We start from the raw sequence: 56,880 nt of genomic DNA on the forward strand, positions 1-56,880 counted from the left end.
CTGCCGGGCCATGCTGCCCCGCATCGCGGTAAGGCTGGTATAGATGAGACGGTCCATGCTGGATCTCCCGGCAATCGGTCAGTCGCGTGGCATCAACGCATGTTGATGATGGTTTGCGAGATTTGCGACGCGCCTTCGATCGCCTTGGCGTTGGCTTGGAAGTTGCGCTGCGCACCGATCAGCATCACCAGTTCCTCGGTGATATCGACGTTCGAGCGTTCGAGCGCGCCCGAGCGGATGGCGCCCATCGGTCCGTTGGTGGCGGCATCGATGGTCGGCGGGCCGCTTTCGCCCGTCGACTGCCAATGCGCGTCGCCAACGGGGCGCAAACCTTCCATTGCGGGAAAGGTCGCCATCGCGATCTTGCCCAGAATCGTATCGCTGCCGTCGGTGAACGTCGCGGTGACAAGGCCATCGAGACCGATCGAGACATTGACGAGTTCGGCCGTCGGATCGCTCGGCGACGCCGCGGGAATGACGAAATCGAAAGCGCCGGCAAGCGTGTTGTCGGTGACATTGCCGTTGGCGTCGACCGGAAGCAGCTGCAGCTTGGCGCCGGTCGAATCGACGACCTGGTTGTCCGGACGCTTTGTGAAAGATCCGTTGCGCGTATAGGCGACCTGCTCGCGCGGCGGCTCGCCGCGAACGACGAACATGCCTTCGCCGACGATCGCCATGTCGAGCGTTTTCTCGCTCGATTCATACGAACCCTGCGTGAACTGCTGGGTGATGCCGTTGAGGCGCGTGCCCTGGCCGGCGATCATCTTGGTCGACTGGGTCGGCGACGATGCGAAAATGTCGCCGAACTGCGCCTTGCTGCGCTTGAAGCCGATCGACCCGGCGTTCGAAATATTGTTCGAGATGACCGACATGTCGGTCTGGGCGGCCTTGAGGCCCGAAAGCGACGTATAGAATGACATGGATTTATCCTTCCTGCGGGTTGGTCTGGGGTGCCGGCTGCGGGTTCGCGGCCTTTAATTCCTTGAGAAGCTCGGTCTGGGCAGCAAGCTGCTCCGAAATCTGCTGGAGTGTGACGTTGGTCTCGCTGATCCCGGCAAGGCTGGAAAATTGCGCCATCTGCGCAACCATCTCCTGGTTATCGACCGGGTTGAACGGGTCCTGCTGCGAAAGCTGCGCCGTCATCAGGCGCAGAAAGTCGCTCTGGCCCAGCATCTGCGGCTTGGTGGTCGTGGTGGTCGTGGTCGGGCTCTGCCCGGAAATGGCGCTCACGCTCATATTATTGTCCCATCCTGAGAGTTTCGTTGATCAGGCCCTTCGCGGTTTCGAGGACCTGGACATTGTTCTGATACTGGCGGGCGGTCTCGACCATCTCGACGAGCTCGGCGGCACTATCGACCGCGGCCTCCCACACATTGCCGTCGGCGTCGGCGAGCGGATTGGCCGGATCGTGGCGTTTCGACGGCGCCATTCTCGACGTCGTCACCTGGTCGACCTGGACCGTCGCGCGGCCGTGCGCATCCATCACGCTGCGGAACACCGGTTTCAGCGAGCGATAGGCACCGCCCTCGCTGCCCGACACCGTGCCCGCATTGGCGAGGTTCGACGCGGTGGTGTTCAACCGGACGAGCTGCGCCGACATCGCGCGCCCGCTGATGTCAAAGACGGAGAAGTTGCCGTTCATCGTCACTCTCCCTTGATCGCGCGCGTCAAAGTGTTGACGCGGCCAGAGAGGAAGGCGAGGCTCGACCGATAGGCGAGCGCGTTTTCGGCAAAGGCGGTCTGCTCGGTCGCCATTTCGACGGTGTTGCCGTCGAGCGAAGGCTGGACCGGGACGCGATAGCGCATCGCGCCGTCGGTCGAGCCGCCCTGCTGCGCCAGATCGAGCGCCTTGGCGAAATCGAGGTCGCGCGCCTTGTAACCCGGCGTTGCGGCATTGGCGATGTTCGACGCGAGCATCATCATGCGCTGGCTGCGCAGCTGGAGCGCGGTCGCATGCATGCCAAACAGCTTTTCGGTTGCCATCCTCTTGTCCTTCTTTCACCGCCGATTGGCCCGAACGGCCACAGCGCGGAAAAACACGCAAGGATAGATGCAATCACCGTGCCAAACTGATTTATATGTTGTTTTTCAATAATTTGATCTAGCTTCCAATAGCCCTGCCCCGGCGCCCGCCATGCGCTCGTCAAAAATCCGACGCGCGCGCCTGGTTCCGCGGATCCGTCGGCGGAAAACAGGGCTTGGCACGCATCGTGCACAATTGGTTGCAATGGATTTTGGATCGAAGGAGAGAGTCATGATCCGCAGCATGATTGTCCTTGGCGCGACATTCGCTGCCATCGGCGCAACCGCGCAGGCCCAACAGGCGACGCAGGATTGGCAGACGGTGGATATGCTGACGCAGGCGGTCGCTGGCGCAATGGGCCGCACCGCAACGCCCGTCGACCGACGCATCAAGCTCGCGCGATGCCCCGAACAGGTTGCCGTGACGGCGAGCGACGCGCAGACGCTTGCCGTGCGTTGCGCGTCGCTCGGCTGGCGCCTGCGCGTCGCGATGACCGGACCCGCTGGCTCTGCGCCGGTGTCGGCCGCCTTCGCGCGGCCGGCGCAGAGCGCCCCCGTTATCCGCCGCGGCGACAATGTCCGCGTCACCATCGACGCCGCCAATTATTCGATCAGCTACGCCGCCGTCGCGACCGAGGACGGCCGGGTCGGCGAAACCATCGCGCTGCGCGGCAGCGACGCCAAGTCGATGCTCAGCGCCATCGTCGTCGGCCCCGGAATCGCGCGCATGCCCTGACGCACACGCCGACAGTCTGGTTGCACCCCGGCCCGGCGGCCGTCGAATTTCCGACGCCGCCGGGCTTTTTTATCTTTTTTCGCCCGCCGCCTTAATCGCGGACTGCGCCAACCGTTAAAGCTCTCTGAACAAGGCCGTCACTTTTCCGACGGCATGGATGGAGGCAAAGATGGCAGGTGACGACAAACTCAACCTGCAAGTCAGCAGCATCAGCCGGATCGCCCCGGCGCGCCGGGTTGCGAACGGCAGCGAGAGCCCGTCGGTCGCGACGGCACGCGCGGTCGGCAATGCGCCGGCATCGGTGCCCGTGACGCGGCTGACCAGCCTGGCGAAGGAGCTCGGCGAGCAGGGACCGCCGGTCGATCATGCGCGCATTGCGATGCTGCGCGACGCGATCGCGAGCGGTGCCTATACCGTCGATGCCACCCTGATTGCCAATGCCGCCGTCCGCTTTCACCAAGGCAGCTCTAACTGATGCACAGCGAACTCGACGATATGCAGGCAAAGCTCGACGCGCTCACCCATGCGCTCGACGGCCACGATGCTGGCGAAATCATCGCCGCGACCGAGGCGCTCGCCACCGCCGCCATCCTCGTGCGCAGCGCGGCGGTCGTCCCGGGACAGGAGGCGCGCGCGCGCAGCCTGATCGGCAAGACGCTTGCGCAGCTCGAAGCGGCGGCGATCCGGGTCAACGTCCTGAAAAACTGGACGCGTCAGAGGATTGACAGAAATCACGAGATCCGCGGGATGACGCCTCGAGGGCCTGCGCTGACCTACTGATATACGGACCTTTTCCGAAACTTTTTACCGAATGGCACGATGATTGCTTTTGGTTCGCTGAACAGCGGAACCAGAGCCTATGAACGCCATAAACAATCCTGCCAGCGCGATGCGCGTCGCCGCCCCCGTCCTCGACGCGGTGCAGAACGCGTCGGCGCGCACCGGGATCGACTTTGACTATCTGGTCGATGTCGCGCGCGTCGAAAGCCGTTTCGATCCGACCGCAAAGGCCCCGACTTCGTCGGCGCGCGGACTGTATCAGTTCACCAAGCAGACCTGGCTCGCGACATTGCGGCGCCACGGCGCCGACCACGGCCTCGGCTGGGCGGCAGCCGCAATCGCCCCCGACGCGGCGGGACGCATGCACGTTGCCGACCCGATGCTGCGCGAACAGATATTGGGACTTCGCGACGACCCCGCCGCCGCCGCCACGATGGCGGGCGCGCTGACCGCCGACAATCGCGATCATCTGGAAAGCCGCATCGGCCGCGCCGCTGAACCGGTCGACCTTTACCTCGCGCATTTTCTCGGCAGCGGCGGCGCGGTGAACTTCCTCGCCGCGATGAACGCCGATCCCGACCAGCCGGGCGCACCGCTGATGCCCGAGGCGGCCGCGGCAAACCGATCGGTTTTTTATGCCGAAGGCGGCCGCATGCGCAGCCTGTCCGAAATCCGCGAACGCTTCCGGGCCAAACTCGAAGAGGGCGGCAAGGACGTGAACTTCAAGTCGCTGCCGACATCGCAGTGGCACGCCGCGGCGAGCAGCCGGAACGGCATTGCCGGAAACGGCAGCGGCCGCCCGCCCCTCCAGATGATGGAATTTCAACCCATGCCCAGGAGATTGTCGATGGGATTCGCCGCCGACGCCTATCGCCGCCTCGCCGCCGCTTCGGGTGAACGCGCATGACCGCCGGTCTGAACCTGCGCAGCATCGCCGCGATCGCCGGCGCGGCCGCTTTGCCGGTCGCGATGCTCGTGGTCGTCGCGCTGATGGTGATCCCCGTATCGCCGCTCGTGCTCGACATCAGCTTCGTTCTGAACATCATGATCAGCCTCGCGATCCTGATGGTCGCGTTGCAGGCCTCGAAGCCGCTCGATTTTTCGGCCTTTCCGACGGTGCTCCTGCTCGCGACGCTCTTCCGCCTCGCGCTGAACGTCGCCTCGACGCGCGTCGTGCTCGTCCGGGGGCACGAGGGTACGCACGCCGCAGGCAACGTCATCGAGGCCTTTGGCCAGGTGCTGATCGGCGGCGATTATGTCGTCGGCCTGTTCGTTTTCGTCGTCCTGTTGATCATCAACCTCGTCGTCATCACAAAGGGCGCCGGCCGCGTGTCCGAAGTGTCGGCGCGATTCACGCTCGACGCGCTCCCCGGCAAGCAGATGGCGATCGACGCCGACCTCAACGCCGGCCTGCTGACCCCTGAAGAAGCCAAGGCCCGGCGCCAGGAAGTCGCGACCGAGGCCGACTTTTACGGCTCGATGGACGGTGCATCGAAATTCGTGAAAGGCGACGCGATCGCGGGCTTGCTGATCCTGTTCGTCAATATCATCGGCGGCCTCATCCTCGGTGTTTTCACCCACGGGCTCAGCTTCTCCGAAGCGGGCGGGACCTATGTCACGCTCGCGATCGGCGACGCGCTCGTCGCCCAGATCCCGGCGCTGCTGCTGTCGATCGCCGCAGCGGCCATCGTCACGCGCGTCGCGTCGCCATTCGACCTTTCGGGCCAGATCGGCAGCCAGTTTGCCTCGCCCGCAATCTGGATGGCGGTGGGCGGCATCCTCTTCATCCTCGGCCTCGTCCCCGCGATGCCGCAAATGCTGATCCTGCCGGCAGCGGCGCTGTCCTTTACCATCGGATGGCAGATGAAACGCGCGGCAGCAGCCGCGGCGGCGGTCCCGCCGCCCGCCCCGCCGGCGCCCGACCCGCACCTGATCGAATGGTCCGACGTCAGCGACGCGAGCGCGTGTCAGCTCGAAATCGGCTACGCGCTCGTCGCGCTCGTCGACGACCGTAAGGGCGCGCCGCTGATGGGCCGCATCACCGGGATCCGCAAACAATTGTCGAAGGAACTCGGCTTCATCGTCCCGCCTGTGAAGGTGAGCGACGATCTGTCGCTCCCCGGCAACGCCTATCGCATCGCGATAGCCGGCGTGATCGTCGGCGAGGACGAGGTCTATCCCCACGAAATGCTTGCGCTCGATTCGGGCGATCTGGTCACCAAGGTCGCCGGTCGGCCGTGCAAGGATCCGACCTTCGGGCTCGATGCGCTGTGGATTCCGAAAGCGTCGCAGAACGACGCGATCGCCGCGGGCTATACCGTCGTCGACCCCGCCACGGTCGTCGCGACGCATCTCAACAACAGCGTCATCGCGTCGGCGCACGAATTGTTCGGCATCGACGACACACAGGCGTTGATCGACAATCTGAAGGCGCATTATCCGCAGCTCGCCCAGAATCTGTCGCCCGGCGGCTATACGCTGCCGCGCGTCGCGGCGCTGTGCAAGGCGCTGCTCGTCGAGCGCATCCCCTTGCGCGACTTCCGCAAGATTGCCGAGGCGATGGTCGCGCTGTCGGCGCAACAGCTCACCGATTCCGACCTTGTCGAAGCGGTGCGCCAGCGCATCGGCGCGCTGATCGTCCAGACGATCGTCCCCAGCCGGATGCCGTTGCCCGTCGTCACCTTCAGCCCCGAGATCGAGGTGCTGCTCAACCAGGCGGTGCGCGCGAACCCCGGCGCCGAATGGCCGTTCGAACATGGAATGGCGATGAAGATCGTCGAACAGATCGGCGAGGCCGTGGAGCCGTTGCTGCTCCAGACGCGCAGCTTTGCGCTCGTCGCCTCGCCCATCTGCCGGTCGGCGCTGTCGCGGCTCGTCCGCGCGACTTTCCCCGACGTCGCCGTCATCTCTTACCTCGAAATTCCCGCGAACAAGGCGACCGAGATCGTCGCGACGATCGGCGCCGAGCGTCCGCGTCTCGCGCTCGGACCGGACGCCCAAATGGAGGATCAGCCGCATGAATATTGAGCCCGCCGAGCATTTCTCCGGCGCGACCGGGACCGCCTTGCGTCCGCACGGCTATGCAGCCAATGTCGAGCGGTTGATCGAGGAATATGCGCCGCTAGTGCGCAAGATTGCGTGGCAGGTGTTTTCGCGCATTTCGCGCACCGGCGAGCTCGACGACCTCATCCAGGCAGGGCTGATCGCGCTGATCGAAGCCGACCGCCACTATGAGGAGCGCGGTTTCGCCTTCGCCACCTATGCGACGACGCGAATCCGCGGCGCGATGATCGACCAGCTTCGTCGCGAGGCCGATGTCGGACGTTCGGCGATGGTCGCGGCACGCCAGCTCAATGCGACGCGCGCGCAGCTCGAACAGCAATTGCGCCGCGCGCCCAGCCCCGCCGAAATGGCTGCGGCGCTCGACCTGTCGGCCGACGATTATTTCGCGCTCGAACGCAACGCGACGCACGGACGTTCGACCTCGCTGGACGAAATGATGGAAAGCGGCACCTTCCTGCTCGCCGACGAACGCCTCGGTGCCGCCGATGCGTGCGAGCAGAGCGACCTGCTCGACGCGCTGCGCCAATGCATCGAGCGGCTCGCGGAGCGCGAGCAGCTCGTGCTCCAGCTCTATTTCTTCGAGGAACTGAACCTGCAGGAAATCGGCCTCGCGCTTGACGTCAGCGCCGCGCGGGTATGCCAGATCAAGCGCGATGCAATGGCCAAAATTGACAGCATGATGCGCGAGATGACCGAATAGGGGTGGCCGGGACGGCGACCGACCAGCTGGCCGCCGCCCCGGCCATAGGATCAGGCCGCCAGATTGCTGCTGTTGCGCAGCGCGACGCCAATCTTTTCGAAATAGCTCGTCATGCGTTCGGTTCCGTGGTCGGTCAGCCGGACGATCGTCCGTCGCCGGTCGCGCTCGTCGGTCGAGCGGCGTACAAAGCCCATCGTCTCGAGCGAACCGATCATGCGGAGACCCGACGAGAGCGGGACGCCTGCACCGGTTGCCAGGTCGCTGGCGCTGAGGATGCGGCCATTTGAGGCGGCGAGCATCAGGTCTAGCAGCATGTCCCAGACCGGACCCGAAACCTGCGGGCTGCCGAAATGATGTCGGCGCAAACGCCGAATCTGGATGTTGAACGCCAACTGGTTCACCAGCACGGCGCGCGACGCGCCGGGGTCAGTTGCAACTCCGCCATCGCCGACCGTCGGCACGGCGGTGCCGCTCCGGCCCGCGAGTAATTCGTGGATCTCGTCGATCCGCGACCTGAGTTCGACAATTTCGTTGTTCGAGAATTGTTGCATTTTCTCATCCATCCGGGAGACGCCCGTCAGATCGCAACATCGCCTTTCCGCCTGGTCGAACCCGCCGCGTAGAGGATCAGCAGCAGGATCGGATAGGAGATATAGATGGAAAGCAGCGAATAGGGCCGCGCCAATATCTCCGAAAACATCATCTTCTGGATATGGGCAAAAATGGAAATCAATTGCCAGCCGGTAATCCAGTAAGGCCAGAATCGCTGCGTCTTCAAGGCAATGAACCAGAAGCTGAGCAGCACCAGCACGTCGATGATGAAGATATTGGTTTCTATATCCGTCCAGGTCGGAAAAGGAGCGAGGACCGAAGTGAGAATCGAAGCGATCAACGCCGTATAGGCTGCCCACCTTTCAAGGGGACCGCCGCGCTTCGCAGCGACGGCCACCGTGACGAGCAACACCGTATAATAGATCGCGATCGACCACATTGGACTTGATTGATCCAGCTTGTCAGGAAGCCTTGGCGAAGGGCACGACCGCACCATCTGCGCCATCGTCCGTCAGCGTCGCACTGGCCGGGGCCGGTTTCACGCCGGCACCGAACATCCGCGTGCCGAGGCCCACTTCCTTCTGGGTTACGGTCAGCGAGAGATGTGCATCAGTCAGAAGCTGGCGCACTTCGCCGGCAGCCGCGAGCGCATGAGCGACTTTGGCCATCGCTTCCTGGCCGACAATTGCCGACATGTTGGTTTCGCGGCGAACCGTCGGAAGCGTCGCGGCGAGTTGCGCGATGCAGATCATCGTTTCGTCGATCGCATCTTCGGCCTGGTGCAGTTCCGCAGCGATCTTTTTCGCCGCCGAAAGTCGTTCGTTGAGCATCATCTTATTCCTTGCAAGAGAATGCCACCGGTTCCCCCCCGCAGCATTCGGTTCGGACAGTCAGATCATTGCCCGGCCCAGACCGACAAGGATTGAATAGAGAGCGGAGAACGCCAAAATCGTCGCAAAGGCGATCAAGATCGGCCAGATTATCCTTTCCATCAACCCGTGCCGGTTGGCCGGCTGGGACGCGGTAGGAAATGGCGTTCCGATATCGAAAAGCCGCCGAAACGAACCGTGCCCTGCATCGGCATCGGCATCCGGGGCGTCGTCGCCTAGGTCGATCGATTGATATGTCAACGATTGATAGGGGGTAACTTGATCAAAGGCGCCGTTAAGCGCCAAGATCCGAGCTGCTTCTATTCTGTTGGAAACATTAAGTTTTTTCAATGCCTGTCGAACGCGTTCGTCGACAGTGTGCGGCGAGACCCCCATGACGCGGGCGATCTGTTTCGAATTTTTATGTTCGTAAACGTAGCGTAACGTTTCGATCTGCGCCGCCGAAAGCAGGCCGAGATAATTGTCAGGGTCGCCTTGCACGCCCCCGGCATAGAGCATCACGAATCGAAATCAAGTTGCGCAGCGCGGCGATTCGCACTGTCGCGGCCGCCGTCAAGCGCGGCTTTGTCACAAAAACCCTTATGTGCAGAAAGCGGCGAATGCGGCGTGCCATAACGAGCCAATGGAAGAGACGGCCGGCGATTATCGTGCGGGCGGCGTCAAAGCACGCGACGCTACCAGCTCCACATCGTCCCGTCTTCCAGCCGGTTCACGGGCAGATAGGCACGCCGGTATGGATGGGCAGCCGCGAGCGTTTCGTCAATGTGGACGCCGAGCCCCGGCGCGTCGCCGGGATGGAGCATGCCATCGGCAAAACGGTATCCATGCGGGAACACCGCGTCGGTGTCGTCACTGTGACGCATATATTCCTGGATACCGAAATTGGGGATCGCAAGCCCGAGGTGAAGCGCCGCCGCCATCGTCACCGGCGACAGGTCGGTCGCACCATGACAGCCGGTGCGGACGTGATAGAGGTCGGCAAGCGACGCGATCTGCCGCATATGCGTAATCCCGCCGGCGTGCAGCACGGTGGCGCGGATATAATCGATCAGTCGGTTTTCAATCAGCGCCTTGCAATCCCAGATCGACGAAAAAATCTCTCCGACCGCAAGCGGCGTCGTCGTATGCTGGCGGATCAGCCGAAAAGCCTCCTGGTCCTCGGCCGGCGTCGCATCCTCGATCCAGAAGGGGCGATAAGGCTCCAGATCCTTTCCGAGCCGCGCCGCCTCGATCGGGGTCAGCCGGTGGTGGACATCGTGAAGGAGGTGGACGTCCCAGCCCAGCGCCTCACGCGCCGCCGCAAAGAGTTCGGGGACGACGCGCAGATATTTGGCGGTCGACCAGAGATTTTCGGTCGGAAGCTCCGCATCCGCGGGCTCATAGAAATATTTGTCCTTCGACACGCCATAGGTCGAGGCCATTCCGGGAACGCCGCACTGGAGGCGGATCGCCTTATACCCCTGCCTCTGGTAATCGAGCGCCGCCGCAATCGTGTCGGCGATCGTCTCGCCATTGGCGTGACCATAAACCATGCAACCCGCGCGCGACGCGCCGCCGAGCAACTGATAGACGGGGAGGCCTGCAACCTTCCCCTTGATATCCCAAAGTGCCATATCGACAGCGGCGATCGCCGCCATCGTTACCGGCCCACGCCGCCAATAGGCGCCCTTGTAGAGATATTGCCAGATATCCTCGATCCGGTGCGCGTCGCGCCCGATGAGGCACGGCACGACATGGTCCGCCAGATAGCTCGCGACCGCAAGCTCGCGCCCGTTGAGCGTCGCGTCGCCGACGCCGGTAGTCCCGTCGTCGCATACGACCTTGAGCGTCACGAAGTTGCGCCCCGGCGATGTGACGATCACCCGGGCCGATGCGATTTTCGGCATGTCATATCCTGCAAATGGCTCGATATGCCGTCAGATAGTTTTTGCCGCGCGAATGCAACCGCCAATTGCGGCCCAGGCGCACGCCACCGTCCGCGTCAGATAATCATCGGCACTTCAAGTCGCCGCGGTCGATCGCGCGCCCCAGCAAGCCGCCACCCGCCGCGCCGATGATCGTGCCGACCGTCCTGTCGCGACCCGAATCGAGCTCGCGCCCGACCAGCGCGCCGACCGCAGCGCCGATAATCAGCCCCGTCGTGCCGTTGTCACGGCGGCAATAATAGCGGCCGTCGCTCCCCCGCCAGATCCGATCGCCGCGCGACAGCCTGCGCGGTTCGAGGTAGCGCCCTTGGCTATCATATCGAATTTGCTCTTTCGCGCGCTTTCCGTGCGCCGGCGCCCACGGCGGCGGGTCGGCGAGCGCGGCGGCAGAGGGCATCAAGAGCGCCGCGACAAAAGCCGGAATGAGAATTTTGCGCATCGTGGCTGCTCCTTTGACGCTCGCTCCGACCTGCATCCTCTGACGACAACGCTTAAAGCGACAGAAGGTTTCCGGCAGCAATTCCGAACCGCGCGCGCCAGCGATCAGGGATAAACCCGGAAAATCGCCGCTATCCCGCCCGCCGCAATTGCAAGACCATAGGCGATCTTTCGGTCGAACAGGCGGGTCCTGGATGCTTCGCCCGACCCGAACCATGTCCGCGCGATGTGCCACAGCATCCGCACGACGACAATCAAGGCGCCGACGAGCGTTGTGACCAGAAGCAGAAGCCAAGCCTGTCCAAGTGCGAACCACAGCGCGATCGCCGCATAGAGTTTCGCATCGCCGCCGCCGAACCAACCGAAGCGGAACAACATCATCCCCGCGACGAGCGCGATCGCAAAATGCGCGCCGTGCGACCAGAACGGTGCAGCGAAAGCAAAGCCCGAGAACCAAGCCGCGACGAACAAGGAGGCAATGATCGCCGGATAGACGTTCGGAATCCGGAACCGGCGCATATCGGACCAGGCAGCGAGGATCAGAACGACCGAAAACGCTGCCTTGAACGCCATATTCACGTCAATCATGTCGCTGAGAAACCTTTGCATATTGGCGCCACAGGTCGGTGTCGTAGCGCGGACGCGCAACGAGTGCCTGGGCGTACAGCGCCTCGGCAAGCGCGGCGCGTCCACTACGCTGCGCGCCACCTCCGGCGGCCTCGAGGCGGCGGCTCCACAACGCATCGTCGTCCGCGCGGCCACGGACCGGCATGACGCCCATCATGCCCTTCGCATGATCGAGGTTGAGCGCGACATCGACGCGGCCTGGTGCGACCTTGAGGATATTCGCCAACAATTCGGCCGCGCCTGCCGCGTCGTCGCTTTCGATGAGAGCGACCGCCAAATCGTTGCGAATCTCGACATCGGCTGGCGCGATCGCAACCGCCGACTGCAGCGACTGACGCGCCCGGTCCGCGCGACCGCTCGTCAGCTCGGCCTGTCCGCGGACACGCCAGTACACGCTTTGCGCGCCGCATTCCCGCTCGAGCGGGTCGAGGATCCGACTGGCACGATCCGGCGCCTCCAACTGCAAATAGGTCGATGCCCGTGCAGTGGCCACGCGGCAGGCCAAAGGTGACTCAGCGGGAATTGCGGCCAGCAGGCGAAGCGCTTCGGCGCTATAGTCTCCCTGCAACAGCAAGAGTTCGGCGCGCAGAAGCGCTGCGATGGGTTCGTCCTCTATCGCGATGTCGGACGGCAAGCGACCGAGCAGCGCCTCGGCCTCGATCAGCCGACGGCCCTGAAGCGCACGATCGGCGGCCTGAAGGAGTTCGGACTGTGCGATTGTCGACGCTGGGTCGGCAGCCATTGCGCCGCCTGCCGTCGCCAAGATCGACAGCATCGCACCGACCGCCCCCCAGAGTTTCCCTCGCGTTCGCACATCGGCCCTCAGGCGATTCCGTCGGCCCAGAAGGCTGCACGCCACAGGGCGGCAACCTCGCTCGGCGCGACGCTCTTGTTGAGGTGATCGAGATAGGCCGCGACGAGTCCGAGATACTCCTTGTTGCTCACGGCCGGCGATGGTTCTTCGCCCGCCGCGGGTTCATCGACGCGGCAAAGCGAACCGGCGGGACGCGCTGCAATAAAGACTTCGCCGACACTGATGCGAAACATCGCCATCGGCGCCCCCGCAGGTACCGCCGTTTGCGTCCGCGGTTCGCCCGAGCAAACAACCGAGACCTCGTCACGCACGGCAGCCGGTGCAAGAACGGGGCGCGGCGACAAATCGAGCCCGGCCTGCACGCGGAGCGGTCGCAGCGCTGCACCGAGCGGGCTGCTCGCCGCAAACACCGGCCGCGGGCGAACAGGGTCGGACTCGGATACGTCCCCATCGCGCGCGGCGGGGGCCTCGTCGGCCTCGACGATCGCCCGCATCGGCGCCGAAGCGACGGGCGGCGCCGTCGCCAGCAACACGCGCCGCTTTTCGGCCTGCCCCGACGATTGATAAAAGCTGGCAAGGTTGCGCTGCGTCCGCTCGTCGCCGGGACGCGCCGCAAGCGCTTCCTGAAAATACCGCTCGGCAAGGTCGCGGCGACCGATGCCGTCATAAGCGATGGCCAGTCCGTTCAGCGCGTCCGCCGCCAGTTCCGTATCCTGTTTGGCGGCTTTGAACAGCTCGATGGCGAGGCCATATTGGCGTGCTGACAGGAATGTGCGCGCACGCGCGAGCGAATCGTGCGCCGACAGATTGGCCAGAACGGGCGCGTCGCGGGTCTGCGCAACGCGCGGTTCGAACTTCGGGCCCGTGGCGCAAGCGGAAAGCGCAGCGCCAGAAATCGCAATGATGGCACCTGTCCTGAATTTGGTCATGTCAACCTCCCCCCGCAAGCGCCGGCGCGACTTCGCGAATGACGCGGATGACCGCCGGCAGCATGAGCACCCCGATCATCACCGGCAACATGCAGGCAACGAGCGGGATTGACAGCAACACCGGCAGGCGATGCGCTTTCTCCTCGGCGCGCATCCGGCGCTTCTCGCGCATTTCGGACGCATAGATGCGCAATGTCGTCGCGATACTCGATCCGAGCTTGTCCGACTGGATCAACAAGGTCGCAAATGCGCGAATTTCGTCAACTGCGGTACGGTCGGCCATATGGCGAAGCGCTTCCTCGCGTCCGGCCCCAGCACGCAGCTCGAGCGTCGTCATCGAAATCTGTTCGGCGACGAGGGGATGCGACGTCACCATCTCGCGACCGACCCGGTCGAGCGCCGCCTCGAGCCCCATTCCGGCCTCGACGCAGACGAGCATGAGGTCGAGACAGTCGGGAAACCCGTTCAGGATTTCCTGCCGCCGCCGGTCGGCCTTGGCCGTCAGGAACAGGCTGGGGACGAACAGCCCCATCGCGGCGAAGAAGGCGCCCTGCAAATAGAGGCTGAACAAGGATTTCGGCTCATCGGACATCATCTGCGGCAGCACGACCAGCGACGGGATGACGAAAATGAGCAGGATGCGAACGAGCGTATAGACTTTGGGCGCATGTGGCGAGCGATAGCCGGCGGCGATCATCTTGCGCCGCAAGCCCGGCGCGTCCGAATCGACCAGCGACAAGCCGCTCCGCTCGATCCTTGCGGCGAGCCGCGCCCACGCGCTGTCGGTCACGTCGGATGTCCGCAGGCCGTCGCCTCCTCCGGCGGCTCCCGTCAGCACCGTGTCCGATTCCAGCCGGCCGAGCACCTGCTGCCGATTGACGATCGAGCGCGCGACGATGAACACCAGCGACGAGACGACGGCAAACAGGATGACGAGGAAAGCGATCCGGAGATAAGGCGACGAGGCGAGAATTTCGGCCATTTTATACCTTCAGGTCGACCATGCGGCGGATCGAGATGAATCCGATGAGATAGAGCAGCACGAGCCCGACAAAGCCGATCGTGAAGATCGGGTCGGTCGCAACGTCGAGATAGAATCCGGGGTTCGTCAGGAAGAGCCCGACAAAGGCAAGGATCGGCAGCGCGGTCAGGATGATCGCCGTCATCCGGCCTTCGGAGCTCAATGCGCGCACCTTCATGAACATGCTCGCGCGGTCGCGAATGACCCGGCTGAGATTTTCGAGAATCTCCGCAAGATTGCCGCCGGTTTCCATCTGTACCGACACCGACACGACGAACATGTGCATGTCCGGCAGCCCCCAGCGTTCGGCCATGCGCGCCAGCGCCTCGCGAAGGTCGAGACCAAAGGCGATTTCGTCGCTGACGATGCCGAACTCGGTCCCGATCGGGTCCTCCATTTCCTCGGTCAGCAGATGCAGCGCGGAGGGAATCGGGTGGCCCGAACGCAGACCCCGCACAAAGATATCGAGCGCGATCGGAAACTGACTTTCCATACGCCGCCGCCGCGCATCGGCCATGCGCGACAAGACCATCCAGGGAATCAGGAAAGCGACCGTGATGCCAAGCGCGGCGGCAAGCTGAGCAACCCCGGCGGTGATCGGAAAGCCCGACAGTCCTGCCCCGACCAGAATGAGGAAAGCAATCGTGACCGCGCCAACCGTCATATAGGCGATGACTTGCAGCTCCGACGCCTGGACATTGGCAGCGTTGAGCGTGCGGCGCACCGACTTCAACAGTTCGGACAACCAGGGCGGCGCCCCTGCCAGCCCGCGCGGGACTTCCTTGCGGAGCGCGGACGTCACCACCTCTCGGTCCACCCCGGCCTCGATCATCTGCAGGCGGCGATTGACCGCGCGGCTCTTGCTTTGGCGTTCGACGAAGGTGCCGACAGCAAATTGGGCCACCAACACGACCAGCGCGAAAAGCGCCAGCATGGTCATGAAACGGAGGACGGTGTCGCTCATATCAATCGATCTTCCGGTCCGGACGGAACAGGTCGCTGGGCAGGTCGACACCATGCGTCGAAAGCGTTTCCAGGAATTTGGGACGGATGCCCGTCGCCTCGAAATGCCCGATGACCCGGTTGTCGGCATCGCGTCCCGACATGCGGAACTGGAAAATATCCTGCATGGTGACGACGTCGCCCTCCATGCCGGTGATCTCGGACAGGCTCAGCAGGCGGCGCCGGCCGTCGGACAGGCGGCCGATCTGGACGACGACGTTGATCGCGGACGCGATTTGCGCGCGCGCTGCACGCGCAGGCATGTCGATCCCGCTCATCCCGATCATCTGCTCGATACGCGATAGCGCATCACGCGCCGTATTGGCGTGGACCGTCGTCATCGAACCGTCGTGCCCGGTGTTCATGGCCTGCAGCATGTCGAAGGCTTCGCCGGCACGCACTTCGCCAACGATGATGCGATCGGGACGCATGCGCAGCGCATTCTTCACGAGGTCGCGCTGCGAGATTTCGCCCTTGCCTTCGATGTTCGCCGGCCGCGTTTCGAGCCGCGCGACATGCTCCTGCTGCAACTGGAGTTCGGCCGAATCCTCGATGGTCACGATGCGTTCGCGTTCGTCGATATAGGAGGAGACGGCGTTGAGCAGCGTCGTCTTGCCCGAACCGGTACCCCCCGAAATAAGTACATTCCGCCGCGCTCTTACGATGCCCGCAAGCACCTCTGCGACCGCCGACGGAACGCTTCCCAATTCGATGAGCCGTGCCATGTCGATCGGAATGCGCGCAAATTTGCGGATCGAGAGCAGCGAACCGTCGATCGCCAGCGGCGGCACGATCGCATTGACGCGCGACCCGTCGGCGAGGCGCGCGTCGACGAACGGCGACGATTCATCGATCCGCCGCCCGACCGCGCTCGCGATCTTCTGGATGATCCGAAACAGGTGCTTCTCGTCCTTGAAGCGCGTCTCGGCGCGCTCGAGCAACCCGCGGCGTTCGACGAAGACGATGTCGTGACCGTTGACAAGAATGTCGGTTATCGTTTCGTCCTGAAGCAGCGGCTCGAGCGGCCCCAGCCCCAGCAATTCGTCGAGAACGTCGCTCACCATCGCGCGGCGTTCGGTCGCGTTGAGCGCCATCTGGTGGCGGTTGAGAATATCGGAAATCACCACGCCCGCTTCGGATTCGACCTGCGCGCGCGACATTTTTTCGAGCTGCGCCAGATTGATCTCGTCGAGCAGTTCGCGGTGGATCTGCACCTTCAGCGACAAAAGGTCCGCATGCCGGTCGTCGCGCCGATCGCCTGCGGCAGCCGCCGCGTCGGACAGCGTGATGCCCGACGCGGCGTCCGCCTTTTCATTCTTCTGTTTCTGAACCTGCCACATCGCGCGATCAATCCTTGTCAAGCTCGTCGCCGATCAGTTCGGCAAGCGCGGCCAAATCGGTCGCGACCCGATTTTTCCTTGCGATGCTGCCCACCAGAACCCCCTGGTCCTGCGCCGACTGCACGACGGCATAATCGCTGTTGACGGTCGCAAGGATCGGATAGCGCAGCGCCTCGGCCGCATCCTGCACGCCGATCGTCTTGAACAACCGCTTTTCGACGCGATTGGCGACGATGCGGATACGCGAGCGGTCGATTCCCGTCTGTTCGAACAGGTTGAGCCGCCGCCGCGCCTGTCGCAGGCTGCCGACCGACAGGTCGATCACCAGCACGATCAGGTCGGCCTTGTCGATCGCCGACAGCGTCCAGTTCGCCCAATTCCCCGGCAGGTCGAGCACGACATGGTCATATTCCTCGCGCACCAGCTGAAGCACGCGGAGGAGTTGGTCGGCATCGACAGACTCGATCGGCGCGATATGCTCGGGCGCGGCAATCACCGCGACGCCTTCGCTGCCGTGCACGGCGACCGACTGGATGAGTTGCCCGTCGACGCGCCGTCCGGCGGCGAGCAGGTCCTCCATCGTCAGCGTCGCATTGGCGCCCAGATAGGACGCCGCATTGCCGAACTGGAGGTCGAGATCGACGAGGCACACCCCGTGCGGCCCGCTGCGCGCGTGCAGATAATGGGCAAGGTGCGTGGCAACGGTGGTCGCGCCGATCCCGCCGACGCTCTGCGCCACCGCAACGACGGGGGCGAGGCGGGCATTGGCCGCAGCCTCCGAGCGGGTGACTTCGGCGAGCAGATTGTTGACGACATCGCTGAATTCAGCGCGCTGCAGCGGCAGCGAGATGAGGTCGCCGACGCCCTGCCGGATCAGCGCGCGCGTCGTGGCAAGATCGGCGTCGCGCATCGCCACGACCAGCGGCAAGGTCGGCCGCCGCGCACGCAGCCCCGTCAGCCGCTGCATCGACCGCGGATCGTCGCCGCGCAGTTCGACGACAACGAGTTCGGCATCGCCGATCGCATCGAGCGGAATCGGGTCGCCGGGGTCGACATGGACAAGCGCAAAGGGAAGGTCGGGACTGTCGTTATGCGCGAGTGACGAACGCGCAAATTCCGCCTCCGAAATGAAAAGCTTGATCTTGCAGTTCAAGTTCAGGGATCCATCTGTGACTGGAGAGCCGATATATTCTTTCTTTCCCACATCCCGCTCCTGTCAGTTCGACCAGCTGCCCGCGCCGTCTTCCATCGTCAGCGAATAGCTGAAGTCGGGAAGCGCGAAGCTGCCGTTGAAGATTGCCGTTGTGAGCGGCGTGAATTGCATGCCTTGAAGCCGCACGTTGATGATCGGCGCGACGTCGGGTCCATTGGGGTCGCCCGCAAAGCCGAGCCCAGAATTGCGATATTCGACGACGACATTCGCCCCCGTGATGTCGGGCTTTATGTCGTTCATCCGCTCGACCAGCGCGTTGAAGGCGGTGGTGTTCGCCGCGGTCGAGAAATTGCACGTCCCCGCGCAGGTGCAATTTGCCGCATTGGTGCAGGTGACGCCCTGAAAGGCGCTCGTCGGCACCGGTGTTCCCGCCGGGATTTGCTCGGTGCCCGTCGCAAAGCTGTAGTTCGCGAGCCCGCTGGGGATGATCGCGGTCGCGGCGGCCCAGCGCGCGCCCGTTTGCGTCGCCTTTTCGGCGCGGTTGAATTCCCACGCAAAACGGCCGACGTCGATGATGCCGAAAAGGAACAGAATGATCAGCGGCAGCACGAGCGCAAATTCGGCCGCCGGGCCGGCGCGCGTGTCGCGGACAAGATTGCGGCGCGCGCTCATGTCCCCATCACCGCGGCGTTCGAGCTCGCGCGCACGACCGCGCCCGTCGTGTCGAACCCCAATGTCCCGAACAGCGAGGGGTAATTGACCGTCGTCGATACGGTGACGTGCATCGCGCCCGTTGCCTCGGTGGCATAGACGCCGCCCGAGGTGTAGCTGTTGGGGGCCGACGCCTGGCACGCGACGGTGACGGCGACATCGGCATCGGTCCACCCCGAAACCTTGGCGGTGCCGCCCGACAATTGCCCCGTGCGCGTCAGGTTGCGGATATTGTCGAGCGTGGTTCCGGTCGGCGCGTTGCAGCCGCTATAGGCGGTGAACGGCTGCCGCGCGGCAAAGCGCGCGCCGTCGCGCACTCCCTTCACCACCTTGTGCTCGGTCCAGAAATAGGCGCCCGCCTCGAACCCGCCGAACAGGATGACGAGGAGCAGCGGCGTGATGAGCGCCATCTCTGCCGCCGCCGCGCCGCGGGTGCATCCGAATATCGAGAAGGTCCGACGCATCGTCATGTCATTCGATCAGATATGGCGTATTGCGCTGAACGACCTGCCCTGCGGTCTGGCCCGCCGACGCGCTGCCCGTTTCGCCGATGATTTCGACATAGACGTCGGTCGCCTCGGTCACCACGGTGCTGCCGCGGCGGCGCTGGTACGACGGCTCGACAAGGAAAAGATCGACCCATTTGAGCACCGGGACGCCGCTTTCGTGCCCGTTGAGCCCCAGCCCGACGCAGTTGATGACCGCCGCCGAGATGCGGCGACGGTCGACGTTGGTGCCCCCCGGCGTAATCCCCGCGCCGCGGCAGACGGGATAGGAGAAGCCGTCCTTGCTGCCCTGCGTCGTCTGTTGCATATCCGACGTGCCGGTATTGGCGAGTTCCCAATTATAGACGTCGTAGCGCGTCGCCGTCGGGCCGAGCCCGGTCTGCGACTGCCATGTCGCGCTGTTCCAGCCATAGTTCACAAGGAAATATGCGTCGCGGTCCCACGCCTTGTTGCCGATGCGCCCGCCCCCGAGCGTGCAGCCCGCCGCCGCGCTGTCGGACAGGCTGTTGGTGAAGGCGTGGCACAGGTCGCGCGGGTGTCCCATGATGTCGGGATAGCCCGAGGTCAGGTTGGCCGGCGTCGTCGGGCGATAGGGGTTGGCCGATTCCTGCCACCCCTGGTTGCCCGAGGTGCCGCAGCCATTGCCCTTGACCAGATCCTTGCGGACATTGCGCGACGGCGAGCAGGTGCCGCCCGACGGGCAGGTCGTCGACCCGTTGGTGTCGAGGTCGAAGCGCGTGTTGAGCGCGTCCATCACCGATGCGTTGAGTCCGGGCTTGGTTTCGACGCCGTCGATCGGCAGGCAGTCGCCCGGCGGCGAATTATAGCCGAGCGCGCGCGCCAGATTCTGCGCGCCGCTGCCGAATCCCGATTCGAGGAATCCGAAATTGCCCGGCGCGGTCGCATTGCCGGTGATCAGCTTCATCCCCGCACCCTTCAGCGCACTGGCGTCGAAATCCTGGTGCGTCGGCGTTTCAAAGGGGTTGCAGAACATCACCGGCGGGACGCGGCAGATCGCCGACCCCATTCCCGCAAGCGCCGCGGCGCCGAGGTTGCCGCTGATCGCGCCCACGACCGGCGTGAGCGCATAGTTGGCGGTCCGCGCCGCGATTTCGACCTCGATGAAATTGGCGTTGCCGTCATCGGTCGCGGCGGTGGTCTTTCCAAGATCCTGCCAGAACCGGATATTCCCCACCGCGTCGCAATCGGGTTCGGCGGCGATCGTCACCGCCGTCCCGACGCCGTCGTTGGCGAGCAAGGTCATATTGGCGACGAGCGTCGTCGCGGCGGCGGAGGCGCGCATGCAGGTGCCCGTTCGTCCATCAAGCTGCGACGCACCCGCGAGCGCGGCCTGGTCGGCGGCGTTCTGAAGCTCGCTGTCCATCCCGGCGAGGCGGGCATAGTCGAAACCCAGTCCGCCGATGGCGACGAGCGCAAAGAGCGAAAGGCCGAATACCGCGGCGGTCGCGCCGCTCTGGTCGGTCAGGAAGCGATGGGGCGGGTGCCGCACCATGATATTTGAACTCCTCTTTCCTTCGCGACCCGCCTGCCCCCTAGCGCGGCGTGCCGCTGCTCTCGCCCGCCGTCGTGCGGATCGTATCGGGTTGCTTGACCTGGTCGCTGCGATAGCGGTCGACCGCGGCGGCGGCCTTGGCCGCGTCGGTGGTCGGGACCGGATCGTCATAGACCGGTTCGGGGTTGACGACCTGCGCCGCCATCGTCGAGCGCACGGCATTGCCGAGCGTCGCGTCGGTAGGGGTGCAGCCCGCCGCGAGCGCGGCGGCGGCGGTCATGGCGACGATGCGCGCATCAATATTCATAGCCGCCTCCTGCGGTCGAACTGGCCGGTGGCGCCGCCTTGGGCGGCATTTGCTGCTGCACCGGCGGGATTGCCGGGACGGCATTGTCGGTGCGGCCGAGCAGGAAGAGGTCGAGCTCGGTCGGGTCGCCGACGCGTTCGGTCGGCAGCGCGACCTGGTTCGGCTTGATCGGCTGGACGAGCCGCGGCGTGACGACGATGAGCAGCTCGGTCTCGCCGCGCTTGAAGCCCGACGAGCGGAACAGCGAGCCGATGATCGGGATCGAGCCGAGCAACGGCACCTGCCGCACGGTGGTCGAAAAATCCTGCCGGATCAGCCCCGCGATGGCAAAGCTTTCGCCGTCGCGCAGCTCGAGCACGGTCGACGCGCGCCGCGTCTGCAATCCGGGGATGACAATGTCGTTGAGCGTGATCGACGCGCTCGGGTCGATCGAGCTGACCTCGGGTTCGACGACCAGGTTGATCACCCCGTCGGCAAGGATCGTCGGCGTAAAGCCCAGGCTGACGCCGAAGGGTTTGAACTCGATGGTGATCCCCTGTCCGGTGCCGTCGGCGCCACCACCCCCGCCGCTGCTCTGCACGACGGGGATCGGAAATTCGCCGCCCGCAAGGAAGCTGGCCTTTTCGCCAGACAGCGCGACAAGCGTTGGTTCGGCCAGCGTTTTTGCCAGCCCCTTGCTTTCAAGACTGTCGAGCACGCCCAAGATGCTGACGCCACCGATATTGAAGCTGTGACGAACAATACCGAAGCTGTCGGAAATGGCCCCAAGCTCCAGGATGCCTTCCCCCGTTTCAGCGTCTGGGGTCAATCGCGCCCCGCTTCCCAACGCGCCGTCCCAGCTTCCCGACCGGTTACGGAAGAAACTGCGGACGCCGATGTCCTTGCCCGACTGGCGGTTGATTTCGGAAAAGCGCACCTCCAGCATCACCTGCTGGCTCGCGCCGATGCCCATCATGTTGACGACCTTGTCGCCCGCATAGGTGCTCGCGATCTGGACCGCATTCTGCGCGGCCGACGCGCTGCTGACGACGCCCGACAGCACGACCGCCTCGTTCGAGATGCGCGCGCTGATATTTTCGCCGGGCATCAGTTCGCCGAGCTGGCGGCGCAAGGTGACGACGTCGGGGCCGACCGCGACGTCGACGATGGTGATGACGCGCCCGCCCTTGTCATAGACGGTCAGGCTGGTCGTCCCCATTTTCTTACCGAGCACATAGATGGAACGGTCGGAGATCGGCAAAATGTCCGCAATTTCTTCGGACCCGATCATCGCGCGGCCAAAGGGGCGGTCGAGCGTCACCGTCTGGCTTTTGTTGAGCGGGACGTCGAGCTGCCCCGCATGCACCCCGCCCGTGCCATATTGGGCAAGGGCGGCGGGCGCGGCCGATAGCGCGAGCGCGGCGGCGAGCGGCGCGGCGAGGATGCGCGCGGCGCGGGTGATGTTACGAGCCATGGCGCTTGACCTCATAGGTTTGGGTTTCGGTGCCGCGGACGATTTCGACCGAGGGTCCGGTCGGACGGCGCGGCGCGGCGGGAACCGGGCCCGACGGCGCGCGCTGCATCACCGCAGGGGTTTCGGAATAAAAGCCCGGGGGCATTCCGGCGAGGCCGGGCGAGGCCGCGGCGCGGCGCGCGGGCGCCGAGCGCCAGCCGCCGCCGAGGTCGCTTTGCGTGATCGTCATATTCGCGCCGTCCTCGATACTCGTGACGTTGCGCAGCGCGAGCGAGAGTGCGCCGACGCGCTGCGCGAGCGCGAGTTTCTGCGCGCCGACGGGGTCGACCTCCAAGGTCGCAGTCTTGGCCACCGCGGGTTCGGTCTTGTTCTCGTCGGCGACCTGGTCGATCGCGATAACGCGGATCTTTTCGAGGATGATGTCGGTCATCTGGTCGTTGTTGCCCACGCCTTCGCCCGCAAGCTGGCGCGTCAGCAGCACGTCGACGATATCGCCCGGCGCGATCATCCCGCCGACGCCCGCGACATCGTCGATGCGCACCGCGGCGGCGCGCATCCCCTCGGGAAGCAAGGCAGATATGGAGGCGCGGCCGTCGTCGCCCGAAATCTTCGAAGCGAGGATCGGTTCGCCGACGGCGATCGGGCGCAACGCGACGCGCGGTCCGCGCGCATTGTCGGTGACGCCGATGCTCGTCTTGAACGCCCCCTCGGGAACCGAGGATGCTGGCCAGCCAACAAGTTTCGTGTTCTGCGGGGTCAGCGTAGTACCAAAGGCTAGGGGCTGAGAGGCAACGAGCACCTGAACAAGGTTCAGTTCCTCGGCCTGCCGCTGTTGGCGCTCTTCGATACCGCTGAAATAACTATTCACCAAAAATACAACGATCAGGCCCAGAACAACCGCAACGCTGACGATAATAGGTGTTCTATTTGATAGCATCGCCCCACCCCCCAGATTGGCCGAAGATGCCGAACGGTCCGCCAGTGAGTTCACTGGCGGACCGCCACGGTGCTTAGCAGCTGGTAGCGGTAGGCGCTGTGGCGCCTTCAATGCACTTTTCAGCTTCGGCCATAGCGCCGTTGATCGCGCCGCCGAGATTGTACGCAGCAAAGGCAATGCCGGTGCCGACGATTGCGAGAATCAGAGCATATTCGGCAGCCGAGGCGCCGCTGTCATCACGGATAAAGTCTTTCAGAAAGGTCTTCATGTCTGGACTCCTGTTAAGGCACCGCACGAGGAGCGGTGCATGTCTGCCCTCCCCCCCCATGGAGGCGGCCAGACATTCCTGCCGAAGGAGTGCAGTGGAACCGACGCGACCCGGTGATGAAAACTCCGGCTGGCGCCGGTTCAACCTGTCATTGCGGTCCCTCAGCAAGGAACGCATTGATTCAACGCCTTTTACGCCCGAGCGTCAACACAATATTAACTCGATTTAACAGTCACTTAACATTGAATTTGCGTTAACCATTTTTGCATTTCGTGCCAGATCGGCGGCTTTCGGCGCAGCATATGGTCGCGATTCGCCCCCGATTCGCAGCATCATTTCCTAAGGCTTGATTCGCTTGGTTAATTTCCGTGCGCGAAAGGGAATGGCGGCGATTAAATCCTTTGGCGACGGAAGGCGTGATCCCCGGCGAAAGCCGGGGTCCGGCTTTGGGCCGCGCCGCGTGGGCCCCGGCTTTCGCCGGGGTTCCCATATTGGGGGGCAACGAAGCATGGCGTCCGCGCGTTCGCGTCCTTTGCAAATTAGGAAATGTTAACCATATCGGCTTTACATCCGAACTCCGGCAAGGAAGGATGATCGCACGATGACCGAAGCCCTGAACCGCCTGTCGACCCGGCTCCACGACCAGAGCGTGCGCTTTGTCGCGCCGATGGAGGATCGTGTGCGGTCGCTGTTGCTTTTCTGGACGATCGTCGTCGCGCTGATCTGTTTGGCGCGCATATTGTTTCCCGTAACCCCCGCCGACAGCCTGGCATCGATGCTGGTGCTGTTCGTGCCGCACGCGCTGATCCTCGCCAGCCCCTTTTTCGCTTATTGGACCGCGAACGCGCTGTTCCCGCGCGGGGTCGACTTTGCCCAGCCCGACATCCGGCTGGCGCTGTACGGCAAGTGGCGCGCGCTCGACGCGCTGTCGGTGCGCCGCCACCCCGCCTTCGGCCCCGTCGGCATCATGGCGTCGCTGTTGCTCGGCATGCTGCTGAACGTCCCCGTGCGCACCGCCGAATTCATGGCCGCGGTGCCCGCGATGACCGGATCGGCGCCGCAGTGGGGCCAGATGATCTATATGGCCATGTCGGCCGACCTCATCCTGATGAACTTCCTCTATACCCTCTGTTTCTTCATGGCGCTGCGCGGCATGCCCTTTTTCCCGCGGCTGCTGCTGCTGACCTGGGGCATCGACCTGGTGTCGCAGCTGATGCTCGCCGACTATCTGTCGGGGGCGCCCTACCTGCCGCAGTCGGTCGCCGCAGCGATCCAGCCGCTGCTCGACAGCAATATCAAAAAGGTTTGCATCAGCGCGCTCGTCTGGCTGCCCTATCTGATCCTGTCCGAACGCGTGAACGTCACCTATCGCTGGCGCCAGTCGGCCTGAGGCCGCCGCCACGGGGATGCCCCGCCGCGCATTTTGTTGACCGCGTCGCGCGCGCGCCGGCACGCCGCCGCGCCCGGCCACCCTATCCCCCGCCTGAATTCCCCCGACTCGCTTCGAACCTGCCCCGAACAGGGACAGGCGCGCGCATCGCGGCCTCCGGGCGGCGCGCGGCGCCTGTGGCCAAGCCTCTGTAAAAATTAACTTAGGCCCGATTTTTGCGCAATCGGCGCAAATCCGCGGATTGCGCGGATTGCGAATACTAAAAATATGTTAACGCGCTTGCAGAGTCGGTTAAGTCTGTGTTTCCTTGAGCTTCTGGGAGGTGCCCGAGTCGTCGGGCCGAGGGTCGCGCTGACATTGATGGGAATTCTGCCTGTGCTGCGTGCGGCACGGGGCGCGATGGATCGAGGGAAACGAACATGGACGCATTTGACAACCCCGCTCGCGGTGCCAACGGCCTTTCGCGGACGGAGGGCGACGTCACCGGAACCGCAACGGCGAACGGGGAAGCCCGCGCCATCGCGCCGACCGCGCTGGCCGACACGGCCGCGGGCGTCACCGCAGCGGCATCGGCAATCCCGCTGGCGATCCAGGCGGTCCTTATTCCCGACGCGCGCGGGCGCATCACCTTGCCCGCCGGCGTGTCGATCGACGACATCGGCGTGTCGGGTCCCGACCTGATCATCACCCTGCCCGACGGGCGGGTGCTCGTCGTTCCCAATGGCGCGGTCGACATTCCCGCGGTCGTCGTCGGCGGCAACACCGTGCCCGCGAGCACGGTCGCGCAGCTGCTCGAGGGACTCGACGAGTTCAACCCCGAAGCGGGGCTGCGCAGCTCGGGCGGCAACTTTGCCGATCCCGAGGGCGCGATCCAGGACGCCTATGACCTCGGCGACCTGCTCCCCTATACCGAACTCGCCTTTCCGGCGCCGCGCGACGAGGAACTGATCCCCGACCGGCTGATCCCCGACGAGGATGCGACCGTCGTCATCCAGACGCCCGACCAGCCCGCCGGATCGACCGACGCGACGTCGAGCGTCGACGAAGCGGGGCTGCCCGCGCGCGGCAGCGAGCCTGCGGGCAGCAACAGCGCCGCGAACAGCGAAACGACGACGGGCACCATCGTCATCAGCGCCCCCGACGGGCTCGCTTCGGTGACGATCAACGGCACCGCCGTCACCAGCGTCGGCCAGACGATCACGACGCCGCTCGGCACGCTGACGATCACCAGCATCGCGCCCGGCGCCATCGGCTATAGCTATACGCTCGCCGACAATACCGACGCCAATGCGAACCTGACCGACGTCTTCACCGTCGTCGTCACCGATGTCGACGGCGACACCGCGAGCGCCAACCTGACGATCTCGATCATCGACGACGTCCCGACCGCGCGCGCCGACACCGACGCGGTGGCGCCGGCGACCTACACCGCCGAAACGGGCAATGTCATCTCCGGCACCGGCACCACCAGCGGCGCCGCGGGCGCCGATACGCGGGGCGCGGACGGCGCGACGCTGACCGGCGTCGTCGCGGGCACGGGTACCGCCTTTGTCGCACCCGGAACCGCCATCGCGGGGCAATATGGCACGCTGACCATCAGCGCCGACGGCAGCTATTCCTATGTCCGCGCGCCGAACACGCCCGGCGGCGTCACCGACGTCTTCACCTATCGCCTGACCGACGGCGACGGCGACACATCGACCGCGACGCTGACGATTTCGATCGGCGACAGCCCCGCGATCATCACCTTTGTCCCGACGCAGGGCGCAGGAACCGTGGTCGACGAATCGCAGCTCCCGCCGCGCGCGGACGAAAGCGAAGGGTCGGCCTTTGACGGCGACGATGAATCGACGACCGGCACGATCACCTTCACCTCGCCCGACGGGGTGCAGAGCGTGACGATCAACGGCGTCGCGGTGACGCCGGGCGCGCTGCCGCAGACGATCTTTACCGACGCGACGGGGACGCTGGTCGTCAACAGCTATGCCTATGACCCCGTTACGGGGCAGGGTTCGATCACCTATACCTACACGCTCGCCGACAATACCGCCGATCCCGACGGCACGACGGTCAGCTTCGACGTCGTCGTCACCGACCTCGATGGCGACAGCGCGCCCGCGGTGCTCAACATCGACATCGTCGATGACGTGCCGATCGCTAGAGACGATGCCGACAGCGTGACCGAAGACGGCCCGCTTGTCGCCGACGGCAATGTGCTGACGGGTGTCGGCGGCAGCGACGCCAATGCCACCGACGGCGTCGCCGACACGCAGGGCGCCGACGGCGCAACCGTCACCGCGATCGCGGGCGGCAGCGTGGGCACGGCATTTGCCACCGCCTATGGCACGCTCACCGTCAACGCCGACGGCAGCTACACCTATGTGCTGAACAATGCACTCCAGCCGGTGCAGGGCCTGTCGGCGGGCGAGACGCTCACCGAAAGCTTCCTCTACACGATCACCGACGGCGACGGCGACACCTCGACCGCGACGCTTACGATCACCATCAACGGCGCCGACGACGGCGTGACCATCACCGGGCTCGACACCGAAGGCGGCGAGCTGACGGTCGATGAGGACGACCTGCCGAACGGCTCCTCGCCCGACCCGGTAGCGCTGGCACCGAGCGGCAGCTTCTCGATCTCCACCCCCGACGGGCTGGGCAATGTCACCATCGGCGGGACGCAGGTCGTCACCAATGGCGTCTTTACCGCCGGCAGCGCGACGAGTCCCCTCGGCACGGTGAACATCACCGGCTTCACGCCCGTCATCGGCGCCGACGGATCGGTGATCGGCGGCAGCTTCACCTATGAATATGTCTTGTCGGCGAACACGCTGACGCACGGCAGCGCGGGCGAGGATTCAGTCACTGACAGCTTCGCTGTGACGGTGACCGACAGCGACGGTTCGGTCGGAACGGCCAGCCTCGACGTCAACATCGTCGACGACGTGCCGACCGCTAGAGACGATGCCGACAACGTAACCGAAGACGGCCCGCTCGTCGCCGACGGCAATCTGCTGACCGGTACGGGCGGCAGCGACGCCAACGCGACCGACGGCGTCGCCGACACGCAGGGTGCCGACGGCGCAAGCGTCACCGCGATCGCAGGCGGCAGCGTCGGCACGCCCTTCGCCACCGCCTATGGCACGCTCACCGTCAACGCCGACGGCAGCTACACCTATGCGCTCAACAATGCGCTCCAGCCCGTCCAGGGCCTGTCGGCGGGCGAGACGCTGAGCGAAAGCTTCGTCTATACGATCACCGATGGCGACGGCGACACATCGACTGCGACGCTGACGATCACGATCAACGGCGCCGACGACGGCGTCACCATCACCGGGCTCGACGGCGCGGGTGCCGAACTGGCCTTTGACGAGGACGACCTTCCGGCGCGTCCCAATGAAGCGGCGGGGTCGGACACGACGCCCGAACCGGTCACCGATGGCGGCAACTTCTCGGTATCGACGCCCGACGGCATGGGCAATGTTGTGCTCGACAGCTTCAACGGCTCGCCGATCGGGCCGCTGACGCTGGTTACCGCCGACGGCAGCTTTACGCCGCAAATGGTTGTAACGGCCTATGGCACGCTCAGCATCACGGGCTTCACACCGGTAATCGGAGCCGACGGATCGGTCATCGGCGGCAGCTTTACCTATAGCTACACGCTTTCGGACAATCGGACCGACCATGGCGCGGCCGGCGAGGACAATGTCGCCGACAGCATCGGCGTCACCGTGACCGACATCGACGGCAGCAACGCAAGCGCCACGATCGACATCCAGATCACCGACGACGTACCGACCGCGATCGACGATTTCCTGCTGCAGCCGGTCGAAAATGCGCCCGTCACCATCGACGTGCTCGCGAACGACGTCCAGGGCGCCGACAGCGTCCAGTCGGGCACTGTGGCGCTTGTCGACGGCACGCTCACGGGCAGCGGCACGCTGGTCAACAACGGCGACGGCAGCTTCACCTATACGCAGGCGCCCGGTGAAGTCGGCGAGATCAGCTTTCAATACCAGATCACCGACGGCGACGGCGACACGTCGACCGCGACGGCAACGATCATGCTTGTCGCCGATTCAACGCCGCAGATCCGCAGCGCCGACAATGTCACGGTCGACGAGGACGGGCTGCCGCTGGCGAACGCCGACGACGGCATTCCCGGCGAGGTGACCTCGACGGGCAGCACGAGCGCCAATGGCACGATCGTCGTCGATTTCGGCGGCGACGTACCTGCGGTGCTCGCGGGATCGATTGTCCTCGACGACAGTGCCGCGCTCGACACGCAACTGACGGTGGGCGGCGTCCCGGTAACCTTTGCCAAGGACGGCGCCGACCTGGTCGGCTCGGTGGGCGCGACCGAAGTGATCCGCATCGCGCTGACGACGGCGACCTCGGGTCCCGGCGCCAATGAAGTGACCTATGGTTATACGGTCACCCTGTCGGCGGCGATCGACCAGTCGGCGCCGGGCAGCGAGGATAGCGACATGCTGTCGGGGATCGGCTTCACCGTGACCGACAATGACGGATCGACCGCGAGCGGGAGTTTCGTGGTCACGATTGTCGACGATATTCCCACGCTCGCCGTGTCCGACACGCCGACGAACGCAACCGAAGGCGGCCCTGCCGTCAACGGGACCTGGACCCTCGATGCGGGGGCCGACGGCGTGACGTCGGTGACCGTGACCTTCGGGGCCGGCAGCGACACGCTGTCGCTGGCGCCCGGAAACAGCGTCGTGATCGTCCAGCCCACGGGCACGCTGACGGTCAATTCGGACGGCACCTTCAGCTTCCTCGCCGCGGGTGACCAGAATAACAACCCCAACCCGTCGGCAACCTTCACCCTGTCGGCGGTCGATCGCGACGGCGACCCGACGTCGGACAGCCTGACGATCACGATCGACGACGGCGCCGACCCGACGGGCGGCGGGACGCTGACGCTGACCGTCGACGAAGCCGCGATCGACGGCATCGGACGCACGCCGGCGAGCGATGCCGAAACCGATAGCGGCATGCTGAGCTTCAGTGCCGGATCGGATACGCTGTCGAACTTCATGTTTGACGGGACCGCAGGCCTTGTGGCCAACCTCGACGGGGCCGGTACCGACCTCTTCTGGTCGATCTCGCCCGACGGGCAGACGATCACCGGCTCGCTCACCGATGGCGGCCCGGCGGCGATCACGATCAGCCTCAGCGCGCCGGCAAGCCTTGCGCCGGGCATGACGGGCAATGCGACGGTGACCGTCACGATTGCCGACAATCTGCCGCATGCACTGGCGATGGCTGCGCAGACCCAGTCGCTCGGAACGGTGACCGTCAAAGCGACCGACACCGACGGCGACATGGCGACCGGCACGGTGACGATCAACGTCACCGACGATATTCCGACCGTTTCGGCGGTCGACGGGTCAGCCAACGCGCTGATCGTCGACGACAGCGACCTTGCGACCGACGCGTCGGCCGATTTCGGCTTCGGCCAGCCGGGCAGCCTGTTCAATGTCGCGTTCAATGCCGACGGGCCAGCCGCGACCGACTCGGTCACTTATGCGCTGGGCGTCAAGTCGCCCGGCGTGGCGTCGGGCCTTGTCGACACGGCGACCAACGAGGCCGTGGTGCTCACGCTCGAATCGGGGGCGGTCGTCGGCCGCACCAGCGGGACGAACGACATCGTGTTCGTTCTCTCGGTCGACGCCAATGGGACGGTGACGCTCGACCAGCAGCGCGCCGTCTTCCATTCGCCTGACAGCGGGCCCGACCAATCGGCTTTCCTGAGCGCAGCGGACCTTGTGACGCTGACGGCGACGGTGACCGACAGCGACGGCGACCAGGCCAGCGCCACCGCGAATATCGGCGGCGCGCTGACGTTCAAGGACGATGGCGTCAGCATCGACATCAACGTCACGGGCGAGGCGGCGGTCGTGCTGACGACGCAGGATGCCGCCACGATCGGCGCGGCCAGCGACAGCGATGTATCGACCGCCAATTTCGGCAGCGTCTTCTCCTTTGCCAATGCCGATTTCGGCGCCGACGGCCCCGGAGCGATCAGCTGGTCCTATGCGCTGACGCTGTTCGGCGCGAACGGTACCGATTCGGGGCTCGACAGCAATGGCGCGTCGATCAACCTGTTCAACGACGGCGGCACCATCGTGGGATCGACGGCGGCCAGCCTTGGCGACATCGATCCCGGCAACACGATCTTCACGATCAGCGTCAATGCCGGCGACGGCACCGTCACGCTGACGCAGTTCGCCCAGATCGATCATGAACTGCCGGGTGTCGGCAGCAATTTCGACAGCCAGATTGCGACGCTGGCCGACGAGCTGGTCCGCCTGACCGGCACGGTGACGATCACCGACAAGGATGGCGACAGCGACAGCGACAGCCAGTCGATCGACCTTGGCCACAACATCCGGTTTGCCGACGACGGGCCCGACATCGACGTCACGCTGAAGGCGGGCGCCGAACTGCGGATCGACGAAACCGACGGCGTGACCGCGGCGGGGACAGAAGTCGATCCGGTCGGCGGCAACCTCGGCAGCGCGACGATCGCGGCGACCGACCTGTTCACCGTCACGCTGGACGCCGGGGCGGATACGCCCGCAAGCTATAGCTATGCCTTCGTTCTCGGTGGCGTAAACCCCGACAGCGGTTATCGCATTTCGTCGGATGACGAGGTGATCCGTCTTTACCAGACCGCGCCGGGCACGGTCGAGGGCCGCGGCGAAACGTCAGGCGACGTCGCCTTCACCTTCACCGTTGCGGCCGACGGCACGGTCACGATGACGCAGTTTATCGCGATCGAGCACGGGGATACGGGCAGTCACGACGAAAGCTCGCCCGGAATGAACGCCGGCGCGCTTCTGCTCGAGGTCAAGGCGACCGATTTCGACGGGGATTTCGATACCGACACCGTCGACCTGGGCAGCATCATCCGCATCGAGGACGATGGTCCGTCGATCAGCAACGTAGGCGGCAGCGGCAGCGTGACGCTCGACGAAACCGGCGGACTCGACGTCAACGTGACGTCGCTGGCCGCGGTCATTACGGCAACGCTCGCGTTCGGCGCCGACGGCCCTGCGGCCGCAAACAGCACCGTCTATGGTCTCGCGCTCAGCGGGGGTGCCGCATCGGGCATTGCGACGGCGGTCGGCGATTTCCCGATCACCCTCGTCGCAACTTCGCCCACGACGATCACCGGGCGCTATACCGACGGCGGCGGCATCGAGCAGGACGCCTTCACGGTGACGATCAACACCGATGGCACGATCACCGTATCGCAGTTCGTTGCGCTCGAGCATCTGCAGGATGGCGACACGCCGCTGCACAATGATGCACTGACGCTCGACGGTCTGATCACGGCGTCGATCCGCATCACCGACAGCGACGGCGACAGCGTCGACGCGACGAAGGAAATCGGCGGCCAAATCAGCTTCCTCGACGACGGACCGTCGGTCAGCGCGACCGCGGCAGGCGCGGTGCTGGTTCAGAACGACGAAAGCGCGACGAACAGCATGGTCGCGCAACTTGACACGGGCAGCATCGCGATCGGCAACGATCCCGACGTGGCTGGCGCGGGAGCAATCAGCCGCGCGACGTCGAGCGGTGCGGTCGTCAATGCAACGCCGCTTTACGGAACCGACGGCGCCGCAGCGACGGGTGCGCTCAGCTATTCGCTGACCGTCATCAACGCCGTCTCGGGCCTGTCGGTCACCGACGGCTCGCCGATCAACCTTGTCGTCCAGGGCAATGTCATCGTCGGCCAGGTGAGCGGGGGCGCATTCGATGGCCTCGCGGCCTTCGCAATCGCGATCGATCCCGCGACGGGCGTCGTGACGGTCGAACAATATCTGTCGCTCGACCATCCCGATACCGCGAATCCCGACGACACCGTGCAGCTGGTCGCCAATTCGCTGGGCGTGGTCGTCACCGCGACCGATAGCGACGGCGACTTCGCGCTTTCGGACACCGTCGACATCTCGGCGCAGATCCGTTTCGATGACGACGGGCCGCAGGCGATGGTGAGCGCCGCGGGCCTTTCGCTCGCGCACGACGAAACGCCGGGGATCGATGGCGACGCACAGGATGTCGCCGGGCCGCTGTCGATCTTTGACGGTGTCGCGAACAAGGGCGACGACCCGGACGTGGCCGGCACGGTTATCGGCTTTGCCCGCGACGCGGGCGCGCTGTCGAGCGCCGGATCGACCACGGGGTCCGACGGCGGAACGATCAGCTTTGGCCTTTCCCTGTCATCGAGCGGGGTCGATTCGGGCCTCGACACCACCGACGGCCAGAACATCCTGCTCTACCTCGAATCCGGGATTGTCGTCGGGCGCGTCGGCGGGCCGGCTGGTGCCGCCGCCTTTGCGATCGCCGTCGAGGCGGACGGCAGCGTCAACCTGGTTCAATATCTGTCAATCAAGCATCCGACGCCGGGCGCTAGCCACGACGAATCGCTGTCGATCGTCAATGGCGCCGTGCTGGCGACCGTCACGGTCACCGACGGCGACGGCGACACGTCGAGCGCTTCGACGCCGATCGGCGGTCTGATCTCGTTCCAGGACGACGGACCCGTCTTGACGCCAACCGATGGGCCAGAAATGCTGACGCTGCTCAACCAGGCGGGTTCAGCCAGCGGTTCATTTATGGCTGCCTTTGGCGCCGATGGGTCGAGCGGTTTCAACATTACGGGACCGGTGATCAACGGCATCACCTACACCGAAACCGACGTGACGGACGGGTCAGGCAATTTCTTGCGAACCGAACTTTTGGCCGAAACGGCGGACGGCACCGACGTATTCAAGATCACCGTAAACGCCGATGGAACCTACACATTCGATCTCATCACTCCCAACGCTGCCACCGAAGAAGAAATATCTTTTGCAAAACTGGGAGCCGGCGGTCCGGGATTCCGGGAGCTTGATGACGACCCTAATACCGCGCTGAACGAAGCGGGCCGCGTCGAATTTCAGTCCAACGGCAGCGGAGTCAACGCAAGCACACCAGGCTTTGGTGTCAGTAATCAGTGGACCGATCAGGGTGAATGGTTCGAACTGGAATTCCATAACCCTGGCAATTTCGGGGTGAATGATGCTCCGCAAACGAACGCGGATCTACTCAATTCCGTGACGTTGAATGTCCAGCAGGTCGCCAGCGGGCCCGTCGATTTCACGTGGACGGCGACCCGCTACAATCCCGACGGTACAATCGCGGCAACCGAAACGGGCAATTTTACGGTATCGGCGGCTGGCGATGTCACGATAGACCCTTCGATCGAATTCAGCGTTTTGCGGATCGATAACGTCGATACAGATCCGCAAGCGCGTGTCCGCTTCTCGACCGACGTTTCGGTGTCCCGGACCGTTCTGCCGCCAGACCAGACTTATGTTTTCGACGTGGTCGGCACCGATGGCGATGCGGACACAAGCAATGTGCTGCAAATCAGCGTATTTATCGACGAACCTTCCGTCCCGCCAATCGTGCTCGATCTCGACGGAGATGGCGTCGAGTTCCTTTCCGCGTCGGCGGGTGTCAGTGTCGACTATTTTGGCGATGGTACGCCCGTTCCAACCGCCTGGGTCGGTCCCGACGACGGGCTGTTGGCGTTCGATGCGAACGGCAACGGCCGCGTCGATAACGGAAGCGAAATCGTCTTCGGTGGCAATGGCCTGACCGACCTTCAGGGTCTTGCAGCCAAATATGACAGCAACGGCGACGGACTGCTCACCAGCGCCGATGCGGGCTGGGCTGGCTTCGGCGTATGGCGCGATGCGAACAGCAACGGCGTCTCCGACGACGGCGAGTTCCAGTCGCTGGACGATGCGGGGATCGTGTCGATCAACCTGCAGTCGGACGGACAGCCTTATTCGGCGGCGGACGGCGACGTCCACGTCTTCGGCGAAACGAGCTATCAGCTCGCCGACGGCACGGTACGGACCGCGGCCGACGCGGCCTTTGCCTATGGCAAGGCGGGCGGCACCAGCACGGTCCGGACGCAGGATCGTCCGGCGTCGGCCGTTCCGTTGTCGGACGCACTGGTCGCCGCGTCCCTGGTTGCGATGGTTCATGCCGTCCAGCCCGAACGTGCCGATGCGGCCAGCATTGCAGACAGCGAGGTTGCCGGCGTGATCGGCGGATCCGGTGCCGCGCACAGCGTCGATACCGGAACGGCTCACGCGACCAAGATGATGGCCGATGACCCGCTGCTCGGTTCCGCCGAGCCGCGAGCGGACGAACCGGCAAGCCGCAACCTTGGCGGCGGCGACGACAGTAGCTCGGCGAGCAGCGTCACCGGTCACGGGGCCGATGCATCGTATCAGCATGCGGCCTCCGGTCCGGAATGGTCCGGTTCAGAAGCATTGTTCGACCACTTCGCTCCCGCGGCGAACGACGGGGCGATGTCAATGGACGGCCTGCTGTCGCTGGGCCTCGCGGCCATCGATGCGCGGATCGCAGCACGCGATGTTGCGGCCGACGACCCTGCCGCAGCGCGCGTCCTGGCCGAGGCGATCGATGGCGGCGAAAGCGTCGATCGCCTGATCGACGCAGTGACGGGCGCCGCCGCGGTTCCGGACGGACATGCAGCGCCGGTCGACCTTGCGCGGATGCTCGACGCCCATGTTGTCGGCGGCGAAATGGCGGGAATTTTCCACCCGCCTGCCGATTTCGACCTGCAACAGATCGCCGCAGCATAGCTGAGACCTCAAAAAGACCAGTGGATTGAAAAAGGGGGTACGAGGAACATGCGATATTCAACGGCAAAATGGATGGCGGGGGCGTGCGTCGCGCTCGCCCTGTCCCAACCGGGCAACCTGTTTGCCCAGTCGCTGACCGATATGTCGGTCGACCAACTGCGCGGCGAGGTGCGAACACGTTACGATGCCGCGCTCGCGACGAGCGCCGATCCGGCAGTGGTTTCGGCGAACAACAACATCCACACCTGGGCGTCGGAGGCCAAGGTGCAGTGCGGCATCGCGCTCGGTTTCCTGAAATCGAACACGCGCGACCAGGACAGCCTGCGCCGCTGCGACTTTGCCTATAACCAGATGACCCGGACGCCGCCGCCACCGCCACCGCTCGTGCCGCCGCCGCCACCGGTCAACAATTGCCCGCCCGAGGTCGCGTCGACCTTCTTCTTCGACTGGGATTCGACCGTCGCGCCGGCCGAAGCGCCGCAGTCGGTCGCGTTCATGGCCGAAAACCAGGCGCGGTGCGGCTGGTCGGCGTTCACCGTCGTCGGTCACACCGACCGGTCGGGATCGGACGCTTATAACGAAGGCCTCGCGATGCGGCGCGCGCGCGTGATTGCCGACATGATGATCGCGGCGGGAATCCCGACCGGTACCATTGCGGTGTCGGGCATGGGCGAACGCCAGCCGCGCGTCCAGACGATGGACGGTGAACGCACGCCAGAGAACCGGCGCGTCGAAGTCGAGGTCAATGGGACTGGGGAACGCTGATGACACCGAAGCACAAACTCGCCGGCCTTGCGTCGGCACTCGCCTTGGCCATCGTCGCCGCGCCGGCCTTTGCCGAACCGGTTTCGATGCAGAATGCGATGGCCGTCGCCATCGATTCGAACCCGCAGATCAACCAGGCCGAAATGAACAAGCAGGCCATCGAATTCGAGCTGGAGCAGGCCAAGGGTCTGTACCTGCCGCGCCTGACGCTCGAAATGTCGGCGGGGGTCCGGCGGCTCGAAAACGCAACGCGGCGCGCGCTCGGAATCGCGAACGAGGAGCTTTATCCGCTCGAGGCGCAGCTGCGCGCCGAACAGACGCTCATCGACTTCGGCCGGCGGCGCGGCGAAAAGCTGCGACAGGCGGCGCGCGTCGATGGCGCGGCGCTCCGCGTGCTCGAGCGGTCGGAATTTGTCGCGCTCCAGACAGCGCGCCAATATCTCGACATCCTGCTGCAACAGCGCGTCGTCGCGGCGGCCGAGGATAATCTGACCTTTCACAACAGCCTGGTATCCGACCTGTCGAGCGGCGTGACCGCGGGGTCGATCAGCGTCGCCGACCTGCAACAGGCGCAGGAACGCGCCAAGGCGGCGAGCGTCCGGGTGTCTGAGGCCAAAGAGGCGCTGACCAACGCCAAGATCGAACTGATGGCGCTGAGCGGGCTCGAGGTCGACGAGGTGCAAATGCCGCCCGCGATGCTCGAAAAGCTGCCGACCAGCCTCAGCGAAGCAGTCGGGATGACGCGCGTGCGCCATCCGAAGGTACTTGAGGCGATGGCCGACGTCGACGCCGCGAACGCCGATGCGAAAAAGGCCAAGGGCGATTTCTATCCGACGGTGGGGATCGAACTGTCCGGCCGGATCGGCGACGACATCGACGCGTTTCGCGGCGAAACCAACGACCTGTTGGCGCGCGCCGTGCTGCGCTGGGACATCTTCGACGGCGGGATCAATCGCGCCAAATATCAGGAGATGGTCCGCCGCGCGAGCGAGGCGCGCTTCCGTATGCACCAGGTGACGCGCGACGCCGAAGCCGATGTGCGACGGGCGTGGAACAGCAAGGAAACGCAGACCGCGGTGTTCCGCGATCTCAGCGACCAGAGCCGCGCAACCGATGAATTGCTGCTGTCGTACCGCGAGCAATTTTCGGTCGGACGGCGGTCGCTGCTCGACGTGCTCGACGCGCAGAACACGCGCTTCAACGTTCAGGTCCGCGCCGAAACCGCGCGCTTCTCCGAAATCTTTGCCGGCTATCAGGTGCTGGCATCGACGAACGAGTTGCTTGAGGCATTCGGACTCAGCGCCCCCGAATCGCGCCGCGTCTATGCGCGCGAGCAGGTGGGCTATGGACCGCCCGCCCCCGCCGAGCTGCAACGCCGACGCTATCCGCAGTGACCGGCGGAGGGTCGATTCTGACGTGAAGACTGGATGATGACGCAGGATCGATCCTCGTTGACGGACAATGGCAAGGTGGAAACAGGCGACCCGCTGATCGCCTGCATCCACTTTGTCGCGACGCATTTCGGGCAGAATTTCCAGCGCGCGGCGCTGTCGGCGCTGGCGCGCGACGAACGCGGGCGCCTGCCCTTCCATCAGGCAGAAGCGGCGCTCGACCTCTGTTTCATCAACAATGAACGGCTTGCCGCGCGCAAGCTGCGCCAGGTGGCGCGGCAATTGCCCGCAATCATCCGGTGCGTCGACGGCGGCAGCGCGGTCCTTCTCGACAGCCGCGAGGACCAATATCTGCTGTGGGAGCCGTCGGCCGCGGAGCCGGTGTGGACCGATGCCGATGCCGTCGAGACGCGTTATGGCGGCGAGGCGATCGCGGTCGCCGCCGATCCGACCTCGATCCGCGCCGACGAGCGGCCATGGGACGAGACGGCGAAGCGCCATTGGTTCTGGGGCGAAGTCCGCCGCATGCGCCGCGAATTCCGTCCGGTGCTCGGCGCAGCGCTGATGATCAACCTGCTCGGCCTCGCGCTGCCGCTTTTCACGATGAACGTGTATGACCGCGTGATCCCGAACAAGGCGGTCGCGAGCCTTTGGGTGCTCGCGATCGGGGCGTTGCTCGCCTTTGCGGTTGAATTCACGCTGCGCCTTGCGCGCGCGACGCTGCTCGACGACCTCGGGCGCAACCTCGACGTCAAATTGTCGGAGAAGATTTTCTCGAAGGTGCTCAACATCCCGCTCGCCGACCGGCGCGGCAGCACGGGGATGCTCGCGCGGCGTGTGTCCGAATTCGAGCTCGTGCGCGAATTTTTTGCGTCGACGACGGTGGTGCTGATCGTCGACGTCGCCTTTCTTTTCCTCTTCATCCTGATGATCGCGCTGCTCGCCGGCTGGCTCGCGCTCGTGCCGCTCGCGATCATCGTCGCCATCGGCGTCGCGGGATTCTTCCTGCAACGGCGAATGGTCGACGCGACGCTAGACAACCAGGCCGACGCGAGCATCCAGCATTCGATGCTCGTCGAAGCGATCGGCGGCGCCGAAACGGTCAAGAGCTGTGCGGCCGAGGGACAGATACTCGGACGCTGGCGCCAGATGGTCGACGCCAATGCGCGGACGCAGGCGAGCATGCGGCGGACGGGGGCAACCGCGATCAACATCGCCTCGCTCGGCCAGCAATTCTCCAGCCTCGCGCTGATCGTTGGCGGCTTTTACCTCTTCGATGCGGGCACGATTTCGATGGGCGCGATCATCGCCATCGTCATGCTCGCGGGGCGGTCGATGGCGCCGGTCGGACAGCTCGCCTTCCTGATGACGCGCGGCCGCCAGGCGTGGACCACGATGGCGAGCATCCAGCAGATGATCGAGGCCGAGGATGAGCGGCGCATGGGGAGCAGCGCGCTCGACCTGACGATCGGCGAAGGTCAGATCCATGTCGAGGATCTGGGTTTCACCTATCCCGACGCTGCGGCCCCGTCGCTCAGCGACATCAACCTGACGATCAACCCGGGCGAAAAGATTGCGGTCATCGGCCGCGTGGCGTCGGGCAAATCGACGCTCGGCCGCCTGCTGTGCGGTCTCTACCAGCCGAGCACCGGCAATATCTTCATCGACGGGCTCGACAGCCGGCAATATTCGCCAATCTACCTGCGCTCGCAACTGCGCTTCGTCGGGCAGGATTCGGTGCTGTTCAGCGGCTCGATCAAGCAGAATCTCCAACTCTGCGCGCCCGCGGCATCGGATGCCGAGTTGCTGCGCGTGCTCCAGGCGATCGGCGCCGACCGCTTCATGGGGCGCGACGAGACGGGCCTCGACCGCGTGACCGGTGAACGCGGCAACCAGCTGTCGGGCGGTCAGCGCAGCTTCCTCGCCATCGCGCGCGCGCTTGCCTCGCCGTCGCGGCTGCTGTTCCTCGACGAGCCGACAGGCAATATGGACACGCAAAGCGAGCGCCATTTCGTCAACCTGCTCGAAGCCAACGTCGGCAAGGCACAGACGGTAGTGATCGCAACCCACCGCGAATCGGTGCTGAGGATTTGCGACCGGATCATCGTGATCGAGGGCGGGCGCATCGTCGCCAACGGCCCGCGCGACGAGATATTGGCGATGACGACGCAAAGGGAGGCGGCGCAATGATCCCGCAGCTCGACATCCAGCGCGGCAGCGCGGCACGCACCCGACTGGACGACGCCGACCTGACCGCGTTCGACGCGTCCGCGCCGCGCCGCATCGGCTGGTGGCTGGCAGCGATGGCGCTGGCGGCCGCCCTGATCGTCGCCGCCGCAACAAACGACCGCATTTCGCGGGCGCTGTCCGAACTCGCGGCAGGCTGGACCGACGACCCCGAAGTGACCGCCGCAGCCGAACGCAAAGAAGCGATCGCCCGGCTGATCGCCGAAACCGAAACCGAGATTGCGGAACCCGCGCTCGAGGGCGAAAGCGCGATCGCACGCAATGCCGAACTGCCCGTTTCGACGCTCCCGATCGAAGCGGCGCGGCCCTTTTTCCTTCCGACGCTATCGGCGGTGCAAACGGGCAATGCGCAGCGCTGCCTGACGCAGGCGATCTATTATGAAGCGGCGACCGAATCGGACACGGGCAAGGCTGCCGTCGCGCAGGTCATCCTCAACCGGATGCGCCATCCCGCCTATCCGAACACGGTGTGCGGCGTCATCTATCAGGGCAGCAGCCGTCCGGGGTGCCAGTTCAGCTTTGCCTGCGACGGTTCGATGCGGCGCGCGCCCGTGCCTGCGCTCTGGCGCCGTGCGGGCGAGATCGCGCGCGCCGCGCTCGCGGGCCATGTCGAGCGCAGCGTCGGCATGGCGACCCATTATCACGCCAATTATGTCCTGCCTTACTGGGCGCCGCGGCTGACCAAGATCGATCAGATCGACACGCACATCTTCTACCGCTGGCCCGGCGGCTGGGGTCGCCCGGCTGCCTTTGCCAACGGCTATTCGGGAAGCGAATCGATCCCGGCTTTCGAGCAGCTTTATCAGGGCTTCACGCGCGACGCGGCGGACGAAGAGACCGAAGCGCTGGCGGTGGCGGGCGCTCCGCCGCGCGATCCGACCGACCGGCGCGCCGACAATGACGTCGGCGGGCGGATCGACGTTACCAAGGGCTGGACGCCGAACATTCCCGACCCGACGCAAACCAAGTCGCGCTTCGACGCGCTTACCAGCAAGCAGGGTCCGGCGTCCGTCGCGGCGGCCGCGAGCGAATAGGGGCGGCAGGCGATGCTGAATTACTGGAACCGCCTTCGCGGCAGCGAACAGATCATCGTCGGGGTGGCGGCGGGCTTCGTCCTCTTCCTGCTCTGGGCGAGCATCGCGCGCGTCGACGAGATCACGCGCGGGCAAGGGCGCGTCATCCCGACCTCGCGCGTCCAGATCATCCAGTCGGCCGAACCGTCGACGATCAAGGAAATCCTCGTGCGATCGGGGCAGACGGTGAACAAGGGGCAATTGCTCGTCCGCCTCGACAACACTTCGTCGCAATCGGAGCTCGGCCAGCTCGAAACCGAAAACGAGCGGCTCGCGCAGCGCGCGGCCCGGCTGGCCAGCGAAACCGGCGGGCCGGGCTGCACCGGCGAAACCTGCGGCGACGAGGCGCGGCTGCTCGAAGCGCGACGCTCGTCGCTCCAGAGCCAGCTCGCCGCGCTGTCGGCGGCGGTCGACCAGCGTTCGCGCGACCTCGGCGAAGCGCGGGCGACTGCCTCGTCACTCGAATCGAGCCTGCGCCTCGCGCGCGAGCAGGTCGCGATGCTCGAACCGCTCGCCGCGAAATCGGTCGTCCCGCAAACCGAGTTGCTGACCGCGCAGCGCGAGGTCGTCGACATCCAGGGCCGCCTCGCCGCGGCACGCCAGGCGATCTCGCGCTCCGAAGCCGCGGTGCGCGAGGCGCGCGCCGAAGTTGCGCGCGCGCGCTTTGACTTTCAGCAGGAGGCACTCAACGAGCGCAGCCAGCTCACGACCAAGATGGCGGTCAACGAAGAGACGATCCGCGGCGCCGAAGGCCGCCTCGCACGGTCCGAAATCCGTTCGCCGGCGCGCGGCGTCGTCAACGACCTGCTCGTCAACACCGTCGGCGGCTTCGTCAATGCCGGCGAACAGATCATGCAGATCGTCCCCCTCGGTGAGAAACTACTCGTCGAAACGCGCGTCACGCCCCGCGACATCGCCTTCATCAAGGTCGGCGATCCCGCGAATGTGAAAGTCACCGCCTATGATTTTTCGGTCTATGGCGGGCTGAAGGGCAAGGTGGTGCGCGTGTCGGCCGACAGCATTTATGACGAGGTCGAACGCGAGGCCTATTTCACCGTCGTCGTCGAAACGAGCAACGCCTTCCTCGTGTCGAACGGAAAGCGGCTACCGATCACGCCGGGGATGATGTGCGATGTCGAAATCCTGACCGGCAAAAAGTCGGTGCTGACCTATTTGCTCAAGCCGGTCTTGAAGGTCAGCGGATCGGCGCTCACCGAACGCTGATTGTTGATCGCCACGGCAAAAGTCCGGCGCGCCGCCGGGCGCGCGATCAGGTCCTGCGCGGGCTCGACGCCGCGATAGGCATGGACCCAGCGGCGATTCTCGCTGAACGACAGCACCGGGCGCACCGATTGCGCCCGATGGCCGTCGTAAAGACGGTCGGTGAGGTTATCGAGCACGAGCTTTCCCTCGGCCGTATCGACAAGCAGGAAGGCATGGTCGGCGTTCGCCGCGAGGTCGCGCAGCAGCACGAGCTTCATCCGCTTCGGATCGACCCCGGCGGCGCGCAGCATGTGCATCTTGAGGATCGCGAAATCCTCGCAATCGCCCTTGCCGCGCGCGATCGTCTGTCCGGCGGTCGCCCACAGGTCGCGCTGGCCATAGTTGCGGTCGTCGGCAACATAGGCGATCTGCGCGTTGACGAAATTGTTGACGCGTTGAAGCTTGTCGCGCTCGCCAAGCCCCGAATGCACCTGCGCCCGCGCGAGCTGCGTGTGCATCAGCGACGCCGGCGGCGCCTGTCGAACGCGATTCCACCGATCGTCGAAGCGCGTACGCTGCACGGCGATCGGCTGCGTGCCGAGTTCGGCATCGGGGTCGAGTTCGGCGGCCAATGCTCCGAAGTCGGGTGCGGTGAAGCCGGCGGCAGCCTTGACCGATCGCGCGCCGGCGGGACAGGGGAGGATGCTGTCCCCGCTTGGGGTCCGGGCATCGGCGACGTAACGGCTTGCAGGCTCGATCGGCCTTCGCGTCGCCGCGACGAACAGCGGCACGGCAGGTTGCGGCGCCGTTTTATCCATAACGCTGCCCGAACCGTCGCTCTGACTGGCGCGGATTGCATCGAGCGCACTGGGAGCGCCACCAAGGATCGACTGCGCCAGGCTCACCGACACGGCGGGGCGGCACGGCGCGCCGAGCGCCGGGACGATTCGGTCATTTTCGATCTTGGAGCTCGCATAGGCCTCGACAGGCGCCAGCGCGGCAAGCGCGACGAAGGCCGGAAGCCAGCGCGACTCGCGCATGAATGAACGGCTCGCATTCCCCATGCCGCTTCAATTGAAGGAACGGGATGAGGATAAGCTTCATGGCAATGGTTAAGGCGCCATTGGCCATGATTGACCGCGCGCGGCGCGGGGAGCGATGTCGCTATATCGAGAAATGGCGCACCCGAAGGGATTCGAACCCCTGGCCTCTGCCTTCGGAGGGCAGCGCTCTATCCAGCTGAGCTACGGGTGCCGGTAGAGCGCGGCCTCTAGCAAGCCCTGCGCGTGCCAGCAATGGCCTATCGACCGGCGCGCGCGCTTGTGCCAAGCGGGCGGGGTATGAGGACGAGGGACATATCCGAGCAGGCGTGGCCGATGGCCGCCGACCTCTATGGCGAAATGCAGCTCGAGGCGCAGCCGCCCGCGCGGCGGCGGCTGCGCGATTATCTGCCGGGCGCGCTGGTCACGGCAATCGCCGCGCTCGCGGCGGCATGGCTCGCCGATCATTATGCCGTACCGCTGGTGTTGATGGGGCTGCTCATCGGACTTGCGCTGTCCTTTCTCTCGCAGGATGCGCGGACGCACGCGGGGCTCGACCTGATGTCGCAGACCGCGCTGCGCGTCGGCATCGTGCTGCTCGGCGCGCGAATTACCGCCGAACAGCTCGCCAATCTGGGGCCGCTGCCCTTTGCGTTGCTCGTCGGCATCATGCTCGCGGTCATCCTGGTCACCGTCGCGAGTGCGCGGCTGTTCGCGCAGGACAGCCATGCCGCGCTGCTCGCCGGCGGCGCGACGGCGATCTGCGGTGCGTCGGCGGCGCTCGCGCTGTGGTCGCTCATCGGCGACCGGCGCGTCGATCAGGCGCGCTTCACGCTGACGCTGGTCGGGATCACCGTCGCGAGCGCACTCGCAATGACGCTCTATCCCGTTCTCGCCGCGCAGCTGGGACTGGATGATCGTCAGGCGGGTTTCCTGATCGGCGCGTCGATCCACGACGTTGCGCAGGCGATCGGCGGCGGCTTTTCCTATTCGGCCGAGGCGGGCGAGGTCGCGACGATCGTCAAGCTGGCGCGCGTCGCGCTGCTCGCACCGATGCTGATGCTGGTCGCGCTATGGATCGGGCGGCAGGGCGGTGCGGCGCCGACGCGGCGCATCCCGCTGCGCCTGCCGTGGTTCATCCTCGGCTTTCTGGCGCTCGTCGCGGTCAATTCGCTCGTCGCCTTGCCGCAGCCCGTCCGCGCTGGCGCAACGACGGGCGCGCAGGCGCTGCTGCTGCTCGCGATCGTCGCGACCGCGATGAAGGCGCGCCTCTATCTGCTGCTCGATCAGGGGTGGCGCAGCTTTGCGCCGATTGTCGTCGCAACGCTCACGAGCTTTCTGCTCGCGCTCGCCGCGGCGCTGACGCTCTGACGCCGTGACGTCACGTCAAACAATTGATTTATCAGCCTTTCGGTAGCGCCCAGCTGACCGTCAACTGCGTCGCACGGCGCGGAATGTCGAGCTTTGCCTCGCTGAAATTGACCTTCTCGTTCGGCGGGAGCATCCGCACCGGCGGCTTGATCGTCCAGCTGTAGACGATCGTGCCCTGGGCATCGCGCAGCTCGGCGAGGATCGGGGGCACCCGCTGTTCGCGGTCGGTCGGATTGATGATCACCCCCGATGCAGCGAAATAGATCGTGCCGTCGGCAAGTTCGCGGTGATCCTGATTGGGCGGCAGTTCGATCACGAGATCGGGCTCGTCGGTCATGCCGGGAATGCCGAGCCCCTGTGCCCAGCCCGGCAGCCCGAACCAATAAAGCGCGCCGGTCGCGCCGATCATCAAAATCGCCGCGGTCGCCGCAATCAATGTCCAGCGCTTCGCCGGATTGCGGCGCGGCCGCCGGAACGGCAGCGGCGCGTCCTCGGCCGCGGGCGGCGGCGCGGGCTGCGCGGTTTCGGCGAAGGCCGCCGGAGGCGGTGGCGGCGACGATGGCGGCGCGTCGTTCGGCGCGCCACTCGGCTCCGCAGCTTCGGTCGTTGGCGAAGCGGGTTCGGGAGATGGCGCGGCCTCGGGCGCAGGCGCAGGCGCAGGCGGCGGCGCCGCGACCGGCGCTGCGGGTTCCTGGAACCAGCTGTGGCGGCAATTGGCGCAGCGTACGGTACGGCCCGCCGGGCCGATGGCCGTGTCGGGAACGACATAGCGGGTGTGGCAGGACGGGCAGGCAAGGATCATGGCCCTTCTAAACACGCTGATTCGCGGCGTTGCAAGCGCCGCGTGGCCCAAGCCGCCGCACTCGCCGCTTGTCCTGCCGTCATAGCCGTGCAAGAGGCAGCACATGAGCGGCAGCACTCCCCGGTCCGGTGGCGCGATGGTCGAGTTCGACGGGGTTGGTCTGCGCTATGGCCCCGATGCCGAGGTGTTGCGCGACATCAGCTTCAACCTCCAGCCAGGCAGCTTCTATTTCCTCACCGGCCCTTCGGGTGCGGGCAAGACGTCGTTGCTCAAGATGCTCTATCTGGCGCAGCGGCCGAGCCGCGGCATCGTCCGGCTGTTCGGCGAGGATCTTGGGCACATGCCGCGCCATCGCCTGCCCGGTTTTCGCCGCCGGATCGGCGTCGTGTTCCAGGATTTCCGGCTGATCCCGCACCTGACCGCGCGCGACAATATCGCGCTGCCGCTGCGGGTCGCCGGGGTGAGCGAAGAGGATCTGGCGGGTCCGGTGGGCGAGATGCTGAGCTGGATCGGGCTCAGCGAGCGCGCCGACGCGCGCCCCGCGACGCTGTCGGGCGGCGAGCAGCAGCGCGTCGCGATCGCGCGCGCGGTGATCGCCCGCCCCCAACTGCTCGTCGCCGACGAGCCGACGGGGAACGTCGATCCCGACATGGCGATGCGCCTTTTGGGACTGTTCGAGGCGCTCAACCGGCTCGGCACGACGGTCGTCGTCGCGACGCACGATATTCACCTGATCAGCCGGATCGAAAATGTGCAGATGATGCGCCTCGAAAAAGGGCGGCTCGCCGACCCGACGGGCGCGCTGCGCTATCCGCCGAACCGGAGTTGAGGGCGGACGATGATCATTCCGCGCGTTCCCGTCCAGCATCGCAGCCTGCTCCCCGACCGGCGCCTGTCGGGGCCGACGCCGTGGGTCATCGCGATTCTGATGCTCCTCACCCTGCTCGCCGCAGCGGCGGGCGTGGGGCTCGCGCGTTCGGCCAATGCGATCGGCGATGCGATCGCGGACCGCGTCACCGTGCAGATCGTCACCGCCAATCCCGAAATGCGCGCGGAGCAGGCGGCGGCGCTGCTCGACCGCGCCGCCGCGCAGCCCTATGTCCGCTCGGCGCGCGCGGTTGGAAGGGATGAGCTGCTCGCAACGCTCGGCCAATGGTTCGGGAGCGCCGCAGGCGACGATCCGGTGCTCGAATCGCTGCCGCTTCCCGCACTCGTCGACATCGACTTCGCCGGGCCCGACCGTGCGGACCAGATGCGTGCGCTGCGCGCGCTGGTTGCCAAGGAGGCGCCGGGCGCACGGATTATCCCGCACGCCGAATGGCTTGGCCCCGTCGCGCGGCTCATCCGCTCGCTCGCGTGGGTGGCGGGCGCGATGGTCGTACTGATGACGCTCGCGAGTGCCGCCATCGTCATCATGACCGCGCGCGCCGCGCTCGGCACCCATTATGCGACGATCGAGATGCTCCACCTGATCGGCGCGACCGACCGCCAGATTACGCGGCTGTTCCAGCGGCGGATCGCGATCGACACCGCCTATGGCATCGCGCTTGGCACGGCGGTCGCCGCGGCGATCCTGCTGCTCATCGGCTGGCAATGGTCGGGCGTCACGGCGGGCCTCGCCGCGACGGCGTCGCTCGGAACCGCGGGCTGGGCGCTCTTGCTGGCGCTGCCGCTATTGGCTATCGCGCTCGCGGCTTTGACGGCGCGGCAGACATTGCTCGCCGCGCTCAAGAAGATATTATGATCAAGCGCCTGATTTCCTTGTTGTTCCTTGCGTGGGTACTGGGCTTTGCCTGGTTCGCGCTGCTGCCGCCGATGCCCGCAGGGCCGGAAAAGACCGACGCGATCGTCGTGCTCACCGGCGGTCCGGGACGCATCGACCGCGCGCTCGAACGGCTCGAGGCGGGCGATGCCAAGCGGCTTTTGATCAGCGGCGTCGCGCGCGAGGTCAAACCGCGCGAGCTTGCCGCAACCTACAAGCGCCCTCCGCAACTTTTCGATTGCTGCGTCGCGCTGGGTTTCGAGGCAGAGGATACGCGATCGAACGCGACCGAAGTCGCGACCTGGGTTGCGCGGCGCAACTATCGCAGCGTGCGGCTCGTCACGACCGATTGGCACATGCGCCGCGCCGAATATGAAATCGGCCGCGCAGTCGGCGACAAGGTGACGATCCTCCCCGACGCGGTGCGCAGCGAACCGAGCTTCGCGACCCTGTTCCGCGAGTATCACAAATATCTCGCAGGGCTCGTCGGCGGCCTGCTCGGATTGTGAGGCTTTTCGCGTGAGATATGCGGTCGCCCTTGTCCGGTCGATCCTCTTCTGGATCGCCTTTGTGCTGATGAGCAGCATTTCCTCGATCGGCGCCGTCGTCAGCCTGCCGATCTCGCATCGCGCCACGATCTTCTTCGTGCGCATCTGGGCAATATTCCACCGGCTGATCTGCCGCGTTCTGCTCGGCCAGAAGATCATCGTCGAAGGCGAAATGCCCGACGCGCCCGTCCTTTATGTCTTCAAGCATGAATCGGCGTTCGAGACGATCGAACAGCCGATGCTGTTTCGCCACCCGGCGGTTTTCGCCAAGGAAGAGCTGTTCTCGATCCCCGTCTGGGGCCAGGCGGCGCGTTTCTACGGATTGATCCCGGTCGACCGCGACGGCGGCGGCAAGGCGATGCGCGCGATGCTCGGCGCCGCCAAGGCCGCGCTGGCGGCGGGACGGCCGCTCTGCCTCTTTGCCGAGGGAACGCGCGTCCCGCACGGCGAGGCGCCGCCACTGCGCCCCGGTTTTGCCGGCATGTATCGCCTGCTCGGGACCGATGTGATTCCGGTAGCGGTGAACAGCGGCATCGCCTATCCGCCGCGCCGCTGGATCAAATGGCCGGGAACGATCACCTACAAGGTCGGCGAGCGCATCCCTGCCGGCCTTCCGCGCGACGAGGCCGAGGCGCGGGTACGCGCCGCGATCAATGCATTGAACCCGCCGGAGGCGTTGCTGGCGGACTGATCTAATGCTTGCGCCCGAAATCGGGCGCCGCATCGTCCTGCCCCTGCTCGATGATCGAGCGGCGAATCGCGCGCGTGCGCGTGAACCAGTCCTCGAGCCGCGCGCCGTCGCCGCGGCGGATCGCCTGCTGGAGCGCGGTCAGGTCCTCGTTGAACCGCTGCAGGGTCGCGAGCACGGCGTCCTTGTTGGCAAGGAAAACGTCGCGCCACATCACCGGGTCGCTCGCCGCGATGCGCGTGAAATCGCGAAAACCGCCAGCCGAATATTTGATGACCTCGCTCTCGGTCACTTCCTCGAGCTCGCTCGCGGTGCCGACGATCGTATAGGCGATGAGGTGCGGCAGGTGACTCGTCACCGCGAGCACCATGTCGTGGTGCGCCGCGTCCATCGTTTCGACCCTGGCGCCGAGCGCTTTCCAGAAAGCGGCCAGCGCCTCGACCTCGGTCGCGGGCGCATCGGATGCGGGCGTCAGGATGCACCAGCGTCCCTCGAACAATGTCGCAAAGCCCGCCGCCGGGCCGCTGTTTTCGGTCCCTGCCACGGGATGCGCCGGGATCACCGTCCGGCCGGGCAGCGCGCGCGCCAGCGCCTCGGCAATTCCCGCCTTCGATGATCCGACGTCCGACACGATCGCATCGGGGGCAAGGCCGGGTGCAATCGCACGCGCCGCCTCCTCCATCCGGCCGACGGGTACCGCCAGAATCACGAGATCGGCCTCGGCAACCGCCGCCACGGCATCGTCGGCGACGACATCGCACAGCTCGATCGCGCGCGCGGTGTCGCGCACGCTCGCATCGGCGTCGTGGCCCACGACGCGCACATCGGGAAGCTTCGCGCGGACCGCGCGCGCGATCGACGATCCGATCAGGCCAAGCCCGATGATCGCGAGGCTGCCGAAGCGGCGCGTCACGACGTCAATCCGCCAGCGCGGCGCGAATCGCCGCCGCGAGGCCGCGCGTCTCTTCCTCGGTCCCGATCGTCATGCGCAGCGCATTGGGCAGCCCCTGCCCCGGCAGCCAGCGCACGATATAGCCGGCATCCATCAGTCGCTGGTTCATCGTCTCGGCGGTCACCGCGCCATCGAACAGCACGAGCAGGAAATTTGTCGCCGACGGCACGACACGCAGCCCATGATTGCCCAGGCTTTCGATCTCGTCGGCGAGCCATTGGCGCCATTTGGCATTGTGCGTCCGGCTGCGCTCGACGAAATCGTCGTCGCCGAGCGCCGCGATTGCCGCCGCCTGCCCGCAGCGCGTGACGTTGAACGGCGCGCGGATCTTGTGGAGCGCGGCGATCACCGCGCCCGACGCATAGCCCCAACCGATGCGCTCGGCGGCGAGGCCGTGGATTTTCGAAAAGGTGCGCGTGACGAAAACATTGGACGCCGTTCTGGCAAGGTCGAGGCCGCCGTCATCCTCGTGGGGTTCGAGATATTCGGCATAGGCCTGGTCGAGCACGAACAGCACGTCGCCGGGCAGCCCGGCATGGAGCCGCGCCACCTCTTCGCGCGTCGCGAGCGTTCCCGTCGGATTGTTCGGGTTGGCAAGGAAGACGACGCGCGTCTTGTCGGTCACCGCGGCGAGCAGCGCGTCGACGTCGGTCGCATAGTCACGGTCGGGCGCCTCGACGGGCGTCGCGCCGACGCGGCGCGCGGCGATTTCATAGACCGCAAAACCATAGCGGACATAAAGCACCTCGTCGCCGGGGCCGGCAAAGGCGCTCGTCGCAAGGTGCAGCAGCTCGTCCGACCCGGTGCCATAAATGACGCGCGCGGGATCGAGGCCATATTTCGCCGCGATCGCCTCGCGCAGCGCGGCGGCGCCGGGGTCGGGATAGCGCGACAATTCGCCCGCCGCTTCGGCGAAGGCGGCGCGCGCCTTGTCGCCGGTTCCGAGCGGATTTTCGTTTGCCGAAAGCTTGACGAGCGGGCGTCCGTCGGCACCCGCCGACTTGCCTGGAACATAGGGAGCGATGCCGCTGATCCACGGCTTTGGCTGCAAGGTGCGCGTCGTGTCGGTCATGCGGGGCCGTTTAGCGGTTGTGGCGGTCGAGTCCAGTGCGTTGACAGCCCCCGCGCACGCGCTTAGCCCCGCGCGAACGATGGCGAGCCTGCTCCACCAGATCCAGCATCAAAGCGTGACGATCGACGCGCCGCTTCCGCTCGACAGCGGCCAGTCGCTGCCATCGGTGACGATCGCCTGGCAAAGCTATGGCGCGCTCAACGCCGACAAGTCGAACGCGCTGCTCGTCTGCCACGCGCTCACCGGCGACCAATATGTCGCGAGCGACCATCCTGCGACGGGCAAACCGGGCTGGTGGGCGCGGATGGTCGGGCCGGGCAAGCCGATCGACACCGACCGCTTTTACGTGATCTGCGCCAATGTGCTTGGCAGCTGCATGGGATCGAGCGGCCCCGCGACTCCCGACCCGGCGACCGGCGCGCCGCTCGGCATGGATTTCCCCGTCATCACCATCGGCGACATGGTGCGCGCGCAGGCGATGCTGCTCGACCATCTCGGCATCGCGCGACTTCATGCCGTCGTCGGCGGGTCGATGGGCGGGATGCAGGCGCTCGCCTGGGCGGCGCATTATCCCGAGCGGCTCGTCTCGGCGGTCGTCATCGCCAGCGCCGCGCGCCATTCGGCGCAGAATATCGCATTCCACGAGGTCGGGCGGCAGGCGATCATGGCCGACCCCGACTGGCAGGACGGCCAATATTACGGCAGCGCGCGCAGCCCGGCAAAGGGCCTCGCGGTCGCGCGCATGGCCGCGCATATCACCTATCTGTCCGAAGAAGGGCTGACCGAAAAGTTCGGCCGCCGCCTGCAGGCGCGCGACATCAAGAGCTTCGGCTTCGACGCCGATTTCCAGATCGAATCCTATCTGCGGCACCAGGGGCTCGCCTTCACCGACCGTTTCGACGCCAACGCCTATCTCTATATCACGCGCGCGATGGACTATTTCGACCTCGCCGAACCGCACGACGGCCAGCTCGCGGGCGCTTTCGCGCGGTCGAATGAGGTGCGTTTCACGCTCGTCAGCTTCGACACCGACTGGCTTTACCCCACCGCCGAATCGCGCCGCATCGTCCAGGCGCTGCAGAGCGTCGGCGCCGCTGCGAGCTTCGTCGAATTGTCGGCGCCCTTCGGCCACGACAGCTTCCTCCTCGACGTCCCCGCGCTCGACCGGCTCGTCGCCGGGGCGCTACAATCCGGTGCCGCATGACCGCAGCCTATCGCCTGTCCTTCGAACCGTCCGAGATGCAGGTGGCGTCGATCCACGCCTTTCTCGCGCAAAGCTATTGGTCGGCCGATATCCCGCTCACCGTCGTCGTACGCGCGATCGCGGGTTCGCTGTGCGTCGGCGCCTTTACCGACGATGGCGAACAGGTCGGGTTCGCGCGCGTCGTGACCGATCGCGCGACTTTTGCCTATCTGGCGGATGTCTATGTTCTCGATGCCCATCGCGGGCACGGACTTGCCTCGCAAATGGTCCAGGCACTGCACGATCATCCCGACCTGCAGGGACTGCGGCGGTGGATGCTGGCGACGCGCGACGCGCATCGGCTCTATGCCGCACTCGGCTGGACGGCGATCAAGGACAGCGCGCCGTTCATGCAGCGCCATTTCCCCGACGTCTATTGCGAGGCGCACCCATGACGCTGCGCCCCGACCTGGCGATTATCGCCGATGCCGTTCCCGCGGGCGCGCGCATCCTCGACATCGGTTGCGGCGACGGCACGCTGATGGCGGCGCTGCGCGACGACAAGCGCGTCGACGCGCGCGGGCTGGAGATTGACGCGGCGAACGTCACCACCGCGATCGCGCGCGGCCTGTCGGTCGTGCAGGGCGACGCGAACCGCGACCTTTCAGGCTATCCCGCCGATGGCTTCGACTATGCGATCCTGTCGCAGACGCTGCAGACGACCGAGCGACCCGACCGCGTCGTCGACGAGCTGCTCCGCATCGCGCCGCGCGCGTTCGTCAGCTTCCCCAATTTCGCGCACTGGCGCGTGCGGCTGTCGCTGCTGTGGAACGGGCGGATGCCCGTCACCCGGCTTTTGCCCGTCGCATGGTACGCGACGCCGAATATCCACCATGTCACGGTCCGCGACTTTCGCGAACTCGTGCGCGCAAAGGGCATAAAGGTCGATGCCGTCTGGTATCTGAACCGCGACCGCACGACCGGCGACGCCGCTGCCAGTTGGCGCGCAGAGCACGCCATCTTCCTGATTTCGCGCGGCTAATCCCGCCGCTTCAGTCCGTTTGCGAGCAGATCGTTCGCGATGCGGGCGACGTCGCAAATGTCGGCGGTTTCGTCCCACAGGCCATAGCGCATGCCCAGAAAGACGTTCATTCCGGCGATCGCCCAGGCGTGAACCTCGCCCGCGTCGGCGCGGATTTCGCCGCGCGCCGCGCCCGCCTCGAGTCGCTGGCGCATGCGCGCGACCGTCGTTTCATAATGGCGGCGATAACTGGCGTAATCGACGAATTCGGCCTCGTCGATGATGCGATAGATTTCCTTGTGCTCGCGCACGAAGCCGAGGAAGGAGAGGAGGCCGGCGCGCTCTGCCGCAATCTCGTCGGGCGCTTCCTGAACGATCGGCGTGACATGGTCGCGCAGCTGCTCGCTCATATAGCGGACGAGCGCCTGGAAGATCTCCTCTTTCGAATCGAAATAGGTGTAGAAGCTGCCGAGCGCAGTCCCGGCGCGCCGCGTGATCCCGCTGATCGACGCATCATGAAAGCCGCGTTCGCCGAACTCGACGGCCGCCGCGTCGAGCAGCTTGCGCAGCGTTCGGCGCCCGCGTTCGGTGCGCGGCGTCTTGTCGCGGTTCGCGGCTTCGGTGCCGTGCCCAGATTGCGGCTGATCCATAGCGGTCTTCCATCTCCCCCGCATCGCCCCTGACCTCCATCGTGGCATTTTCGCACCACTGGCAAGCAAAAAACGTGCTTTTCATTTTCCAAGTTGAAACTTGGTTCATGTTTCATTATTGGGTGCGGCACAGCTTGGCAAGTCCGGCTTAACAAAAACAACGGGTGGCGAGGGGTCACCCCGTCAAGGGAGAGAGATCATGCGTTCATCCGCCCGCAGCCTGCGCCGCGCCGTTCTGGCGACGAGCGCGCTTTCGATGCTCGGCTTTGCCCCCGCCGCCTTTGCGCAGGACGAAGGCGCGAGCGCCGCGTCCGACGACGACGCCATCGTCGTCACGGCCCGCCGCCGCGACGAGCGGCTGATCGACGTTCCAATTGCGGTTTCGTCAATATCCGGCGAGGCGCTGGCCAATGCAGGCGCCATCGACATCACCGATGTCGCAGCCAGCGCCCCGAACGTCACGCTCGAGGTTTCGCGCGGCACCAACAATACGCTTTCGGCCTTTATCCGCGGCGTCGGGCAGCAGGATCCGGTCGCCGGTTTCGAGGCGGGGGTTGGCCTCTATCTTGACGATGTCGTGCTCAACCGCCCGCAGGGGGCGGTGCTCGACATATATGACGTCGAACGCATCGAAGTGCTGCGCGGGCCACAGGGCACCCTCTATGGCCGCAACACCATCGGCGGGGCGGTGAAATATGTCACCAAGCGCATCGGCGATACCGCGGAGTTCAAACTGCGCGGCACCTATGGCAGCTATGACCAGGCTGACGGCGTGATCAGCGCTGCGGTGCCGTTGGGCGACGGCACCGTCCGCGTCGGCGGTGCCGTCGCGCGTCTCAGCCGCGGCGGCTTTGGCACCAATCTGACGACAGGGCGCGAGAATTATAACAAGGACGTCTGGGCGGGCCGGGGAACGGTCGAAATCGTGCCCGGCGACGACGCTTTTTTCCGCATCACCGGCGACTACACGCGCGACAAAAGCGAAACGCGCGGCGGCCATCGCCTGATCACCTCGCTGGCGACCGGCGCCCCCGTGCTCGACGATGTGTTCGACAGCCGCGGCGCCCTCGTCAGCCCGACGCAGGATGTCGAGGCCTGGGGATTCTCGGCGCTTGGCGAACTCAAACCGACCGACTGGCTGACCGTCCGCACGATCACCGGCTATCGCAAGGACGACAGCGCGACTCCGATCGACTTCGATGCCCTGCCCGCCGTCGATCTCGATGTGCCGGCCTTTTACAACAACAAGCAAATCAGTCAGGAAATTCAGCTGTTGTTCGACGTGGGGCGGTTCAACGGCTTGATCGGTGGCTATTATCTCGACGCGAGTGCGCGCACGACCTTCGACGTTCGTCTGCCGGGTACGGTCACGGCGCTCACCTTTGGCGATGTCGACACCAGGACCGGCGCAATTTTCGGCGATTTCACCTATGACATCACCGATCAGCTGAGCCTCTCGGCCGGCGGCCGCTACACGTGGGACCGTCGCACTTCGATCGTCCAGCGCAACGTCTATCTCGGATCGTCGCCCTTCTTCGGCGGCACCACGGCGCCGATCGTTCGCCAGACCGATTTCCGTGGCACGGCCGATTTCAAGAAATTTACACCGCGCGCCTCGATCGCTTTCAAGCCGACGCAGGATCACACTGTCTATGCCTCCTACTCCAAAGGGTTCAAGGGCGGCGGCTTCGATCCGCGCGGCGTCGGCACGGCCGCGCCCGATGCCAATGGCAACGGCATCGGCGGCGCCGGCGGCGACTATGAGGACATCTACAATTTCCTGTCATTCGATCCGGAAACGGTCGATAGCTACGAGCTTGGCTGGAAAGGACAATTGTTCGACCGCCGCCTGACATTCGCGCTCGCCGCCTTCTACGCCGACTATACCGACATTCAGATTCCGGGCTCGGTCGGCGCGGTCGTCGGCGGCGTCCAGACCTTTATCGGCATCACCACCAACGCGGGCAAGGCGACGTTCAAGGGCCTCGAGTTCGAAGGCAATCTTGTCGCCGCGCGCGATTTCGGCGTCGACGGCGATTCGCTCAACTTCAGCTGGGCGCTCGGATATCTCGATGCAAAGTTCGACCGGTTCATCGATTCGCGCGGTATCGACGTTGCGGATCGACGGTCCATTCAGAACACCCCCGACCTGACTGCTTCGGGCACCCTTTCGTACAGTACGCCGGTCGGCGAGGGTTCGATCAACGCGAGCACCACAATTTCCTATCGCAGTGCGAGCCAGCAGTTTGAAATCCCGACCCCCGGCCTCGATCAGCCCGGCTTTGCCTTGTGGGACGCCAATCTGGTGTGGAACATCGACGACATATTCTCGCTCGGGGTTCATGGCCGCAACCTGACGAACAAGCGGTACATCACGTCCGGATACAACTTCCTGCGTCAGAACCCCGACACCGGTCAGTTCATTCTTCTCAATGGCCAGCCGGGCATCAGCTCGACCCTGGGCGCCGAAGGTGTTCTGACCGCCTATTACGGCAATCCGCGCCAGGTCTTCGTGACCGGCACGGTCAAATTCTGACGCGTTGGACATAATGGGGGGAGGGGCGCCGCTTTGGCGCCCCTTTTCTTTGGGAGCGGTCAGCCCGCGAGCGGCGGCGCGCCCTTGTCCGCCACCATCCGTTCGCCGTCGATGACGATCGGGCTTGCGAGCCCGTCGACCGCTGCGCCCTCGGGCCGAAAGCGCATCCCGCGCGCGACCACCTGCGGGTCGGCGAAGACCGCGGCCATGTCGTTGATCGGCCCCGCGGGTATCCCCTGGGCCTCGAGCGCGAGCGCCAGCGGCTGCGCCTCCCACGTCGCGATGCGCGCGGCGAGCAGCGGGATCAACTCCCTGCGATGCTCAAGCCGCGCGGCATTGGTTGCAAAGCGCGGGTCGTCCGCGCAATCGGGCGCGCCCAACAGCACGCACAGCCGCCGGAACTGGCTGTCGTTGCCCACCGCAATCACCAGATCGCCGTCGGCGGTCGCGAACGCCTGATAGGGGACGACGTTCGCGTGGCCGTTGCCCATGCGTCGCGGCGACACGCCGCTCGTCAGATAGTTGGCAGCCTGATTGGCGAGTACCCCGACCTGGCAATCGAGCAGCGCCATGTCGATGTGCGCGCCGCCGCCCTGGGCCTCGCCCATGGCGTCACGACGCCGCAACGCCGCAAGGATCGCGACCGCCGAATACATGCCCGTGAAAATGTCGGCATAGGCGATTCCCGCCTTCTGCGGCGGGCCGTCGGGCTCGCCCGTCAGCGCCATCGCGCCGCCCATCGCCTGGATGATGAAGTCATATCCCGCGCGCCCGGCATAAGGACCGGTCTGCCCGAAACCGGTGA

General features: G+C 65.4%; 53 protein-coding genes and 1 tRNA gene (2 of these 54 only partly in view). 22 read left to right on the forward strand and 32 right to left on the reverse strand.

What is annotated here, in order from left to right; all coding sequences use genetic code 11:
* The 5 genes in view from H7692_RS08950 to H7692_RS08970 are tightly spaced (at most 35 nt apart) and all read right to left on the reverse strand, a layout consistent with a single transcriptional unit that may run on beyond the window.
* On the reverse strand, nucleotides 1–57 hold the 5' end (the start) of the coding sequence (locus H7692_RS08950) for a flagellar basal body rod protein FlgF (RefSeq protein ID WP_222136543.1). Its footprint begins 687 nt before the window's first position; 57 of the gene's 744 nt are visible here — the first part of the coding sequence; its start codon is at nucleotides 55–57; its stop codon lies beyond the left edge, outside the window.
* Between the two features lie 35 nt (nucleotides 58–92).
* Nucleotides 93–920, reverse strand: a complete 828-nt coding sequence (locus H7692_RS08955; protein ID WP_201928606.1) for a flagellar hook-basal body complex protein — start codon at nucleotides 918–920, stop codon at nucleotides 93–95.
* Between the two features lie 4 nt (nucleotides 921–924).
* The gene (locus tag H7692_RS08960) at nucleotides 925–1,236 is read right to left on the reverse strand and encodes a flagellar hook assembly protein FlgD (protein WP_201928605.1); all 312 of its coding nucleotides are present in this window, start codon (nucleotides 1,234–1,236) and stop codon (nucleotides 925–927) included.
* Nucleotide 1,237: 1 nt separating this feature from the next.
* Complete coding sequence (gene flgC / locus H7692_RS08965; RefSeq protein WP_222136545.1) at nucleotides 1,238–1,642, reverse strand: flagellar basal body rod protein FlgC; 405 nt, start codon at nucleotides 1,640–1,642, stop codon at nucleotides 1,238–1,240.
* A gap of 2 nt (nucleotides 1,643–1,644) precedes the next feature.
* The gene (locus H7692_RS08970) at nucleotides 1,645–1,983 is read right to left on the reverse strand and encodes a flagellar basal body rod protein FlgB (protein ID WP_222136547.1); all 339 of its coding nucleotides are present in this window, start codon (nucleotides 1,981–1,983) and stop codon (nucleotides 1,645–1,647) included.
* Nucleotides 1,984–2,254: 271 nt separating this feature from the next.
* Here H7692_RS08970 and H7692_RS08975 point away from each other — a divergent pair, with 271 nt between their 5' ends.
* The 6 genes from H7692_RS08975 to H7692_RS09000 all read left to right on the forward strand — a co-directional run bounded on the left by H7692_RS08975 (nucleotide 2,255) and on the right by H7692_RS09000 (nucleotide 7,301).
* Nucleotides 2,255–2,758 (forward strand): flagella basal body P-ring formation protein FlgA, encoded by a 504-nt coding sequence (locus tag H7692_RS08975; protein WP_222136549.1) that lies wholly within the window; start codon nucleotides 2,255–2,257, stop codon nucleotides 2,756–2,758.
* Between the two features lie 169 nt (nucleotides 2,759–2,927).
* On the forward strand, nucleotides 2,928–3,233 hold the full coding sequence (gene flgM / locus H7692_RS08980) for a flagellar biosynthesis anti-sigma factor FlgM (protein WP_201928601.1): 306 nt from the start codon (nucleotides 2,928–2,930) through the stop codon (nucleotides 3,231–3,233).
* Entirely contained in the window at nucleotides 3,233–3,538 is a 306-nt protein-coding gene (locus tag H7692_RS08985; protein ID WP_201928600.1) for a hypothetical protein, read from the forward strand. Before flgM ends, H7692_RS08985 begins: the two co-directional genes overlap by 1 nt.
* Nucleotides 3,539–3,617: 79 nt before the next feature.
* Nucleotides 3,618–4,445, forward strand: coding sequence for a transglycosylase SLT domain-containing protein (locus H7692_RS08990; protein ID WP_222136550.1), 828 nt, complete (start codon nucleotides 3,618–3,620; stop codon nucleotides 4,443–4,445).
* A complete protein-coding gene (gene flhA / locus H7692_RS08995; RefSeq protein WP_222136552.1) occupies nucleotides 4,442–6,565 on the forward strand; it encodes a flagellar biosynthesis protein FlhA in 2,124 nt (707 codons plus the stop codon). Before H7692_RS08990 ends, flhA begins: the two co-directional genes overlap by 4 nt.
* Nucleotides 6,555–7,301, forward strand: a complete 747-nt coding sequence (locus H7692_RS09000) for a sigma-70 family RNA polymerase sigma factor (RefSeq protein WP_201928597.1) — start codon at nucleotides 6,555–6,557, stop codon at nucleotides 7,299–7,301. Before flhA ends, H7692_RS09000 begins: the two co-directional genes overlap by 11 nt.
* Nucleotides 7,302–7,351: 50 nt before the next feature.
* On the opposite strand, the gene H7692_RS09005 is transcribed toward H7692_RS09000, so the two are convergent.
* The 20 genes from H7692_RS09005 to H7692_RS09100 form a co-directional block, all read right to left on the reverse strand.
* Complete coding sequence (locus tag H7692_RS09005; protein WP_201928596.1) at nucleotides 7,352–7,852, reverse strand: winged helix DNA-binding protein; 501 nt, start codon at nucleotides 7,850–7,852, stop codon at nucleotides 7,352–7,354.
* A gap of 26 nt (nucleotides 7,853–7,878) precedes the next feature.
* Complete coding sequence (locus H7692_RS09010) at nucleotides 7,879–8,292, reverse strand: hypothetical protein (RefSeq protein WP_222137332.1); 414 nt, start codon at nucleotides 8,290–8,292, stop codon at nucleotides 7,879–7,881.
* A gap of 22 nt (nucleotides 8,293–8,314) precedes the next feature.
* The gene (locus tag H7692_RS09015) at nucleotides 8,315–8,683 is read right to left on the reverse strand and encodes a hypothetical protein (RefSeq protein WP_201928594.1); all 369 of its coding nucleotides are present in this window, start codon (nucleotides 8,681–8,683) and stop codon (nucleotides 8,315–8,317) included.
* Nucleotides 8,684–8,743: 60 nt separating this feature from the next.
* On the reverse strand, nucleotides 8,744–9,241 hold the full coding sequence (locus H7692_RS09020; protein WP_227340456.1) for a response regulator transcription factor: 498 nt from the start codon (nucleotides 9,239–9,241) through the stop codon (nucleotides 8,744–8,746).
* 176 nt (nucleotides 9,242–9,417) lie between these two features.
* A complete protein-coding gene (gene manD / locus H7692_RS09025; RefSeq protein ID WP_222136556.1) occupies nucleotides 9,418–10,629 on the reverse strand; it encodes a D-mannonate dehydratase ManD in 1,212 nt (403 codons plus the stop codon).
* A 103-nt stretch (nucleotides 10,630–10,732) separates the two neighbouring features.
* The gene (locus H7692_RS09030; protein ID WP_222136558.1) at nucleotides 10,733–11,107 is read right to left on the reverse strand and encodes a glycine zipper 2TM domain-containing protein; all 375 of its coding nucleotides are present in this window, start codon (nucleotides 11,105–11,107) and stop codon (nucleotides 10,733–10,735) included.
* A gap of 104 nt (nucleotides 11,108–11,211) precedes the next feature.
* Nucleotides 11,212–11,694, reverse strand: a complete 483-nt coding sequence (locus tag H7692_RS09035) for a prepilin peptidase (RefSeq protein ID WP_201928590.1) — start codon at nucleotides 11,692–11,694, stop codon at nucleotides 11,212–11,214.
* Nucleotides 11,687–12,475 (reverse strand): tetratricopeptide repeat protein, encoded by a 789-nt coding sequence (locus H7692_RS09040; RefSeq protein ID WP_222136560.1) that lies wholly within the window; start codon nucleotides 12,473–12,475, stop codon nucleotides 11,687–11,689. The genes H7692_RS09035 and H7692_RS09040 overlap by 8 nt, the downstream gene beginning before the upstream one ends.
* 80 nt (nucleotides 12,476–12,555) lie before the next feature.
* Nucleotides 12,556–13,476, reverse strand: coding sequence for a tetratricopeptide repeat protein (locus tag H7692_RS09045; RefSeq protein WP_227340076.1), 921 nt, complete (start codon nucleotides 13,474–13,476; stop codon nucleotides 12,556–12,558).
* A 1-nt stretch (nucleotide 13,477) separates the two neighbouring features.
* Nucleotides 13,478–14,458: a type II secretion system F family protein gene (locus H7692_RS09050; RefSeq protein ID WP_201928587.1), complete on the reverse strand. Its 981-nt coding sequence runs from the start codon at nucleotides 14,456–14,458 to the stop codon at nucleotides 13,478–13,480.
* Between the two features lies 1 nt (nucleotide 14,459).
* Nucleotides 14,460–15,461 (reverse strand): type II secretion system F family protein, encoded by a 1,002-nt coding sequence (locus H7692_RS09055; protein WP_222136564.1) that lies wholly within the window; start codon nucleotides 15,459–15,461, stop codon nucleotides 14,460–14,462.
* Nucleotide 15,462: 1 nt separating this feature from the next.
* Nucleotides 15,463–16,839 carry a CpaF family protein gene (locus tag H7692_RS09060; protein WP_222136565.1) on the reverse strand — a complete coding sequence of 459 codons (1,377 nt, stop codon included), beginning with the start codon at nucleotides 16,837–16,839 and terminating at the stop codon, nucleotides 15,463–15,465.
* 7 nt (nucleotides 16,840–16,846) lie between these two features.
* Nucleotides 16,847–17,992 carry an AAA family ATPase gene (locus H7692_RS09065; RefSeq protein WP_222136567.1) on the reverse strand — a complete coding sequence of 382 codons (1,146 nt, stop codon included), beginning with the start codon at nucleotides 17,990–17,992 and terminating at the stop codon, nucleotides 16,847–16,849.
* Nucleotides 17,993–18,055: 63 nt separating this feature from the next.
* Nucleotides 18,056–18,664 carry a TadE/TadG family type IV pilus assembly protein gene (locus H7692_RS09070; protein ID WP_222136568.1) on the reverse strand — a complete coding sequence of 203 codons (609 nt, stop codon included), beginning with the start codon at nucleotides 18,662–18,664 and terminating at the stop codon, nucleotides 18,056–18,058.
* Entirely contained in the window at nucleotides 18,661–19,167 is a 507-nt protein-coding gene (locus tag H7692_RS09075) for a TadE/TadG family type IV pilus assembly protein (protein ID WP_227340077.1), read from the reverse strand. The genes H7692_RS09070 and H7692_RS09075 overlap by 4 nt, the downstream gene beginning before the upstream one ends.
* Nucleotides 19,168–19,174: 7 nt before the next feature.
* Entirely contained in the window at nucleotides 19,175–20,722 is a 1,548-nt protein-coding gene (locus H7692_RS09080) for a pilus assembly protein TadG-related protein (RefSeq protein ID WP_222136570.1), read from the reverse strand.
* A 40-nt stretch (nucleotides 20,723–20,762) separates the two neighbouring features.
* Nucleotides 20,763–21,029 carry a hypothetical protein gene (locus tag H7692_RS09085; protein ID WP_227340078.1) on the reverse strand — a complete coding sequence of 89 codons (267 nt, stop codon included), beginning with the start codon at nucleotides 21,027–21,029 and terminating at the stop codon, nucleotides 20,763–20,765.
* Nucleotides 21,019–22,482 carry a type II and III secretion system protein family protein gene (locus H7692_RS09090; protein WP_227340079.1) on the reverse strand — a complete coding sequence of 488 codons (1,464 nt, stop codon included), beginning with the start codon at nucleotides 22,480–22,482 and terminating at the stop codon, nucleotides 21,019–21,021. The genes H7692_RS09085 and H7692_RS09090 overlap by 11 nt, the downstream gene beginning before the upstream one ends.
* Nucleotides 22,472–23,419, reverse strand: a complete 948-nt coding sequence (gene cpaB, locus H7692_RS09095) for a Flp pilus assembly protein CpaB (protein WP_227340080.1) — start codon at nucleotides 23,417–23,419, stop codon at nucleotides 22,472–22,474. Before cpaB ends, H7692_RS09090 begins: the two co-directional genes overlap by 11 nt.
* A 73-nt stretch (nucleotides 23,420–23,492) precedes the next feature.
* The gene (locus H7692_RS09100) at nucleotides 23,493–23,687 is read right to left on the reverse strand and encodes a Flp family type IVb pilin (protein ID WP_227340081.1); all 195 of its coding nucleotides are present in this window, start codon (nucleotides 23,685–23,687) and stop codon (nucleotides 23,493–23,495) included.
* A 601-nt stretch (nucleotides 23,688–24,288) separates the two neighbouring features.
* On the opposite strand from H7692_RS09100, the gene H7692_RS09105 reads away from it, so the two are divergent.
* The 7 genes from H7692_RS09105 (at nucleotide 24,289) to H7692_RS09135 (ending at nucleotide 42,471) form a co-directional block, all read left to right on the forward strand.
* Nucleotides 24,289–25,077, forward strand: coding sequence for a DUF2569 domain-containing protein (locus H7692_RS09105; RefSeq protein WP_227340082.1), 789 nt, complete (start codon nucleotides 24,289–24,291; stop codon nucleotides 25,075–25,077).
* Nucleotides 25,078–25,496: 419 nt separating this feature from the next.
* Nucleotides 25,497–35,771, forward strand: a complete 10,275-nt coding sequence (locus H7692_RS09110) for a beta strand repeat-containing protein (protein ID WP_227340083.1) — start codon at nucleotides 25,497–25,499, stop codon at nucleotides 35,769–35,771.
* A gap of 48 nt (nucleotides 35,772–35,819) precedes the next feature.
* Nucleotides 35,820–36,536 (forward strand): OmpA family protein, encoded by a 717-nt coding sequence (locus H7692_RS09115; protein ID WP_201928575.1) that lies wholly within the window; start codon nucleotides 35,820–35,822, stop codon nucleotides 36,534–36,536.
* Entirely contained in the window at nucleotides 36,536–37,930 is a 1,395-nt protein-coding gene (locus H7692_RS09120; protein ID WP_201928574.1) for a TolC family protein, read from the forward strand. Before H7692_RS09115 ends, H7692_RS09120 begins: the two co-directional genes overlap by 1 nt.
* 57 nt (nucleotides 37,931–37,987) lie before the next feature.
* On the forward strand, nucleotides 37,988–40,117 hold the full coding sequence (locus tag H7692_RS09125; protein ID WP_201928573.1) for a type I secretion system permease/ATPase: 2,130 nt from the start codon (nucleotides 37,988–37,990) through the stop codon (nucleotides 40,115–40,117).
* Nucleotides 40,114–41,208 (forward strand): cell wall hydrolase, encoded by a 1,095-nt coding sequence (locus H7692_RS09130; protein ID WP_227340084.1) that lies wholly within the window; start codon nucleotides 40,114–40,116, stop codon nucleotides 41,206–41,208. The genes H7692_RS09125 and H7692_RS09130 overlap by 4 nt, the downstream gene beginning before the upstream one ends.
* 12 nt (nucleotides 41,209–41,220) lie before the next feature.
* A complete protein-coding gene (locus H7692_RS09135) occupies nucleotides 41,221–42,471 on the forward strand; it encodes an HlyD family type I secretion periplasmic adaptor subunit (protein WP_201928572.1) in 1,251 nt (416 codons plus the stop codon).
* On the opposite strand, the gene H7692_RS09140 is transcribed toward H7692_RS09135, so the two are convergent.
* Both H7692_RS09140 and H7692_RS09145 read right to left on the reverse strand, forming a co-directional pair.
* The gene (locus H7692_RS09140; protein ID WP_201928571.1) at nucleotides 42,417–43,490 is read right to left on the reverse strand and encodes a transglutaminase-like cysteine peptidase; all 1,074 of its coding nucleotides are present in this window, start codon (nucleotides 43,488–43,490) and stop codon (nucleotides 42,417–42,419) included. The genes H7692_RS09135 and H7692_RS09140 overlap by 55 nt on opposite strands.
* A 137-nt stretch (nucleotides 43,491–43,627) precedes the next feature.
* A tRNA-Arg gene (locus H7692_RS09145) sits at nucleotides 43,628–43,704 on the reverse strand.
* Nucleotides 43,705–43,826: 122 nt separating this feature from the next.
* On the opposite strand from H7692_RS09145, the gene H7692_RS09150 reads away from it, so the two are divergent.
* Entirely contained in the window at nucleotides 43,827–44,861 is a 1,035-nt protein-coding gene (locus tag H7692_RS09150; protein WP_227340085.1) for a YeiH family protein, read from the forward strand.
* A gap of 31 nt (nucleotides 44,862–44,892) precedes the next feature.
* Here H7692_RS09150 and H7692_RS09155 read toward each other — a convergent pair whose 3' ends face one another.
* On the reverse strand, nucleotides 44,893–45,663 hold the full coding sequence (locus tag H7692_RS09155) for a zinc-ribbon domain-containing protein (protein ID WP_222136620.1): 771 nt from the start codon (nucleotides 45,661–45,663) through the stop codon (nucleotides 44,893–44,895).
* A gap of 103 nt (nucleotides 45,664–45,766) precedes the next feature.
* On the opposite strand from H7692_RS09155, the gene ftsE reads away from it, so the two are divergent.
* The 4 genes from ftsE to H7692_RS09175 are packed head-to-tail and all read left to right on the forward strand — an operon-like array spanning nucleotide 45,767 to nucleotide 48,664.
* A complete protein-coding gene (gene ftsE, locus H7692_RS09160; protein ID WP_201928560.1) occupies nucleotides 45,767–46,492 on the forward strand; it encodes a cell division ATP-binding protein FtsE in 726 nt (241 codons plus the stop codon).
* A 9-nt stretch (nucleotides 46,493–46,501) separates the two neighbouring features.
* Nucleotides 46,502–47,407 carry a cell division protein FtsX gene (locus tag H7692_RS09165; RefSeq protein ID WP_222136622.1) on the forward strand — a complete coding sequence of 302 codons (906 nt, stop codon included), beginning with the start codon at nucleotides 46,502–46,504 and terminating at the stop codon, nucleotides 47,405–47,407.
* Nucleotides 47,404–47,934: a YdcF family protein gene (locus H7692_RS09170; RefSeq protein WP_201928558.1), complete on the forward strand. Its 531-nt coding sequence runs from the start codon at nucleotides 47,404–47,406 to the stop codon at nucleotides 47,932–47,934. The genes H7692_RS09165 and H7692_RS09170 overlap by 4 nt, the downstream gene beginning before the upstream one ends.
* A 10-nt stretch (nucleotides 47,935–47,944) precedes the next feature.
* Nucleotides 47,945–48,664, forward strand: a complete 720-nt coding sequence (locus H7692_RS09175; protein ID WP_201928557.1) for a lysophospholipid acyltransferase family protein — start codon at nucleotides 47,945–47,947, stop codon at nucleotides 48,662–48,664.
* Nucleotide 48,665: 1 nt separating this feature from the next.
* Here H7692_RS09175 and H7692_RS09180 read toward each other — a convergent pair whose 3' ends face one another.
* Nucleotides 48,666–49,574 carry a prephenate/arogenate dehydrogenase family protein gene (locus H7692_RS09180; protein WP_222136624.1) on the reverse strand — a complete coding sequence of 303 codons (909 nt, stop codon included), beginning with the start codon at nucleotides 49,572–49,574 and terminating at the stop codon, nucleotides 48,666–48,668.
* A gap of 4 nt (nucleotides 49,575–49,578) precedes the next feature.
* Nucleotides 49,579–50,685 (reverse strand): histidinol-phosphate transaminase, encoded by a 1,107-nt coding sequence (gene hisC / locus H7692_RS09185; RefSeq protein ID WP_222136625.1) that lies wholly within the window; start codon nucleotides 50,683–50,685, stop codon nucleotides 49,579–49,581.
* 79 nt (nucleotides 50,686–50,764) lie between these two features.
* On the opposite strand from hisC, the gene metX reads away from it, so the two are divergent.
* From metX to metW, 3 genes are read left to right on the forward strand one after another with little or no spacing between them, the layout of a single operon-like run.
* Nucleotides 50,765–51,889, forward strand: a complete 1,125-nt coding sequence (gene metX, locus H7692_RS09190) for a homoserine O-acetyltransferase MetX (protein WP_222136627.1) — start codon at nucleotides 50,765–50,767, stop codon at nucleotides 51,887–51,889.
* On the forward strand, nucleotides 51,886–52,323 hold the full coding sequence (locus tag H7692_RS09195; RefSeq protein WP_222136629.1) for a GNAT family N-acetyltransferase: 438 nt from the start codon (nucleotides 51,886–51,888) through the stop codon (nucleotides 52,321–52,323). The genes metX and H7692_RS09195 overlap by 4 nt, the downstream gene beginning before the upstream one ends.
* Nucleotides 52,320–52,910: a methionine biosynthesis protein MetW gene (gene metW, locus H7692_RS09200; protein ID WP_201928552.1), complete on the forward strand. Its 591-nt coding sequence runs from the start codon at nucleotides 52,320–52,322 to the stop codon at nucleotides 52,908–52,910. The genes H7692_RS09195 and metW overlap by 4 nt, the downstream gene beginning before the upstream one ends.
* Here metW and H7692_RS09205 read toward each other — a convergent pair.
* A complete protein-coding gene (locus H7692_RS09205; RefSeq protein WP_201928551.1) occupies nucleotides 52,907–53,539 on the reverse strand; it encodes a TetR/AcrR family transcriptional regulator in 633 nt (210 codons plus the stop codon). The genes metW and H7692_RS09205 overlap by 4 nt on opposite strands.
* Before the next feature lie 199 nt (nucleotides 53,540–53,738).
* Here H7692_RS09205 and H7692_RS09210 point away from each other — a divergent pair, with 199 nt between their 5' ends.
* Nucleotides 53,739–56,075, forward strand: a complete 2,337-nt coding sequence (locus tag H7692_RS09210) for a TonB-dependent receptor (RefSeq protein ID WP_201928550.1) — start codon at nucleotides 53,739–53,741, stop codon at nucleotides 56,073–56,075.
* A 59-nt stretch (nucleotides 56,076–56,134) separates the two neighbouring features.
* On the opposite strand, the gene H7692_RS09215 is transcribed toward H7692_RS09210, so the two are convergent.
* Nucleotides 56,135–56,880, reverse strand: partial view of a CaiB/BaiF CoA transferase family protein gene (locus H7692_RS09215; protein WP_201928549.1) — the 3' portion only. 394 nt of this gene lie beyond the right edge of the window; only the last 746 of its 1,140 coding nucleotides appear in the window; its start codon lies off the right edge, out of view — the gene reads right to left on this strand; its stop codon occupies nucleotides 56,135–56,137.

It is taken from the genome of Sphingopyxis sp. P8, assembly GCF_020622175.1.
GTDB lineage: Bacteria > Pseudomonadota > Alphaproteobacteria > Sphingomonadales > Sphingomonadaceae > Sphingopyxis > Sphingopyxis jiangsuensis.

Bases quoted from the DNA above. Each gene is read 5' to 3' on its own strand.
- H7692_RS09165 (WP_222136622.1), top strand. From the start codon at position 46,502: ATGATCATTCCGCGCGTTCCCGTCCAGCATCGCAGCCTGCTCCCCGAC.
- H7692_RS09105 (WP_227340082.1), top strand. From the start codon at position 24,289: ATGACCGAAGCCCTGAACCGCCTGTCGACCCGGCTCCACGACCAGAGC.
- H7692_RS08985 (WP_201928600.1), top strand. From the start codon at position 3,233: ATGCACAGCGAACTCGACGATATGCAGGCAAAGCTCGACGCGCTCACC.
- H7692_RS09040 (WP_222136560.1), bottom strand. From the start codon at position 12,475: ATGGCTGCCGACCCAGCGTCGACAATCGCACAGTCCGAACTCCTTCAG.
- H7692_RS09050 (WP_201928587.1), bottom strand. From the start codon at position 14,458: ATGGCCGAAATTCTCGCCTCGTCGCCTTATCTCCGGATCGCTTTCCTC.
- H7692_RS09135 (WP_201928572.1), top strand. From the start codon at position 41,221: ATGCTGAATTACTGGAACCGCCTTCGCGGCAGCGAACAGATCATCGTC.
- H7692_RS09010 (WP_222137332.1), bottom strand. From the start codon at position 8,292: ATGTGGTCGATCGCGATCTATTATACGGTGTTGCTCGTCACGGTGGCC.
- H7692_RS09140 (WP_201928571.1), bottom strand. From the start codon at position 43,490: ATGCGCGAGTCGCGCTGGCTTCCGGCCTTCGTCGCGCTTGCCGCGCTG.
- H7692_RS09155 (WP_222136620.1), bottom strand. From the start codon at position 45,663: ATGATCCTTGCCTGCCCGTCCTGCCACACCCGCTATGTCGTTCCCGAC.
- manD (WP_222136556.1), bottom strand. From the start codon at position 10,629: ATGCCGAAAATCGCATCGGCCCGGGTGATCGTCACATCGCCGGGGCGC.
- H7692_RS09120 (WP_201928574.1), top strand. From the start codon at position 36,536: ATGACACCGAAGCACAAACTCGCCGGCCTTGCGTCGGCACTCGCCTTG.
- H7692_RS09060 (WP_222136565.1), bottom strand. From the start codon at position 16,839: ATGTGGCAGGTTCAGAAACAGAAGAATGAAAAGGCGGACGCCGCGTCG.
- H7692_RS09020 (WP_227340456.1), bottom strand. From the start codon at position 9,241: ATGCTCTATGCCGGGGGCGTGCAAGGCGACCCTGACAATTATCTCGGC.
- hisC (WP_222136625.1), bottom strand. From the start codon at position 50,685: ATGACCGACACGACGCGCACCTTGCAGCCAAAGCCGTGGATCAGCGGC.
- H7692_RS09130 (WP_227340084.1), top strand. From the start codon at position 40,114: ATGATCCCGCAGCTCGACATCCAGCGCGGCAGCGCGGCACGCACCCGA.
- H7692_RS09170 (WP_201928558.1), top strand. From the start codon at position 47,404: ATGATCAAGCGCCTGATTTCCTTGTTGTTCCTTGCGTGGGTACTGGGC.
- H7692_RS08955 (WP_201928606.1), bottom strand. From the start codon at position 920: ATGTCATTCTATACGTCGCTTTCGGGCCTCAAGGCCGCCCAGACCGAC.
- H7692_RS09090 (WP_227340079.1), bottom strand. From the start codon at position 22,482: ATGGCTCGTAACATCACCCGCGCCGCGCGCATCCTCGCCGCGCCGCTC.
- H7692_RS09080 (WP_222136570.1), bottom strand. From the start codon at position 20,722: ATGGTGCGGCACCCGCCCCATCGCTTCCTGACCGACCAGAGCGGCGCG.
- H7692_RS09115 (WP_201928575.1), top strand. From the start codon at position 35,820: ATGCGATATTCAACGGCAAAATGGATGGCGGGGGCGTGCGTCGCGCTC.
- H7692_RS09015 (WP_201928594.1), bottom strand. From the start codon at position 8,683: ATGCTCAACGAACGACTTTCGGCGGCGAAAAAGATCGCTGCGGAACTG.
- H7692_RS09075 (WP_227340077.1), bottom strand. From the start codon at position 19,167: ATGCGTCGGACCTTCTCGATATTCGGATGCACCCGCGGCGCGGCGGCG.
- H7692_RS09205 (WP_201928551.1), bottom strand. From the start codon at position 53,539: ATGGATCAGCCGCAATCTGGGCACGGCACCGAAGCCGCGAACCGCGAC.
- H7692_RS09150 (WP_227340085.1), top strand. From the start codon at position 43,827: ATGGCCGCCGACCTCTATGGCGAAATGCAGCTCGAGGCGCAGCCGCCC.
- flgC (WP_222136545.1), bottom strand. From the start codon at position 1,642: ATGAACGGCAACTTCTCCGTCTTTGACATCAGCGGGCGCGCGATGTCG.
- H7692_RS09195 (WP_222136629.1), top strand. From the start codon at position 51,886: ATGACCGCAGCCTATCGCCTGTCCTTCGAACCGTCCGAGATGCAGGTG.
- metX (WP_222136627.1), top strand. From the start codon at position 50,765: ATGGCGAGCCTGCTCCACCAGATCCAGCATCAAAGCGTGACGATCGAC.
- H7692_RS09005 (WP_201928596.1), bottom strand. From the start codon at position 7,852: ATGCAACAATTCTCGAACAACGAAATTGTCGAACTCAGGTCGCGGATC.
- flgM (WP_201928601.1), top strand. From the start codon at position 2,928: ATGGCAGGTGACGACAAACTCAACCTGCAAGTCAGCAGCATCAGCCGG.
- H7692_RS08970 (WP_222136547.1), bottom strand. From the start codon at position 1,983: ATGGCAACCGAAAAGCTGTTTGGCATGCATGCGACCGCGCTCCAGCTG.
- H7692_RS08990 (WP_222136550.1), top strand. From the start codon at position 3,618: ATGAACGCCATAAACAATCCTGCCAGCGCGATGCGCGTCGCCGCCCCC.
- H7692_RS09035 (WP_201928590.1), bottom strand. From the start codon at position 11,694: ATGATTGACGTGAATATGGCGTTCAAGGCAGCGTTTTCGGTCGTTCTG.
- H7692_RS09045 (WP_227340076.1), bottom strand. From the start codon at position 13,476: ATGACCAAATTCAGGACAGGTGCCATCATTGCGATTTCTGGCGCTGCG.
- flhA (WP_222136552.1), top strand. From the start codon at position 4,442: ATGACCGCCGGTCTGAACCTGCGCAGCATCGCCGCGATCGCCGGCGCG.
- H7692_RS09070 (WP_222136568.1), bottom strand. From the start codon at position 18,664: ATGAGCGCGCGCCGCAATCTTGTCCGCGACACGCGCGCCGGCCCGGCG.
- H7692_RS09030 (WP_222136558.1), bottom strand. From the start codon at position 11,107: ATGCGCAAAATTCTCATTCCGGCTTTTGTCGCGGCGCTCTTGATGCCC.
- H7692_RS09100 (WP_227340081.1), bottom strand. From the start codon at position 23,687: ATGAAGACCTTTCTGAAAGACTTTATCCGTGATGACAGCGGCGCCTCG.
- H7692_RS09110 (WP_227340083.1), top strand. From the start codon at position 25,497: ATGGACGCATTTGACAACCCCGCTCGCGGTGCCAACGGCCTTTCGCGG.
- cpaB (WP_227340080.1), bottom strand. From the start codon at position 23,419: ATGCTATCAAATAGAACACCTATTATCGTCAGCGTTGCGGTTGTTCTG.
- metW (WP_201928552.1), top strand. From the start codon at position 52,320: ATGACGCTGCGCCCCGACCTGGCGATTATCGCCGATGCCGTTCCCGCG.
- H7692_RS09055 (WP_222136564.1), bottom strand. From the start codon at position 15,461: ATGAGCGACACCGTCCTCCGTTTCATGACCATGCTGGCGCTTTTCGCG.
- H7692_RS08960 (WP_201928605.1), bottom strand. From the start codon at position 1,236: ATGAGCGTGAGCGCCATTTCCGGGCAGAGCCCGACCACGACCACCACG.
- H7692_RS09000 (WP_201928597.1), top strand. From the start codon at position 6,555: ATGAATATTGAGCCCGCCGAGCATTTCTCCGGCGCGACCGGGACCGCC.
- H7692_RS09085 (WP_227340078.1), bottom strand. From the start codon at position 21,029: ATGAATATTGATGCGCGCATCGTCGCCATGACCGCCGCCGCCGCGCTC.
- H7692_RS08975 (WP_222136549.1), top strand. From the start codon at position 2,255: ATGATCCGCAGCATGATTGTCCTTGGCGCGACATTCGCTGCCATCGGC.
- H7692_RS09210 (WP_201928550.1), top strand. From the start codon at position 53,739: ATGCGTTCATCCGCCCGCAGCCTGCGCCGCGCCGTTCTGGCGACGAGC.
- ftsE (WP_201928560.1), top strand. From the start codon at position 45,767: ATGAGCGGCAGCACTCCCCGGTCCGGTGGCGCGATGGTCGAGTTCGAC.